Source organism: Acutalibacter sp. 1XD8-33 (genome assembly GCF_003612555.1).
Classification (GTDB): Bacteria; Bacillota; Clostridia; order Oscillospirales; family Acutalibacteraceae; genus Acutalibacter.
The window spans coordinates 57,672-115,342 of sequence record NZ_RAZF01000004.1 but is presented as its reverse complement, the minus strand read 5'-3'; the positions used below and the strand labels follow the sequence as shown (position 1 = coordinate 115,342).

Genomic DNA, 57,671 nt, shown 5'->3' with positions numbered 1-57,671 from the left:
TCATAATTTCTACAAACTGCTCAAGTTATATACCCCATCAATACCAAAATCTTTATTCTTAAATACCATAAAATAACGATAGCTCTGTCCAGCCTGGGCTTGCCACTGACGGCCCAGTTCCAGCTTCATCTTACTGTCACTGTTGTCCCGGTCACCGCCCTTAAACTCAATCAGCACCAGTTTCCCGGCCTTTGTCATGACCATAAAATCAGGATAATGGTTGATGTTCCCATTGAGCCGGAAACCCTTGCGTTCAATGATCCTATGCCACCACCTGATATTACCCAGCCCTACCACAATGTCGATCAGGCTCCGCTCCTCCTGGTTCATATCGTCCTTCTCGGCATCGTATAGGGAATACGGGATCGTATCAATCGTCTCAGCGGGGTAATGACCTGCGGCAGGGCATAGGACTCCCTGCACACCACCTTTCCACTGTCCAGCCACTTCTTGAATTGAGCCGTCCGGTAGGCCCGCTCCAGCCCGTCAATCTTGTGCTGGATTTTTCGCGCATAGGTGGGAATCGCCGTCTCCATTGCCGCCAGCTCGTCCTCCGTCATGTTCTCCACCACGCGATGGACATATGCGCTGATCTCCTGAGCGGCATAGCGGTCATTCCGATTGAGGTTTCCGCAAATCAGATCAACACATTTTTGCACCTTCTTTTCCGGCGGCAGTTTTGCCAAGCGTTCCCGGATGTACTCGCTCTCCTCCTTGGAGACCCGCATATACTTGGGGATCGCCTCGCCCTTCTCCTGGAGATCCACCCGATACATCTCGCTGGTGGCCAACTCAAAGCTGATCTGCGCGTCCTGGCCGCTGAGAGAAAAGCCCTCCGACAGATTTTCCGCTTCCAGCAGATCATATTCCCCACCGAACAAATCAGGTGTACCTTTAAGGAAAAACTGCGGAATACGCAAAGCGGACGCTTCCTCCACAAACTGAGGCTGCATGGCGTTCTGGTTCAACATCTCTCCCAGCTCTCCTCCCCAAAAGCCTGCGCTGCCGCTCTCCTTCATCTCCGCATCGTAGCTGTCCGCCTGACGCTGCGCGTCCTGGAGCATCTCTCCAAGGGGAGAATCAGGCTGCTCGGTTCCGCCCTCCAGGGCTCCTTTTACTGCCTCCGTGTCAACATCGTCAAACGAATCTGTTTCTGCGGCGGGAGCGTTGCCGCCGAGTTCCATCTGTTCCACTTCATCCGGCTTAGGTGCGGGAGCGGGATCGGGGGCTTCGCCCACCCGGAAGTCCTTCCGGCTGAATCCAGCCATATTCAAACCGCTCACGATGCTGTCCAGAGTATTTCTGAAATCGTTGGAGCAGGTAAACACATAGGACATATTCAACAGCGGAGATTTGTGCCGCTTTGCATAGGGCTGGCGGAGGATACGGCCCAGAATCTGCTCCACATCCACCTTGGAGGTCTTATTCGCCAATGACGCCAGAATGTACGCAAAGGGGCAGTCCCATCCTTCCTTGAGGGCGTTGACCGTGATAATATACCGAATCGGACAATCCCGGCTCATGAGGTCCGTTTTCCCCAGCTCGTCCACATAGGAGAGGATATTGCTGTTCTTCCTGGGGGTGGCGGTCAAATCCAGCACAAAGGACGGATTCAAGTTGTTCAGCATCTCCACGCTCAAATCAGACCCGGCGTTATGGCTCTCGTCCACCACTGTCACAGGGGACAACTGTCTCAGCACCTGGATCAACGCTGTGTCCGGCGTATCGGCCAGCAGTACGGAATCATCCTTGAAATACTGGGCGAATTTCAGCAGGTTTCCGTTCTCCTGGTAGACCTTGCGCACGTCCTTTTTCTTGCTGTCAATGCGCAGGGAGGCGTAACTCAACACACAGACCGTCAGCATCTCCCGGACGGTATCGGGGGAAAACTGCTGGCCGCTCAGGAGCATTTCCTTCGTATACACGCCCACCCGTCCGGCAAAGTCCGAATTGAGCCGCAGGCGGTATTCGTGGTCCGGGTTGGACAGGTTCCGAATGGTCTGCGTCAGAATGGAATCCGACGGCACGAGCCACACCACCACCTGGGGCTTGTCCAGAGGCATGGTGTCAAAAATGCGCTTGAGAGCGGCGCAGGCCATAAAGGTTTTCCCGCCGCCAGTGGGGACCTTTGTGCAGACGTGGGGAACGCCGGGAATGGCGGACCTGTAGGCCGGGACGCCGCCCAGCCCTACGGGGATATCCTTATCCATCCAGTAACCCTTCCAGGCGGCAAACAGCTCCCGGTCCCGGTTCAGATGGCCCAAGTAGGAGGACAGATCGTCCATAACCTGCTTCTGATAGGTTTTCAACTCCATAACGCCGCCTCCTTACAATTTTGAGATGTCCCGTGGGATTTTTTTGAAGGTGATGTGCCACCGCTCCAGCTCCGCCTGGCTCAGGGTGCATTGGTCGGCGTAAATGGTGTACCGGCCTGCCTTGGTTGTGATACTCCCCAAGAAGTCGCGGCTCAGGGTGGTGAGGCTGTCACGCTCATAATAGAAATAATAGGCGCTGTCCAGGTGGACGCCCATATAATAGGGCTCGTCCTCTTTATCCGGTTCAATGGGGGCCTTCGTCTCCATGAAATAGACATACTCCCGGATTTTTGCCGCGCCTACGTCCTCATTCAGGTTGCCGTTGGGCAGGAGCAAAACGGGGCCGAGGTCGTAGAAGGTAAAATCGCCGCCTGTACCCTCCACGGCGTTCTTGCCTTCGCCGTAGCCGTCAATGACCCGTTTGACCCGTTCGGCGGTGATGCTCTCGGCGTAGTCCATCATTTCTACCAGAATGAATCTGCAGTGTCCGCCGTCGGCTTTGTTCATGTTGAGGACAGCATGGGCGGTGGTGCCGGGACCAGCGAAAGAGTCAAGGATGATGGAATCAGGGTTAGACGCAATTTGCAATATTCGTTCGATTAAACGAGTGGGCTTTGGAGTTGTAAATATCTCTTGTTCATCTGCGAAAATCTTCCGTATTTCTTGCTTAGCATCTGCATTCTGACCAGCGTCTTTATAGGACCAAAATGTTGTTGGCACTACTCCCTGCTTAGCTTCTGAAAGGAATTTCTTTATTCTAGGCACACTTTTTCCGTCAAGTCCCCACCAAATACGGTTATCTGCATTAAGTTCTCGAAAATGCTCTTGTGATACACGCCAATAAGTTCCTGCCGGGGGAAGAAAGACTTTTCCAGTTGGAGATACGATTTCATAACTACCCTGTGCATAATAATTCCTAGCTTGGATAGCGTTTGTTGTCCAAACTCCTCGCGGATCGTTATCTGGATTTGTATATGAACTGTCAATTTCCGCTGTGCGAGGGAACAGATTTCTTCTGAAATTCTCTTTGCTTTTTGCAAAAACCATGATATAGTCATGCATTCCTGAAAAATATTGCGCTGAATTTTTTACGGTATATATTTTTTGCCATATAATTGTGTCTACAAAATTTTTCTCACCAAAAATATCATTGCAAATCATTTTTAAGCTAGCATTTTCATCATCGCCTATGCTGATAAAAATAACCCCATCCTCCGCCAACAACCGCTGCAATAGTTCCAGCCGTGGATACATCATGCACAGCCATTTGTCGTGGCGGCTCAGGTCCTCGCCCTCCCGGCCCACAACCTCGCCCAGCCACTTCTTGATTCTTGGATCGTTCACATTGTCGTTGTAGACCCAGCCCTCGTTGCCCGTGTTGTAGGGCGGATCAATATAGATGCACTTGACTCTTCCCTCATACCGGGGCAGCAGGGCCTTGAGCGCCTCCAGATTGTCCCCCCGGATAATCATGTTTTCGCTCTGTTCGGCGTTATATGTATACTGTTCCTCCAGAACCCGGTAGGGGACCTCCAGGTGGTGGTTGACTACCTTGTCTTTTCCGATCCATTCAAGTGTGGGCATAAGTTTTTCTCCTATTCCCCATTACAGGAAAGCCAAGTCCGCATCGATAAATTTGCCGCTCCTTTTCATGAGACTTTTCAAGCACGACTTAAAAGTGGCTTTTGCTGCGCTGTTCGCCGCTTCACGGGCGTAAATATATCCGATAACTATGCTTAGTTGCTTTTCTATGTCCTCAGCGGTGATTTGATTGTAGAATTCGCGGTCAACGGGATATATACGCAAGCCTGTGATAAGCGCAGTATGATTGATAAAACCGGAATATTCCCGCAAAACTCTTGAAGTGTATTCCACATAACAGCTTTGTCATGAGAATTGATTGCGGTAAATGCCTTTTGGCTTTTCTGATTTGCAGTGAAAACCGTATGGGTCATTTCTGCCGCTTTTTTGGCAAGCTCTGCGGCTTTTAACGACTTTTCCTCATAGCGGATCTGAAATTCGTGAAATGTTTCGTCCATTTTTAATCCTCTCCTGTTAGCACTTATTCTATAACAGTCATTTTCACACAACAAGAGGCTATAAAAAAATTATAGCACATTGGCACTCAAATATCAATTCATTTGAAATGCTGTCGCTGATTTCGAGTTTTCTATTTCTGATGGGGTAAAATTGCAACTTGGATCATCCCGCGTTTTTCCCATTTCTGAGCATACTCCACCAACTCTCGCGCATTACTGACTGAATGTTTCACATAGGCAATCAGATACTCGCTGTGCTCCACCATATAGCGGTTGGCCCGGATGATAGCTGCCCGCTTAGGCACAGTCTCCATCCCAGGCGGGTAGAACGTACCATCAAAACCGGGCGGTGTGGGTGTATATCCCACACGATAAATCGCAAATTTGGCTACAATAACGGTATCACTATAGAAGGAGTGGTGCCGCAATGAATGCCAAGACAGCGGTTGCACGTCGTATCCAGGCCCTTTGCCTGGAACGGAATATTGCAATCAATGCCCTTGCCAATCAATGCAGCATTGCGCCCTCCACGATTTACAGTATGTTGAACACCAAAAGCAAGAACCCGGGGATTGTTTCCATTCAAAAGATTTGTGACGGCCTTGAAATCAGTGTTCGCGAATTTTTCGATGATCCACTGTTTGAAAATCTTGAACCCGAGATAAAGTAGCGGGCCAGGAGCATTACCGCTCCTGGCCCGTTCCTTCGCTATACCCAGATATTCATACCCCTTGGCAGTGGCGCAGATGTCCTCGTTGATAACCACTCGGCCAGCATCAAATTCCCCGAAATTCTTAATCAGACAGCCTCCGCCGCCTACTACATACAGTTTCATCAGATCCGGGTCATACTCGTGCTCCCGCAGGCGGCGGAAGATGCCCCCAACATAGTCCCTGGCGGTCGTCTGAATCGCGGACAGGTAGCGGTCACTGATACACGCCGTCCCATGCCGGAGTACCTGGTCGATGATCGTCTCGTCAGCGGCGGAGCCGTAGAGCTTCAGCAGGTTCTCCCGGACCGCCAGCATACATTGATGCGTCCCATACTTCTCGGTGAAGCACTTCTTCTCCTGGGGGCAGCGGTCATTGATATACATGACGTTCATTGTGCCGTTTCCGATGTCGGCTAGCATATTTACTCCCCGGAAGTCCTGCAGGTGGTCAGACACAGCAGCAAAGCCCTGGGGGAAAATTATCCGTGCCAACGAAATCAACGTGATAGTCCACGCCTCGGAATGTGAAGTCTGCACTGTCCCGCTGAAGCAAATACTTCTTGAAAGCGTCCTTCTGCTCACTGACCCAGGTGAGGGGCAGGCCCGCCGCCAGATGGACACGGGCTGAAGTCTGCTTGCGGATGTTCAGTTCCCGCCCAATAGCGGCGAGGGACAGGATGTAGTAGTCGCTGTCCGCCATTTTGTCGGCGGTGAACTCCTTGTGTTCCTCCCCAATCAGATAATAGCGGCCCTTATGGACCAGTAAATTGCTCTTGAAGGTCGGTTCCTTATCAAAGGAAGGCCACGCCGGTTTTGAAGCAGCAGTTGGCCGTCTTGATGTTGCCATAGCCGTGGTCGATGCCGATGATGATAGGTGCATTGCGATTTAAAATATTCATCAAATCCTTTCCGCTGTATAAACAGCAAAAGACGGCCCGCAGACCGTCCTCTCTCAACTGTACTCTTGTGATGCTTTTTGTTACGGATAAACGTAGTGGAAACAAATTCCGCTACGCCTAATCGTAACAAATTGCCTCGCGCTTTGTTACGGTTCGAGCAAGTGGTCATTTTGACCTCTCGTTTTATCCGTAACGCCCTGGCGGCAGGCATTGCTACAGTAGAGCGCGTCCGACCTTTTGGGCGTGAACACATTCCCGCACATCTTACAAACCTGGGTGCGGGGAGACTCCGCTAAACGCCGCTGCCTTAACTGCTTCCGATAACCGATATTGCCGCATTTCTTGTAATAGCAGTATTTTTTGGACCAGATGCGCGTGTAGAAAACACACCCGCAGCCCTCACAGATGATTTTGCGGATAGGGGTCATAGGCTTATATTGACCACTGAGCTGCCTGTCATAATTTTTCTTCATAATATCCTGGTTCTGGTACTCCCAAGCGCAATTCCACATTGATTTTCAACCTCCTTTGTGATGGAATAAAAATCCCCCGGCTCCGCCGGGGAATTTTTATTGTCCCCGTGAACATTGAAAACTGAATAAGGCAAAACAGATACATTCCCTGTGCGGGGAGCTATGCAGTCCGGCGCGCGATGATATCCTTGTGGAGCGATTAAGCCAGACGGCACGCCACATTCAGCAAGGTGGCAGGCCACGAGCCGTATTAGGGAAATAATGATACTTGCGCCGGCTGTCCGTCACGGGACAGGGCGCCCCGCCACAAGCATGGGGGGAGAAATAGTTGACTGCGTCAACTATAAAACTATGGAGCGGCTGCTACCCGCCGTCTGCAAAGTCATCATGAAGTTTACGCAGACTCCCAAACCGGAAGTGATGGATAGGGTAAAGGGCACCCTTTTCCATAGTGAATACAAACAACAGAACGCACAAGAAATTTGCAATATTTTGTAATATATGATACAATAATGGTGTAAAGCACACAGCTCCAACCCTGCAAAAAAGGAAAACTCTCCGGCTGTGTGCATGAGTTTGGCATAAAACCAAACTCCATAACCCCATATATCTTATTGAATCTTGAAAACAGAATACTGGGGCATACACCATTCCAAAAATATTGCGAAAGGTGTGTGCTGAATGAATCAGAAACGAGTATATTGCTTGTACCGAGTATCAACCGTCGGGTAAGTGGAGAAAGGCGATATCCCCATGCAGAGGCAGTATTGCCGGGAGTTCATCAAGCGAAACCCGGAGTGGGTTTTGACAAATGAGCTTTACGAGAAAGGCATTTCCGGCTTCAAGGTATCCGCGAAAGAGCGGGACGCTATCCAGGAAATGTAGCGGGACGTAGTACAAGGCAAGTTTGAAATTTTGCTTGTCTATATGTTTGACCGCCTGGGACGCAAGGACGATGAAACGCCCTTTGTGGTGGAGTGGTTCGTCCAGAACGGCATAGAGGTTTGGAGCGCCGTGGTGATAGATGAGGTTCCGCTATACCTGCACCTACAACGCCCGGCACCCCGGCGAATGTGGAGGACAATCCGGCTATGGCATGATAAAGCTGGATGGCATTATGGATAGAATCATCCGCTACCAATTAGGCAAGGTAAAGGCCGCGTCAGCGGACAAAATCATAGCCGAGGGCCACGAAAAGGCTATTGAATTGGCCCGGGCGCGATGCAACATTGCCAGCAAACAGATTGACGAGAAACAGCGCGAACTGGCCGACTATGAGGCCGAAACCATCAAGGTTATTCGAGGGCAAAGCAAGTTGAGTATAGACCTGCTCAATGACCTTGTTGCGAAAGCTAAAGAAGAAATAACCGAGTTGACGGCTGCTCTCACAGACGCGCAGGAAGAACTTGAAAAGTGTCTGGCTGGGGCAGAGGCTCAAAAGCAGGAATACGCTCAACTGGAAACTTGGGCCGCTCACAAAAGAAAACAGACCCGCCAAAAAGCAAACGCTCTCGCAGGCCTGTCAGCTCTTACCTTATTCCTGTTCGTCCTGTTCCGGCTTCTCCAAAAGGACGAAGGCCGCGAAGGTTTCTTTACGGGGGAGGTTCTGTTTGTCGTCGATTTGAACCATGTTAGGGGTGATATGGGCGACTTGCCAGCCCTTCTCCAACAGTGAGTTTACATTTGTGAAATATTTGTTCTCGTTGATATTACCCTGTTCCGTATAGTCCCTGCTGTTGCTCAAATAGACCAGCTTCTGCATACTTCTTTCCTCTTTCCCGTTTCTTAAAATGAAATGTACCGTTCCCTTGTGGGTAAAAAAAGTTCGCGCATTCAGAAAACCTGAGTGCGCGAACTGAATCCAGCGTCACGCTGGTGGTGGACCCGAAGGGGATCGAACCCTCGACCTCCGCGTTGCGAACGCGGCGCTCTCCCAGCTGAGCCACGAGCCCATAAACTATCAAACCAATATAAAAAGCACCGTCCCACAGCAGCCAACATAAACCTATCTATATTTCTAATTCCTGTTTCCAAGTGCTGGCTATTTCATAGAAATACGCTTTCTAATAAAAAGATTCAAATCTACTAGATGTTTTTATTTTACCACAAACAACGGGAAATGTAAAGGGGATTTTCTATTTTTTTGCTGGATAGAAATCCCCAAAAAAAGACTCACCTAATCTGAAGTGTAAATATCCAGAAGGTATGCAGTATCCCAGCAGCCCCCTGCGGCGAGTATCGGTAAGGGCCGAAAGGGCATCCCGTAAGTAAATTCTTGGACTTACTGGGGAAATGCTTTTTTCGTTTTTTCCGTTGAAGGTCCATAAACAGTCTGGTATAATATAGTAAATTAACTTAAGAACCGACAAAGCCGGTTCTTAAGTTCGGCGGCTTTGCAGCCAAGTTCAAATGCAATTTTTTCTAAAAGCGAAAAATTTTATTGGTCTTGGAGGAGAATGAAAATGACATTGGGTGCTCAGCTATATACTTTGCGGGAATATACGCAGACAGAACGGGACCTGGATTACTCCCTAGCCCGAGTGGCGGACATTGGATATGAAACGGTGCAGCTTTCCGCAATCGGACCGATTCCAGCGGAAAAGGTTCGAGCCCTTTGCGACCGCCACGAGTTAAGAATTGTGCTTACCCACACCAATCCAGATCGGATTTTAAATGATACCGAAGCGGTAATCCGAGAGCACGAAGTTCTGGGCTGCGACTATATTGGTATTGGTATGATGCCGAAAAAATATTGTTCCCCGGAGTGGCTCTGGCATTTTCGGGAGGACTTTAGAGAACCGGCTAAAAAAATAGCCGCTGCCGGGAAGCTCCTAATGTACCACAACCATAATGTGGAGTTTCAGAAATTTGGCGGCAAGTTAGTGATGGATACCCTGATAGAGAGCTTCGCCCCGGAGGAGATGGGGTTTACCTTGGACACCTATTGGGTACAGATGGGAGGCGGAGACGTGTGCCAATGGATTGAGAAGCTGGACGGCCGGCTTCCCTGCGTGCATCTGAAAGATATGGCGGTAAAAGACTGGGAGCCTGTCATGGCTCCTGTGATGGAAGGAAATCTAGACTTCCCACGGATTCTGGAGGCTTTCAAGAAAAGCGGCACAAAGCACCTGCTGGTGGAACAGGATATCTGCCAGGGTAGCCCCTTTGACTGTCTGGAAACCAGTTTTAAAAATTTGCAGGGCAGATATTAGAGTCTGTCTTAAAACTCCCAAATACCATCTTTATGCTCGATGACGATCCCTTTGCAGCCTGGAAATCTTCGCGGTACGGCAGTACAATTCACGGTTTTCGTTCTGCAAATGGACCGTCCTTGCACAAAAATCCGATTTTAATACAGACTCCAGCCGAAGTTTAACTCGGTTTACTCCCCTAGCCCACAGGAAAGCAGCCGGATCGTCAGCTGTATCATATCCTCCATAGGCTCCTTTCGCCCCGCCTCTACCCAGTGGCGGTAAATGGCGCCAAGCGACATGTTCACAAATGTGGCAAGGTATGGCCGTTCCCATGAGGTATAGCGGTAATAGTCTGGTTCAAAAAGCTCGAGCTCCTGTTCGCCGGGCTGCTGGTTATCTACCGGGAACCGTCCCTTACTGCGCAGGATTTTCTCGTTCATGGCGTCCGCCTTCTCTGAGGCAACATAGCAGTTGCGCACTACCTTTTCCAAATCACCCGGCAGCTTTGCATTCTTGATAGGCGCTAAAAACTCATCCACAATCTGCTTCTGCATTTTCAGCAGCAGCTCGTCTACCGACGAATAGTGTAGGTAGAAGGTTTTTCGGTTGATCCGCGCCCGGTCCGCCAGCTTTTGTATGGTTATCTGTAAATAGTCCATCTCGCCCATCAGCTCCCGGAACGCTCTTTGAATTAGCTCCTCTGTTTTTTGATATCGCAGGTCGTCCTGAGGTTTTCGCATGGAAGCACCACCTAATCTACATTTTTCTCAAACCTGATGATTAAGCACCAAGAACCCGAAAACTGGCCATTGCTGGCCAGTTTTTTCTTTATTATAATACAAATGTGATGAATAAGCAATTCTTTGGGCTTATTTTTCAAATCCATGCCCGATTCTGGAAGGAGGCTGTATGCACATTTGGATACCCAAAATATCACACTGATGGAGCGCACGCCGGTGCCAAAGGCAATCCTAACCTTATCCATCCCAACATTGCTCTCCACCATCGTTTCCCTGATCTATAATCTGACCGACACCTATTTTATCGGCCTGTTGGACGATCCCATCCAGCTGGGGGCCATATCCCTGGCTTTCCCGGTGTTTATGGTGATCCAGGCCATCGGGAACGTGTTCGGCAACGGTGCACCGTCTTATGTATCCCGCTGCCTGGGGGCCGGTGAACAGAAAGAGGCCCGCCGGACCAGCGTGGTGGCTACATATGTTTCGGTAGCCGTCACACTTTTAATGACAGTGTTCTGCTTTCTGTTTATGGAACCGATCCTAAGGGTATTGGGCACCAGCGCCGAAACCGTAGGCCCCACCCGGCAGTATGTGCAGATTGTGGCCGGATTCAGCGTCTTTATGACTTTACAGGCTGTACTACCCGCCTTGCTGCGCTCGGAGGGTAAGATGAAGGAGGCTGTTATCGGCATGGTGATCGGCACCGGGTTGAACATTGTGCTGGACCCGGTATTTATCCTGTTGCTCCATCAGGGGGTTGCGGGCGCAGCTTGGGCCACCATTATCGGCAATGTATTCGCCGTTATCTACTATCTGAGCATTTATCTGCGGGGCAAGACTTCCCTCTCTATTTTTCCCCGGGACTTCCACCCCAGCAGAAGAATTTTGCAGGAGGTTCTGAAAATCGGCCTGCCCAGCTCTATCTCTCAAATCATCATGAGCCTTTCCAATATCATGATGAACAACCTGGCCAGCGGCTACGGTGACTATGTGATTTCCGCCTATGGCGTGGCGGGTAAGCTGACCACCATGGTGTTCATGATCACCATCGGCTACAGCTCCGGCTACATGCCTTTTGCCGGGTACAACTACGGCGCGGGCAATTATAAGCGTATGCTCTCCGCCATGAAGTTCAGCCTGATTTCCGGCACAGGGGTATGCCTGGCCCTGCTTATCCCCTTCCTGTGGCTTGCCCCCGGCTTTCTGCGGCTGTTCACCAGCGACCCGCGGATTATTGACGTGGGGGTGCGGTTTCTCCGAGCCTATGCCTGGGTAGTGCCTTTCATGGCAATCCAAATGACCGTGATGTGCACCTTCCAGGCGGTGGGCGACGGCATACGGTCCATGCTATTGAATCTGGGCCGGCAGCTGCTGTTTTACATTCCGCTTTTGTACCTGTTCAATCATCTCTGGGGGCTTAACGGCCTGCTCTATGCCCAGACCGGCGCGGATATCTGCGTCACCATATTGGCGGTGCTGATCGGCCTGCCCCTGCTGCACAAGCTAAGCAAAAAGCAGAGCGAACGTGAAGCGCTGGACGACTATCCTGCCGGCCAGATTCCGATAAAAAACTCTTAATGAAAGGGACTGTAAAAATGGGTAAATTAGAAAAAATCGAGAAGTTTGCGACAAAGGGAAAGGTGGATAAGTTGCTCTCCTTCCTACACGATCCAGACCGACAGGTGTGTCTTAGAGCCATTGAAGCGCTGGGCGGATTCACCAGTCAGATCGACGTGCTGGGTGCTTTGGCCGAGATGATGGACGATGGGGATGTGGTGCAACGCAAGGCTGCGGCGGAATCTTTCGCCAGCTCGGAGGGCAGCTACGCTGAGAGCGTTCTGATGCATCGGTTGGAACAAGAGACAGATGCCGGGGTGAAGGAGGCTATGCGGGAATCGCTGGCAAGCATAAAAAGTCACACAAAATAGCGATTATTTCTGAGGGATTTCCTTGGCTCTGTGACCTGTTTTTGAAATTCCGGCGTGTTGGATTTGTCTATAGAATAATTTTGCAAAGGAAAGTGTATTGCGGCAAACAGCGCTGTGCAAAACAGGCCGGATAGAATCAGCGGAATGGATAAACTGTCATGCCAAGCTCTGCCGTTTATTCAGCTTTTGTCCTCCCCGAACCGCTCCCCTTTTCCCATACGGTTTTAATCCGTGCAGGATTTTGGGGGGCGGTTTCTATTTTTACCCGCGGCTTACGGATAGGAATCATCACTGTGCCGCTGTGTCGAAAAAATCTGTTTGGGATGCTGCATGAGCATACGCAAAATGCTGGATTCAATTTCGGCCAGTTGGGTTTCCTTTTGGTCTACCCAGACTTAATTTATAAGTTCAAAGCAATTTCTGCATCTTCTACGGCCAAAATGGATGTCATATTCGCAAATCTCCCCTCTCCGCTATCTCCCTTTATACATAGTGAAAAGCCCCCTGTAGATTGACAGAGGGCTTTCGTGCGCTATATGCGAAAAAGGCAAATCCTTGTAAATAAATTTGCCGGCCTGACCAAGAATATCTGGAATGTTGACGGGCTTTGTGATATAATAAAAAATTATTTGAGGGGAGAATAAGCATGGCTGTATGCTACGACAAATTAAATTTGCAAATTGGGATTTTTTGCAGGCCAAGGATATGTGGATTTATAGCACCGGCGGCCTCAGCCGGCAAATAACATTGTTGGATGCAATGGCCAAATCATTGGGATATATAGATCAAAATACATAGAATATAGGAATCCATACATAGGTCTTATGCCGATTGTTTTAGAAGAAAGGATAAAAAACGGAGGAAATAAAATGATAACTGTCCACGATTTTGAAGCTGCTTTAGCTTCATTGCAATTCATAAAAAATGAACTGACTTTTTCGCGAGTGTTCCCAGAATTTGATTGTGAAATGAAGGTCGATTTTGCACAAAAAAAACTTATTTATCCGTCAGAAATTAAGGGACGAAAGAGAAATGATAGTTTTAGTCAAAAAGAAAACTTTGTTGTGTTTGAATGTGTAAGTCGTCTCCTTGATAAGGGGTATCGGCCAGAACATATTGAACTTGAAAAAGTATGGCAGTTAGGGCATGAACAGAAAGGCGGGCGCGCGGACATTTGTGTTTCCGATCCCGATGGTTTAATGCTATTCATTATTGAATGCAAGACATATGGAAATAAATTCGACCAATCTCTAAAAAAGACTTTGGCCGATGGGGATCAGTTGTTTTCCTATTGGCAACAGGAACGGGCGACAAAGTGGCTGGTACTATATGCCTCTGACTTTGTTGAGGGCAAAATTATCTACAAAGCGCCAACAATCAACTGCTCTGATTATAAAAGTGTCCTGGAAGATGCAAAGACGGATCAATCCATTCTAGCCTATCAGACTGCCTATACAAAAGAGCAGTTATACGAAGTGTGGCGGGAGACGTACTCCTGCAAAATGTATGACGACCTCATTTTTTCTGAAGAGAGCAGGGCATATCAAATAGGGATCAAGCCTCTTCTGAAAAAAGATCTTCGGGAGTTTACTCCAGATGATAAAATCGTAAATAAATTTGAGGAGATACTGCGGCACAATAATGTCAGCGATAAAGAGAATGCATTTAATCGGCTTGTGGCTCTTTTTATTTGTAAACTTGTAGATGAAAGTACCAAAAGTGAAAATGACGAAGTAGAATTTCAGTATAAGCAAGGGACGGATACATATGAATCCTTGCAGGACCGTCTGCAGCGATTACATACACAGGGAATGGAGACTTTCATGCGCGAGAAAATCTTCTATGTCCCTGCCGATTACCCGGAATGGCTATTTACCACATATACGGGGCAGAAGCGCCAAAAGGCCATGGAGGATTTGAAAGAAAAAATCCGAATCCTGAAATTCTTCTCAAACAATGATTTTTCATTCAAGGATGTGCATAACGAGGAACTGTTTCGCCAGAATGGGAAAATACTGGTTGAGGTAGTCCAGCTCTTTGAACAATACCAGATTGTATATCCCTCAAAGCATCAATTCCTTGGCGATTTGTTTGAGCAGCTCTTAAATAAGGGCTTTAAACAAAACGAAGGGCAGTTTTTTACCCCCATGCCAATTACGCGTTTTATCTGGGATTGCATTCCTATAGAACGGCTCGTGTATCATGACACAGGCTGTGTATATCCCAGGGTAATTGACTATGCCTGTGGCGCCGGGCATTTTCTGACAGAGGCGGTTGAAGCGATTAATGCGTTTGCAGAGCCGGATGAAAAAACGAACTTATGGGTGCGCGACCACATATTCGGCATTGAAAAGGATTACCGTCTTGCCCGCATATCAAAGATATCGTTATTTATGAATGGCGCTGGCGAGGGCAATATTATTTTTGGCGATGGTCTTGAAAACGCGTCGGATAAGCACATTGAAAACGAGAGTTTTGATGTGCTGGTTGCCAATCCCCCTTATTCTGTCGCGTCATTTAAGTCACATTTACAGCTTAAAAATAACCGCTTGGAGCTATTGCGCCATATAGGAGAGAACGGCAGCGAAATCGAGGTCTTGTTTGTGGAGCGTATTGTACAGCTCCTAAAGCCAAAAGGGATTGCCGCTGTTATTTTGCCGTCCAGCATTTTGAGTAATGACTCTGCGAGCTATATTGGTGCAAGAGAATTGATATTACAGAATTTTTTGATTCGGGCCATTGTGAAGTTCGGCAGCAAAACATTTGGCGCCACGGGCACAAATACGATTGTGCTGTTCCTTGAGAAGTACGATGAGCCCCCCAAAAGGAAAGATTTATTGATGGACAGCGTGCATGCCATTCTCGCCGGCAGTGATCTAACAGATTGGATAGATCAGGAAATTTATGAAGCCTATCTGGCACAGATAGGGGCAGACGAACAAGCGTATCAAGCGTTTATCAGCGAGTCTCTGGAAATTCGCCAGTTCGCAAATCTTGAATATTTTAAAATGTACACGGATTCCTTTGAGTTTTCCACTGAAATAAGGAATTTGAGAAACTCAAAATCTTTTCTGAAAAAGACGGAAGCAGAACAAAACGAGGAGCTGAGACGGCGGTTTTATTCTTTCGTCAAGTCTGTGGAGTTTGAGAAGTTGCTCTATTTTGCCCTCACCTATCAACAGCAGACGGTGATTATTACGGCTCCTTCAGACAATGCTGAACAAAAAGAGTTTCTAGGATATGATTGGAGCAACCGAAAAGGCAGCGAAGGGATACAAATTTTTGCGCCCGGCGGGAAACTCTATGATCCGGAGAACCGCAAGGCGGACGGAACGCTGGCAAGCGCAGTACGCAAGACCTTTGAAGGTACGGTTCCTGTTTTGACAGAAGAAAATTTGATGTACGCCAACATTGTAAACGCTGCGGATATGCTGGATTTTGCAAGGGTGAATTTCAACAAAGCAATGCGGACAACTGGAAAGAAGAATACAGGATTTCAGAGCAAATATAATCTACGCACACTTGACTCATTGCAGATTATGCTCAAACGTGGAAAGTCTCCGGTATATGGAGCATCCGGAGTTCAAGTGATTAAATCTGGTCAAGCAAGAGGCTTCAAAGAATTTGATTTTTCCAGTAAGTACTATCTTGATCCGAACATTGAGGTGGATGAACGCAGGCTTGTAAAGGGAGACATACTGATTAACTCAACCGGCGTAGGTACTGCCGGACGTGTTACAATGTTTGACCTTGAGGGAGATTATGTGGTTGACAGTCATATTACAATTTTCAGGCCCAATCATGAAATCAATCCGGAATATGCACTCCTTATTTTGGCGGCTGGAATTGGATTCAAAGCATTGGAGGAATTGGCAGACGGATCAAGTGGGCAGGTTGAACTTGCGCTTGACACAATCAAGGGAATAAAAATACCCCTTCCTCCAATGTCAGTGCAGGAACAGATTGTTCAGGATTGCGGTAAGATTGATGATGAGGCGAAAGCCTTGCGTACAATAACCGAAAAGAACCGAGAAAGAATTGAGACTCTTTTTACCGAGCTGGATGCCATTGACAGCCACGAACAACACAGATTCAGCCTTTCTGACAGGAGCAAGTTCCATGTCAGTATTGGCCAGCGGGTTCTTGCCTCTGAACTTACCCCCGGCGGCAAAGTCCCCGTGTTCAGCGCAAATGTATTTGAGCCCTTCGGCCATGTAGACAAGCTGCTGATTGAGGACTTTTCGCGGGATTCTATCCTTTGGGGGATTGACGGCGACTGGATGGTGAATTATTACCCGAAGGATCAGGTGTTTTATCCTACCGACCATTGTGGGGTCCTCCGCGTTCTCACAGACGAAATCCATCCGCGGTATATGGCGCGGATGCTTGAAACAGAGGGAAAAAAGCTGAATTTCTCCCGCAGCTATCGCGCTTCCATTGACCGTATTCAAGGCATCTCATTTTCTGCGCCTGCAATTTCCCTGCAAAATGATGTGGCCGCGAAAGTGATTGATTTGGAACATCAGATAGTCGATGCAGAAAAGAGGCTTAAAAACCTGAACAATATAAAGGCAGAGATTATAGCAAGCTACATCAATTAAGAGTGTTCGAGCGCAATCCGTCCATGATTTCGCTGGCCAGCCATCCCCGCTAGCGGCGTATTTAGCCGGAGTGGATCGGCGTACCTCTTTTGAACTTAATTAATTATATCGCATCAGAACTTTGATTTTTCGTAATTGTATGGTATGCTCGTCCCCACAACAACATCTTCAATTTTTTCTATTATCAGCCAATCGTCCATATTTCCTTGATGGTCAAAAGCAAGCGGCGAGATTTGTTCCACGTTTTCAAATTCCACCAAACACAAACATTTCTTATGCCACCGAACCTTTTGCTTATCAGACAGGTTCAGTTTGTCCTGGTGATCAGCAAGAGTTTTTGTGATTTCTTCCTCGGACAGTTTTACGTAATTCTGCACTGTCTTTACAATGGCGGTTGCCGTTATTTCCGCGCTTCCTTTTTCCATGAAGTAAAGCCGCTCTCCCTCAAAAACTCTGCTATGGGGAATTTTTCTCCCCGCTGCACCACGCACAACCATTGTTTTTGTTCCTGCTAAAATCTTATCCAATACTTTTTCGCCTTTCTTGCCCGCGTTATCACAATATACTAAATGCACCATTTTAACATCCTCCTGGATCTGATTTTATGTGTATCTTCCTGTTGAACGTAGATTTGCTGATATACTCTGTTGTTGATTATATCAGAGCGGGAGTCATAATACAAGCCGAATTTGCAGTGTATAGTTAACGCAGTTCAAAAGAGGTATGTCTCTTTTGAACCAAGCGGCGCAGCAGCTGCTGTACCGCCCAGCTTGAAAATCGGTATATACCGATTTTCAAGTGCGTTTACTGTACATCTCTATAAAAATGAAAGGCCCTCCCAGGCGGGAGGACCTTTCTGCTTGCCGTTCTCTAGAAAGTCTCGTAATTATGGGCGTCTTTCAGCACCATATCTTTTACCTTCATCAGGCGGATCTGGGTAGAACGCTCGTTCTCATCCAGCTTCATGGTGATATACTTGATGTTCTCCTGAAGCTCGGGGATCATCACATGCTCCAGGGCGTTAACCCGGCGGCGGGTTTTCTCGATCTCTACAGCCATCAGCTGGCAGGCCTTTTCCATCTCGGCCAGCTTGAGCATATCCGGAAAAACATCCGAAAGGGACTGCACCGCCCCGTCCAGGTCGCTGGAAGTGAAGGCGAAGCCATAGGAGAAGATGTCGTTCTTGTCGGGAGTGCGGGTCTTGAAGTCAAAAGTGGGAATCTCCACGCTCATGACATTCTCCACACCGCTCTCCACAGACACCCGCTGCTTGGGAGCCAGCATGGCCGTGTTCAGCACCTGATCCTGCATCCCGGCTCGGGCCAGCAGAAAATTCTTATTGGCGGCCTGGATTCCGGCCTCCACCTTCTCCCGCAGGGCCTTATTCTCCCTCACCTTGTCCAGAAACTGGCGCATGAGCTCGTCCCGCTTGTCTTTCAGCAGCTTGTGGCCCCGGGTTGCGGTGACCAGCTTCTTTTTCAGGCGGGTCAGCTCCATGCGGGTGGGGGTTATCTGTTTACTCGCCAAGGCGCATCACACCTTTCCGTAATACTGATCCAGGAACTTGTCGTTGATTCGCTTCAGCTCGCTTCTGGGCAGGATGGAGAGCAGCTTCCAGCCGATGTCCAGGGTTTCCTCAATGTCCCGGTTGGCGTTGTACCCCTGGGACACGTACTCGCTCTCAAAGGCATCCGCAAACTTGGCGTAGAGCTTGTCGATCTCCGTCAGAGCGGCCTCGCCCAGCACCACCATCAGCTCCTTGGCCTCCTTGCCACGGGCGTAGGCGGCGAACAGCTGGTTCATGGTGGCGGCATGGTCGGCGCGGGTGCGGCCCTCGCCGATGCCCTTGTCCTTCAGACGGCTCAGAGAGGGCAGCACGTCGATGGGCGGGGTCACGTTCTTCCGGTAGAGCTCCTGGCTGAGGATGATCTGCCCCTCGGTGATGTAGCCGGTCAGGTCGGGGATGGGGTGGGTCTTGTCGCCCTCGGGCATGGTGAGGATGGGGATCATGGTGATGGAGCCGGTCTTGCCCTTCTGGCGTCCGGCCCGCTCGTAGAGGGTGGCCAGGTCCGTGTACATGTATCCGGGATAGCCCCGGCGTCCGGGAACCTCCTTGCGGGCGGCGGAAACCTCACGCAGGGCGTCGGCGTAGTTGGTGATGTCGGTGAGGATAACCAGAACGTGCATATTCTTCTCAAAAGCCAGGTACTCCGCGGCGGTCAGGGCCATCTTGGGGGTGGCGATGCGCTCCACGGCGGGGTCGTTGGCCAGATTCACGAACATGACCGTGCGGTCGATGGCCCCGGTCTCCCGGAAGCTCTGCACGAAGAAGTTGGACTCCTCGAAGGTGATGCCCATGGCGGCAAACACCACTACGAAGGGGTCGTTGGTGCCGCGCACCTTGGCCTGGCGGGCGATCTGGGCCGCCAGCTGGGCGTGGGGCAGGCCGGAGGCGGAGAAGATGGGCAGCTTCTGGCCCCGGACCAGGGTATTCAGGCCGTCAATGGCGGACACGCCGGTCTGGATGAATTCCTGGGGATAGTTCCGGGCGGCGGGGTTCATGGGCAGGCCGTTCACGTCCACCCGGCGGTCGGGAAGGATCTCGGGACCGTTGTCAATGGGGCGGCCCAGGCCGTCGAATACCCGGCCCAGCATGTCCTCGCTCACGCCCAGCTCCATGCTGTGGCCCAGAAAGCGCACCTTGGAGTTTGAGAGGTTGATGCCCGTGGAGTTCTCGAACAGCTGCACAAGGGCATTACCCTCGTTGATTTCCAGGACCTTGCAGCGGCGGCGTTCGCCATTAGCCAGCTCGATTTCCGCCAGCTCGTCATAGGAGACGTTTTCCACATCTCTGACCAGCATCAGAGGGCCCGCCACTTCCTGGATGGTTCTATATTCCTTTGGCATTAGAAGTCCTCCTTTGTCTCTGCGGCGTCATGCAGTTCTTTGTCCAGCTGGGCCATCACCTGCTGGAAGGTGTCCTTCACCTGATCTGGCAGGGTGTACTTGAAGCGGCCGATCTGCTCGCGCACGGGCAGGTCGATGAGCTTCTGGATGTCCACGCCGGCGTTCAGGGCCTGGAGGGCCTTCTTGTAGTAGCCGGTGATCAGCAGCATCATGTCGTGCTGCTTCTCCAGAGAGGTGTAGGTATCCACCTCGTCAAAGGCGTTCTGATGCAGGAAGTCCTCCCGGATGGACCGGGCGGCCTCCAGCTTCAGGCGGTCAGGGGCCGAGAGGGCGTCCATGCCCACCAGCTGTACGATTTCTTGAAGCTCCGCCTCGTCTTGAAGCAGGCCGGAGATCTCTGTGCGCAGGGAGATCCAGTCCTCCGCCACGTGGGTGTTGAACCACTCAGCCATGTTGTCCAGGTACAGGGAGTAGCTGGTCAGCCAGTTGATGGCCGGGAAGTGGCGCTGCTGGGCCAGGGAGGAATCCAGGCCCCAGAACACCTTCACGATGCGCAGGGTAGCCTGGGAAACCGGCTCGGAAATGTCGCCGCCGGGAGGGGAAACCGCGCCGATAACAGACAGGGCGCCCTGCCGGTCCCCGGAGCACAGGGTCCTGACGGAACCCGCCCGCTCGTAGAACTGGGCCAGACGGCTGCCCAGATAGGCCGGGTAGCCCTCTTCGCCGGGCATCTCTTCCAGACGGCCGGACATCTCGCGGAGGGCCTCGGCCCAGCGGGAGGTGGAGTCAGCCATCAGGGCCACGGAGTAGCCCATGTCCCGGAAGTACTCGGCGATGGTGATGCCGGTGTAAATGGAGGCCTCACGGGCCGCCACAGGCATGTCGGAAGTGTTGGCAATCAGCACAGTGCGCTGCATCAGGGACTGGCCGGTTTTGGGGTCCACCAGCTCGGGGAACTCATTCAAAACGTCGGTCATCTCGTTGCCGCGCTCGCCGCAGCCGATGTAGACCACGATGTCGGCCTCGGCCCACTTAGCCAGCTGGTGCTGCACCACAGTCTTGCCGCTGCCGAAGGGGCCGGGAACCGCCGCCACACCGCCCTTGGCGATGGGGAACATGGTGTCCACCACCCGCTGGCCGGTGATCAGGGGCATGTCGGGAGAGAGTTTCTCCTTGTAGGGGCGGCCTTGGCGCACAGGCCACTTTTGCATCAGGCCCAAGGGTTTTTTGCCGTCTTTGGTTTCCACAGTGGCCACGGTGTCCGTTACCTTATATTTGCCGGCCTTAATCTCTGTGATCTTGCCGGAGATTCCCGGAGGAACCATGATTTTGTGGGAAACCACCACAGTTTCCTGCACAGTGCCAATGATGTCGCCGGCGCTTACCTCGTCGCCTTCCTTCACGGTGGGGACAAAGTCCCACTCCAGATCCCGCTTCAGGGAGGGAACCTCCACGCCCCGCTGCAGGTTGTTGCCGGAGATCTTCATAATGTCGTCCAGGGGGCGCTGGATGCCGTCATAGATGCTGGTAATAAGTCCTGGGCCAAGCTCTACGCTCATGGGCTCGCCGGTAGATTCCACCGGTTCGCCGGGAGCCAGGCCGGAAGTCTCCTCATAGACCTGAATGGAGGCTTCGTCGCCGTGGATCTCGATGATTTCGCCAATCAGGCGCCGTTCGCTGACGCGCACCACGTCAAACATGTTGGCGTCGCGCATTCCCTTGGCGATAACGAGAGGCCCGGCTATTTTTTTGATGGTGCCATTGCTCATGTTTACCGATCACCCGTTTCTCGTATAGATTTTAATTGCCATTGAAAATGATGTCGGAGCCAACAGCCTGCTCCACAGAGTGCTTTACCATATTGATGCCCAGACCTGTGTTGCCATGCACACCCGGAATGGGGATTACAGCAGGCAACAGTCCCTCCCGGCAGCGCTCCAGCTCTCCGGGAACTTTTTCGGCCAAGGCCTCAGTGATATAGATTACGGCGTAATCCTGCTCAGAGAGCTGCCGCAGGGTTCTGGCGCCCTCTTCGCTGTCAGAGACTGGGAACACCTCCAGCCCCAGGGCCGCGAAGCCGTAAATGCTGTCGCGATCTCCCAAAACTGCAATTTTATACATACATATCCCTCAGTCTTTCCCGGATCATCCCGTCGTCCAACTCATTGAGCTTGCCGGAGAGGATAATCCGCACGGTGCTGATCTCATTGCGCCGGGCGATGACATAGGCGAACAAGGGGCCAACGGTAAAGGGGTTCATTTTCTGGCTTTTTACCAGGTCCATCACCTTATCGTCGCACCATTTTTCAAAGGCGGAATAGGACTCTTTCAGCCGGCCGGCGGCTTCGCTATAGGGGGTGGCCGCCAGATAGGCAAACAGATCATCCAGGCTTTTGCAGGCGGCCGCGGCCAGGGAGTCCGCGTTCAGGGTGGCACAGGGGGCCAGGGCGGCCTCCAGGAAGGCCCGGTTTTTTCCGGTCTTACAGGCGCGCACCGCCACCTTGATGTTGGACACCGCGCAGGTAAGCTCCGCATAGTCCCGCAGGATGTCGTTCTTGCTCTCCCGGCCGCAGTTCAGAACGTCCAGAAGGCAGGCGCGGTCCAAGATCACGTCGCAGAGCTGGCCGTCCTGGGTCTGCAAAAGGGTGTGATAGGCGCTGTCCGCGGCCTGAGCCATGGATTCTGGCAGGGCGGAGAAATCTCCCTCCCGCACGCAGCGCAGCATCACTTCCGGGTCGATAGAGCCGCCGGGCAGAAACACATCCTGGGGCTCTACGCCGGTAATCACCGCCTTGATGGCGGCTTTCAGATTGTTGTAGTCAGTGGGGAACAAGAGCACCTGGAAGGGGGTCAGATCCTCGGTGAGTTCGTGGATGAACGCCCAGGTCTTTTCCTCCTCCGCAGCCAGAATAGCCTCTGCCGAGGAGGATTCCCCCGTGCCCCAGCCCTTGTCAGAGAGGGTCCGCAGGCACTCCTCATAGGAGCGGCAGGCCATAAGCTGGTCCACGTCCTGGCGGTTTAAAAGACCCAGCTCTTTCGAGCGCACCCTGGCCACTGCATAGATGTATTCTTCAGTCATAGAAGCAGGTTTCCTTTCTCCGGGCGGGGTCAGGCCACAGGGAACAGCAGCTTGCCGGCCGCGTCCCGCAGTTCCTCATAGGCGTCCTCAAAGATGGCACGGAAGGTGCAGTTGATGTCCACACCGCCGTACACCAGCAGGAAGCCGTTTTCCACCTGATGGGGTTTGGGAGAAATGGTGACCTCTGCTCCCGGCACAGCCTTGCGCATACGGGCCAGAAAGTCGTCCGGCAGGCGGTCGATGTCCCGCTTATTCAGCAGCATTTCGCCCCGCCCTTCCTGGGCAAAGCGCTTATAGAGGGTCAGCAGGATCTCAAAATATTCCTTGTCCGGGGCGTTCTCCAGAGACTCCCGCGCGGCCTCCACGGCTTCGCCGATGAGCTCCTGCTTGAATACCAGCATCTGGTTGCGCTGCTCCAGCTCCGCCGCAGACTGGGCCCGGTCGCGGATTTCTTGGGCCCGGCGCTCGCCGTCCTTTAAGGCGGCGCGGACCTTCTCGGCGCCCTCGGCCTTGGCCTTTTCCGTAATTTCAGCCGCTTTGGCCCGGGCGGCGGACAGCTGCTCTTCGGCCTCCTTCTGGCCGTCGCTGGCGATCTGGTTGAGTATTGATTCCAGTCCGGTCATAGGTTTCCCTCCTCTCTCTCGGGTTTCAGCGAACGGCTCATACCTGCAGGCCGCCGATGCTGGTGATGGCGAGGATGGAGATCAGAAGGGCCAGAACCGCGTAGGTTTCCACCATGGCGGGGAAGATCATGGACTTGCCGAACTGGTCGGGCTTCTTGGCTACCAGGGAGATGGAGGCCACAGAGGCCTTGGCTTGCCACTTGGCGGAGACCATGCCCACAATAGCCATGGGCAGGCAGGCGGCGAAATAGAGCAGGCCCTTAGCCAGGCTCATGTTGGCGTCGCCGCCCAGCACGCCGATCTGGGTGAGGGTGACGAAGCCGATCAGCAGGCCATAGATGCCCTGGGTGCCGGGCAGCAGCTGGAGGATCAGAACCTTGCCGAACTTAGAGGGGTCCTCGGTGACGACCCCGGCGGCGGCCTGGCCGGTCATGCCAACGCCGATTGCAGAACCAATACCACCCATAAGGGCAGCCAGCACAGCGCCAATCAGGGCGAACACAACGCCCATCGTTGTCCAATCAAACATTTTTTATTCCTCCGTAATCTTAAAATATTTTGTTTTGGCGGAGAAGGGCTCGAATTTGCGCCCGCCGCCCTCATAAAACTTGCCGAAGAACTCCACGTACTGCAAACGGTTGGTATGTACGTAGGCGCCCAGCAGGTTGATGAGCAGATTGAGAACATGGCCGATGAGAAAAACCACAATGAAGAGCACGACGCCCACAGGGCCGCCGCCGGCCATGGCGCCCAGCATGTTGAACACCTGGGCGATGACGCCTGTGGCAAGGCCCAGGGCCAGAAGGCGGGAATAGGATAGAATGTCCGAAAGCCAGCTGGACACGCCGTAGAGGCCGTAGAGGCCCTTCAAGAAGCGCTTCACACCCCGGCTCTCCCGGCCGCTGGTGGCTACAATGCCTACAGCGCCAATGGCCGCGAATACCAAGGCAATGGTGGTGACAATGGACGGAATCGCCAGCTCCAGGCTCATCATATCTTGGAACATATCAGTGGAGACAAGGGCGATGATCAGCCCGCCCACCAGCATATACCAGAAGCCGGAGTCATAGAGGGCGTCCAGATATTTGCCCCGCCTGCACAGCTGGTAGATCTGCATGGCAAGGCCGGCAAACAGGTGGATAATACCCAAAAGGAAAGAGAACAGCATCAGCCGCATGGGTTCGTCCAGGGGGGCGAACCACAGGGGCGGGGTCAGGCTGGGGATGGCCTCCTTGGGCATTCCCGCGCCGTAGCCGAAGAAGGTCTGGGCCACCACGTCCACCGCGTCGCCGAAATAGCTGCCGAAGAGGACGCCCCAGAACATGGTGGACAGCCCGCAGAAGAAGAACATCTTCATGGTCTTACGCAGGCCCTCCTCGATGTTCTTGAACTTCAGAAGCACGATGCCGCAGGCCAGGGAGATGAGGAATCCGTAGGCCGCGTCGGAGAGCATCATGCCGAAGAGCACATAGTAGAACACGCACATGACCTTGGCCGGGTCCACCTCGAACTTGCCGGGCAGGCTGTAGCCCTCGATGACGCTCTCCACCGGGGAGCCGAAGAAGCCGTTCTCCAGCCTGACGGGCAGTTCCTCATCCTCGCCGGGGGTCTCCAGCTCTACAAAGGCGGCGTATTTCTCCTCCAGGTCCCTCTGGAGCTTGGGGGCTGCCGCGGCGGGCACGTAGCCGGTGAGGTAGAACACATGGGGGCTCTGCCATAAGCCGCCCAAAACCTCATACTTGTCGGCGCGCATCGTGTAATAGTCGGCGGTGAAGAGCAGGGACTGCCGCCTGTCCCCATAAGAGGCGATCTCTTTTTCAGCGGCGGCGATGTCCTCCTTGGCGGCCTGGATGCGCTTTTTCAGCTCTTCCACCCGCTCGGGGGGCGGAGTCTTGGAGGGAGCCGCCGGATAGGTGAAGCCCATGCCCCGCAGGGCCGCCTCCACCTTGATTCCATATTTGCCCAGGCACACCACAAAGGCGCAGGTCTGCTGGGGCTGGGTGCTGACCACCTCGGCCTCAATGCCGGAAATCTCGGGCAGAGCCTGGGCCAGGCGGGTTTTGATGTCCCCCTCGGAGAGCTCCTCGGGGAAGGTGCCAATGAATACGCTGGTGGCGCTGGTGCCGATGGTGCGCATGGACACGTCCAGGCTCATCCAGGGCTTCAGGGCGTCGATCTGGGATTCCAGCCGGGCAATCTCTGCCTGCTGGTCAATAATACGCTTGCCCAGGGCGTTAATGCGGGAGGCGATCTTGTTCAGCTCAGGAGCGGCGGCCGCCGTCTCCTCATACTGCCGGGCGTTGATGCCCTGGCGACCCTCCAGCATAGCCAGCATGGGCTTTTTATAGGGAGCGTAGCTGTCCAGCACCTCCACAGCGTTCACAATCAACTGGGCGTTTTTTTCGAACGTCTGCCGTGCGGAAGCGGTATCCGTTTTTGAGAAGGGGCCTGGGTCCCCACCATCCTCCTCTGGGGCTTTGACCTCCACAACGGCCCTGCGCTGCAGCATTTCTAAAATCTTTTTGCGGTTGTTCTTCAGCGCATACACATGGATACGCTTCATTTCCACTACCGCCATCTGCATCGAACCTCCTTGTGTTGAGAAGCCTAGGCCCCTCAGGTCTTTTTGCCCAAAACAATGTTACGGATTTCTTCCACGACCCTGCCGCGGCTCTCTTGGGCGCTGCGGCGCAGGCTCTCTTGCTGAGAGAGAGTTTCCTGGCGCACGCCGGCGCTGAGCTTTTCTGCGTCTGCCCGGGCTACGCCGCAGAGCACCTCGGCCTTCTTTCGAGCCTCCTTTACGGCGGCTTTCACAGCCTGTTCTCCTTGGGCGGCGGCATCGGCAACCAGTTTTTCACCCTGTTCCTTTGCCTGAGAGACGGCATCCTTGGCATTCCGCTCAGCATCGCTTATGGCCTGCATGGTCTGTTTTGCCAAACTTCTTCACCTCCTGCAATTATCCTCGTTGTCCATCCGGCCGGAAATTGGCTGGGGGCCGCAATCAAAATCATATGCCGGCTTAAACGCAGAAAGACATCACGCTGGAAAATACGGATGTCTCAAAAAACGTGGTTCAAGTTTCCAGGCTTGCGACATGGATATTATAACTCCTATCGCGGTAAAAGTCAAAAGATAAATGCAAAAAATGCTATTTTAAAAATAGAGAAAAAGGCCCTGCCGGAGATCTATGTCCCGGCAGAGCTTTTTTCTCTTTTTTGTCTATTCTTCGCTGGAAGCAGACTCCTCGCCAGAGGATTCCTCAGAGCTTTCTTCCGAGCTGGTTTCAGAAGCCTCAGAAGAGCTCGCCTCAGAGGAGACACCTTTTTTGCCCATAGCATCGGCCACTTTGGAGAGCTTCACGCTGGCAATTGCTTTCTGGTTGACCTCTACGCCCACATTGGCACCCTGCTCCATGGTATAGTCCAGAAATTCTTCCTGCTTCATTTCCAGAATCAGGTTGTCCATGCGGTCCTGATCTTCCAAAAGGGCCTCAAAGCCGTCAGAGACGTCCAGCTTCTGTACCACATAATAATAGGAGGAGGCATCGACCAGGGTGGCCTTGTCGTTGTCCAGTTCCTTTAAAGCATCGGCAAACAGAGCGCTCATAGAACTGGTGCGCACAGATACAGGCTCGCTCAGGTTCGGCTCGGTGCTGGAGGCGTTGGCATAGTTGGCGGCGGCTTCGTCCAAAGTTTGGCGGCCGTTGTTGATCAGCTCCACATAGTCGTCCAGGCGTTCCTTGATCTCCGCTTTCTCATCGTCCTCCATGGGGGTGCTGTTTCCGTCGTCATCTGTGGTGGAATGGTTGACCAGGAAATATTGATAATAGGTATAGTTGCCGGCATAATACTCCCTCAGCTCATCCTCGGAAAGCTCCATTTCACCGCTCTTGCCATACATAGTCAGCATCAGTTTCTTCAGTTTCATATTATAGACGGAGTAGGCCTGGCGGAAAGAGGACTGCGCCACACCCAAAGGCTCCAGAGGAGTGCGGAAATATCCCCACATGGAACTGGTAGCATTCTCAATGGCGGTCTGGTCCTCTTCGTCCAGAGAGAGACCCAGCTCGTTAAATTTCTGGCTGACAAAATAATAAGAATAGAGGCTGTCCATGGCGGCATCCTTAATCCAATCCTGGGCGTTCTGATCCTCAATGGTGGCGTTTAGCACGTCGGTGTCGGTGCCCACCTCAGAGGCGCCTTGAGAGTAGGCGCTGCTGAGATAGTAGATATAGCCGCCGATAGGCAGAGTGTCCTCCCCGAGCTTTGCGGCCCAGGTCTTGTCCTCGCTGTAACATCCGGCAAGGCCCGCGCACATGGCCAGGGCAACGGCTCCGGCGGCGGCCCGCTTAAAAAAGTTTCTCATGATAATCATGCCTTTCTTCTTGTGATAATTACACGGTCCCCCTATTATAGCGCAAAAATTCCCGCTTGTCCAGAGTTTCCGCAAAAAAGGAGTGTTTTGGGAAACGAGGGTATTTATTTTTTATGAGTGTTGGAAGGCCTTCGGGCGCACAAGACTTGGCAAAGCCAAGTCTGCCGCGCCCTACGGCAAGACCTTGGGGCTTTGCCCCAAATCCCACAAGGGGCCTGTCTCACCTGCCGGTTCGGTCGGGTCAGAACAATCGCCACTGGCGATTTTCCCCGCCCCTTGACCGCGTAACGCAGTATAGTTGGCTTTATCGCAATCAGCTAACCAGGGTAAAAGTTTTTGCGCCAAACTTTTTTCAAAAAGTTTGGCGCAGGTGTGGGCCGCGCAGGCCCACGACCTTGCCGTAGGCGGCGTTGCTGTGCCGCCGCAGGCCTTCCACTACTTCAAAAAATCGCGTCCTGTTCAGTCTACATCTTCCCCCATGACCTTCAGCGCCTCCGAGAGCGCCTCCAAAGGCGGCTGGCCCTGAAGCCGCAGGCTGAGATAGGGCCTGCTCCCCGCGCTGACCAGCACCCGGCCGTTCATGGCCTTCACAAGCCGCCCCACCTGATCCATGTCCAGCTGGTTCTTATATAGAAGGAGGCTGTCCCCTTGCTGCTTGATCTCGGAGACCCCCAGGTCACTGGCGGCGTTCCGGAGCAGGGCAATGTCAATGAGCCCCTTTACCGCCTCCGGGGGCTCTCCAAACCGGTCGATGAGCTCGTCGGTCACATCCAGGGCGTCCTCTTCGTTGCGCACCTCGGCGATACGCCTGTATACGTCCAGCCGCAGGTTTACGCTATCGATGTAGTTCTCTGGAATGTGGGCAGGCACCTGCATATCCACCAGGCATCCTTCGTCCACGGGCTTTTGGGGGGCCTCGCCCTTCATCAGGCTCACCGCCTCGCTGAGGAGCTTCACATACATATCATATCCCACAGCCTCCATATGCCCGTGCTGCTCCCCGCCCAGCACGTTTCCGGCTCCCCGGATCTCCAGGTCCCGCAGGGCGATCTTGAAGCCTGACCCAAACTCCGTGAACTCCCGGATGGCGGAAAGACGTTTTTGGGCAATCTCCGCCAGGGATTTGTTGGGAGTATAGGTGAGATAGGCATAGGCCCGGCGGTTGCTGCGTCCTACCCGGCCCCGAAGCTGGTGGAGCTGGGAGAGGCCCATACGGTCCGCGTTCTCAATGATCAGGGTGTTGGCCGTGGGCACGTCCACCCCGGTCTCAATGATGGTGGTGCACACCAGGATGTCAATTTCATGGTCCAGAAGCTGCCGCCACACCTCGCTGAGCTCCTCCTCGTCCATCTTCCCGTGGCCGAAGCCCACCCGGGCCTCGGGGATGTCCTGCTGGAGTTGGGCCGCCACCCGGGAGATAGAGGCCGTGTCGTTGTGCAGGTAGTAAACCTGCCCGCCCCGGCGGAGCTCCCGGCGGATGGCGTCGTAGATCAGCCCCTTGTCGTGCTCAACCACATAGGTCTGTACCGGGTGCCGGTCCTGGGGGGCTTCCTCAATCACTGACATGTCCCGGATGCCGGAGAGGGCCATGTTCAGGGTCCGGGGGATGGGCGTGGCCGAGAGGGTGAGCACGTCGGCGGACTTGCACAGGGCCTTCAGCCTCTCCTTCTGGGCCACCCCGAAGCGCTGCTCTTCGTCAATGATTACCAGGCCCAGGTCCTTGAAGGCTACGTCCTTGGAGACAAGCCGGTGGGTGCCCACAATAATATCCATGCTGCCCCGTTTCAACTTTTTCAAGATTGCTTCCTGCTGTTTGGGCGTGCGGAACCGGGAGAGCACCTCCACGTCCACGGGGAAGCCCTCCATGCGCTTTAAGATGGTCTGGTAATGCTGCCATGCCAGGATGGTGGTGGGCACCAGAATGGCGCACTGCTTTCCCGCGGTGACACACTTAAACGCCGCCCGCAACGCCACCTCGGTCTTGCCGAAACCCACATCCCCGCAGAGGAGCCGGTCCATGGGCACGTCCCGCTCCATGTCGTCCTTGATCTCGCTGACGCACCGGAGCTGATCCTCGGTTTCGTCGAATTCGAACCGGGCCTCGAAGTCCCGCTGCCACTCCCCATCGGGGGGGAAGGGGTGGCCCTTCTGCTGCATCCGCTGGGCGTAGAGCTGGATCAGCTCCTTGGCGATGTCCTTCACCGCCGCACGGACCCGCGCCTTCTGCCGCTGCCAGTCCGCCCCGCCCAGGCGGTTCAGGCGCACGCCGGAGTCCTCCCGGGGGCCGATGTACTTGGACACCATGTCTAGCTGGGTCACAGGCACATAGAGGGTGTCGTTTTTGGCGTAGGCCACTTTAATATAGTCCTTGACCACCCCGTTCATTTCCAGCTTGTGGATCCCCTGGAAAACGCCCACCCCGTGGGAGGCGTGGACCACATAGTCCCCGGGGGAGAGCTCGGAGAGGCTGGAGATCTCCTTGGAACTCTTGTCCTTCTTGGACTTCCTGGGCTTCTGCTGGACCAGCCGCCCCCGGGTGATCAGGGAGAACCCGGCGTCCGGCCAGTCGAACCCGGCGGAGAGGGATCCCGCCGTGACGGTGACCGTACCCTTCTGAGCGGTGGAAGGGTTTTCTATATAGGAGGCGGGCAGGCCGGACTGCTTCAGGTCGTCGGCCAATGCCCTGCCCGCCCGTTCGGTGCCGGAGAGCACCACGCAGGCCCGGCCCTGTTTGAGAAGGGCGGCAAGGTCCTCCTCCAGCAGCTGGACCCCGCCCCCCCAGGCGGGAAACTGCCGGACCGTGAGGTTTACCAGGGTTTTCGTGGGGATCTCGTAGCTGCCCCGGGCGAACACGTCCAGGAACACCGTGGGGATCCGCTGGGCCTGGGTCAGGGCGTACTCCCAGGTTTCCGCGTACTGGTCCAGGCCCTTGCAGAGCAGGCCCTCCTCCAGGTAGGCGGGCAGGTCCTGGCTCCACTGGGCCAGGGTGGTGCGCACCCGCTCCTTGAGCTTTGTCCCCTCGGAAAACACCAGCAGGGAGCTCTCCGGGGGGAAATAGTCGAAGAGGGTGGCCGGGGCCTCGTAGACCAGGGGGAGGAATTTGTCCATGGACCCGATGTGCAGGCCTTCCCGGAGCTTTTCCGCCTCGGCCAGCAGCACCTCCCGGGCCTTGGGGGCCCGTTTGCCCCGCAGAGACTTGGCCAGGGCCTCGATCTTCTTCACCAGGGCGGGGACGTTCCCCGGCAGGACCTCCACGCAGGGGGCCAGGGTGACGGCGTCCACCGGGTCCGTGCGCCGCTGGGTGGCCGGGTCGAAGGCGGAGAGGGAGTCCACCTCGTCTCCCCAGAACTCCACCCGCACAGGCTGCTGGGCGCTGGGGGAGAAAAAGTCCACGATGCCCCCCCGGCGGCTGAACTGGCCCGGGCCCTCGATCTGGTCCTCCCGCACATAGCCGCAGCCCACCAGGGCCTCCAGCAGGGATTCTATGGAAAGGCTCTGCCCGGCCTTCAGGGAGAAGAGGCGGCGCTTCAGGTCCTTTGGTCCCATGGTAAACTGCAGCGCCGCGTCCATACAGGCGATCACGCACCCGCAGGAGCCGTTTTCCAGCCGGGAGAGGGCCTCCAGCCGCAGGCGCTCGTATTCCCGGGAGGAAACCGCCGTATCCCGGAAATTCATGTCCCGCAGGGGGAACTGGACGGGTGAGAGCCCCAGGGAGGAGAGGTCCTCGAAAAAGCGCTGACTCTCCGCCTCGTCGGCGGCGAGAATCAGGGCCCGCCGCCCGGAATCCCGGCAGAGGGCGGCGATGGCGGCGCATTTGTGCACACCGGAAAGGCCCGTAGCCACGGCGGGAACCGCGCCGCTTGCCAGGGCCCCGGAGAGCTCCCGGTATCCGGGAGAACGGGAGAGGGCGGAGAAAATGGATTTCATGAGGGCACCTCGTCAGTTATACAGGTTCATGGCCCGGTCCACGTCTCCCCGGACGATCAGCTCCGCAGCGGCGCAGGCGTTGTCCAGGGCGGCGTCCAGGTCCTTCAGATCCCCTTGGGAAAACCGGGAGAGCACCCAGTCCGCCAGATTGTAGTCCGGATGTGGCTTCTGCCCCACGCCGATCTTGATCCGGGGGAAGTGGTCGCTGCCGGAGAGATAGAGGATGTTCTTCATGCCGTTGTGGCCGCCGTCGCTGCCCTTGCGGCGCACCCGCAGCTTTCCCAGGGGCAGGTTGATGTCGTCGAAGAGGATGAGGGTCCGCTCCGGGGGGATCTTGTAAAAGGCCATGGCCTCTGTGACGGACTGGCCGCTGAGGTTCATGAAGGTGCCGGGCTTCAGAAGGAGCGCCCGCCCGCCCCCCAGGGAGCAGTCCCCGCAGAGGCCCTTGAACTTGACCCGCTTCACCTGGGCGCCCTGCTTTTCCGCCAGCCGGTCCAGGGCCATGAAGCCCGCGTTATGCCGGGTGCCCTCGTACTCTCTGCCGGGATTGCCCAGCCCCACAATGATAAAATCCACGGGCCCCAAGGGCCTCTGGGAAAATCGAAACATGGAAAACGCCTCCTATCGCGCACACGCCAACACAGCGGGAAGGGATGCCCCCGCCCGCCTCTATAAATAAGGGTAGTGAACCGGCCCCGCCCCGTTCGGAGATGGGCCCCGGCTCCAAGTGGGTTAACTATACCAGATTTGGCGCGGTTTTGCAAGGGGGAATCCGCAGGAGACAGATAGCGGCGGGGAACCGGCCTTTCTGTGGGCCCGCCCCCGCCGCGCTATGGAAATTTCCCTTGCATTCTAGGGGAAAAATGTGGAAGATCACTTAGCTAACCCAAATTTTTTCGCCAAATATCCATGGTGCACAAACCGGCCATAGTTATTCCAGCCATCCATAACAAAATAGTAATGATTCCGGCCAGAAGTGTCGTCCGCATAGCCAAACAGCATAACAGCGTGGCCTTGATAGTTGCTGGCCTCTGTGTCCCGCGTAGTACGCAAATGGAAATGAATGGGGCAGTTAGTATTTAATTCTGACTTATAGGTATCAAATAAAACACCAGAAGGAATATACTTGTAGTTCCAGGTGCCGCCATCACGGGCCGCTACGCCAAAAAATTCCTCATAACCCTTGAGCACATTACTTGCGTCTATGCCGGAACCAGCTTCATACCCCATAGTAGTCTGTTATCCTTTATACGTTGGGTCTAAGTTCGCCTTTTCCTGTTCGGTAAGATCGTTCCAGTTGATCTCAGGTTCACCATATTTCATATAGAGCCAGTAGGAGCCATTGATTTTGACAACAATATTCTCATCATATTGATATACTTCACAGCTGACGACGGGATGATTTGCTTGAAAATTTTCTTTTGGTATTCCGTCCGCGCCATCCCCCTGGTAGTTGGTAACATCACTTAAAATCTTTCCGAGATAAACAAAGTCATCTTTCTGTTCTGGATAGCCTTTTTGGCCGCTGGATTGAATGTAAAGTGTATATCATTCACATAGACCATAGGGGTTGCGTCAGCTACACCTTGTTTATCCTCATCCTGATTTGTAGGAGAAAAATGGGCAATAGCAGCACACCCCAGGACGAGACAAGCAGCGATAGCCCCCCCCATTTCAACCAACTGGGCCTTTTCGTCTGTTTTCATGCTAATAGGTGCTTTGATTTTTTTCTTTGCTCTTTTGAGAAAAACTCCTCTGAGAAATTTCTTATCTTCACGATTAAGCATAAATTCACCTCTGCACTAAACTCAACGCTGTTAATCAATCAATTGTGTAGTTTAGTACATTATAGCCTTTTTCAAAACAAAGTCAATGGTATCTAACCAATCAATCCCAATTATTCAGTTATGTGGTTTAGTACAAAAAAGAGCTTGTCCAAGGTTATTCAGACAAGCTCTTTTTCTCACGCTTCATAGTTATAATAGACATCTGCATCCGCTAGCGCATAGAGATTTATCCATCTCGGAGTGCCGCCAAGCTCGATAAAATAAGGCTTTCTGCCGCCTTTCCTGTATCTTTCCTCATCCCATTTGCCGATCCTTTCATAGCTGACAAAGCTATGTACAGATAAGCCGAAAGTACTGGGCTTGTCCGCATAGGGCTTGATTTGGAACATTTCTGAGCACAAGGTAGGCACCGAGGAACTAGCTCATCTAGAGATGGTAGGAGCCATTGTCTACCAGCTTACCCGGAACTTGACCCCCGCCCAAATCCAAGAAGCGGGTTTCAGCGACTACTTTGTAGACCATACCACCGGTGTATACCCCCAAGCGGCTTCAGGAACACCTTTCAGCGCCGCTACGTTTGCCGTAACCGGGGATCCGGTAGCTGACTTAAACGAGGATCTGGCCGCCGAACAAAAAGCCCGCCTCAGCTATGATAACATCCTCCGCTTTGCGGATGACCCTGACGTAGCGGAGCCAATTAAGTTTCTTAGAGAACGGGAGATCGTTCATTACCAGCGGTTCGGCGAAGCAAATCAATCAAGGTGAAGTTAAATCCTCCACTTGATTTCGTAGCTGCCCTCCGTGGCCTTAATCTCCAGTATGAGATAGTCAACCACTTCCCTCTTGCTGTCTATGTCCAATTCATCCCAATGTGCCATATAGTCTTTCAACTGCTCTACATCGGGCTTTTCACTGTTCTCCAGCGGGGAAAGTTCACTCAACTGTTGCCTGTATATGCTGGCCTGTGCGTCAAGTTCCTTGATACGCTTGTTGATGTATTCCATCAAAACATCATTTGCATCTGATACTTTTGCAACTAATTTATCAATCTCCGCTGTAATTTGCTCCAATTTAACATTGATTTCATGGATTTTCGGATTTTCATGATTGATCTGCGGTTGTGTCAGTGTTTCAAACTCTTTGACGTGTTCCACCATTTCTTCAAGGATACAGGCTTCAAACGCATCAGCATTGATACCCCCCACGCCCTCACATCGGTTAGTCTGCATTCTGCGGCTGCAAATAAAGTACCGTATGATCCTCGTCTTTAACTTGCACTTTCGGATCGTCAGTGCATAACCACACTTACCACATTTGACTTTGCCAACCAACCATGTATTGTGTCCTTTAAGCGGCCTTGCAACCTGTTTGTTATTCAAACACTTTAGCCTTGCTCTAAGCCATATGTCGGACGGAACAATACCATCATGCGGGGCTAATACCACGTGTTGCCCTTCAAGGTGTACGGACTTGCGCCCAGCGTCTTTGTCGGAGTACAGATAGCAACCATTTGTGCCAATGTAATCTTCCGGGCTGTTGTGGAGGTTCGTACCCTGATCCTTATAGAATCGGTATACGTCCAAGTCTGCTTTGACATAAACAGGATTTTTGACCATATCAGCAATACGGCATCTATCCCATGCTCCATCTTTAGTACGGCTATTGGTAATCCCATTTTCAATCAAATAGCGGACAATATCACCATAGGACGTTTGCGGCTGTGCATACATAGAGAAAATCAGCTTTACAACTTCTGCTTCTTCAGAAATGATTGCATAATGGGCGGTCTTTTTGCCCTCAATCGTGAACGGCTCCAACTTGTAGCCGTATGGAATGCGCCCTCCCATATAAAACCCTTTGCGGCTCCGGGACATATAGGCATCCATTACTCGCTGCTGAATTGTTTCTCGTTCCAGTTCGGCAAATACTACAATAATTTTTAACATTGCCCGTCCCATAGGGCTTGAGGTGTCAAACTTCTCTGTGCAAGAAACAAATTCAACTCCGTATTGCTGAAATTCGGTAAACAGGTTCATGAAGTCCATAACTGATCTGCTAATACGATCCAGTTTATAAACGATAACCCTGTTTACCTCTCCCCTACGTATGGCCTCCATCATGATTTGAAATTGTGGGCGGTCTACGTTCTTTCCGCTATAACCTTTATCCGTAAAGGTCTTATATGCCCCTCCCCTTGTTTCATATTGGCAATACTCAATCTGGCTTTCAATACTGATACTATCCACCCGATCTACCGATTGCCTACAGTAAATTGCATCATATTTCTGCATCGGCTCTTTCCTTTCTACAAAAAGAGCCGCCAACGGTCATATTATACCGTAGCGGCTCGGATTCTTCAACCCACAAACTTTGAAAAAACATTATATAATCCGTTCTGAATATGCTGTTTTACCTTTTGCCGTTCCTCATCATTAGTGAAAACTGGCTTTAAGTTGCGAACGGTAACTTCCTTCCCTCCAACCATCTTTTTATGTTCGGTTGCTGTGTAACTAACGATATTGCTATTCATTAGTCATGTATCACCTCATTTCTGTAAAATATATTCCCTTTACGGCCTGTCCTATGACTGTAAAATTAAAGAATCCCGGTCTGTCAGATTTCTCTAACAGCCGGGATTAGTTATTTGTTCTTTATGGCTTTAAGGGATTACCAGTTCTATGCTTACCCCGTTTAATAAAAGCATCATTCAAGTCTGCAATCGTGCGTTGTGAAATATCCTTTGACAATTTTGCGATTTCGGCAGCATCAAGTTTCTGTGTGGTATGAACAGGAACGGTGATATTGTTATAAATTGTATCACCGCTATACTCAACAATACTTTGCGCTTGCTGTGCATCCTGCTTAATCTGATCGTGCATCTTGCTACCAATTAAATCTGTTGATTGTACAGAACCAAATAAAGCACCATACTTACCAAGCATAGTATCCGCAAAGTCAAGAATCTCATATATAGGCTCCTGCTGTTCTTCAGTAAGTACAGCTTCGCCCTTTTTCAACTTTGCAAATACTTCATCCTGCTTTAGCGTAGATTCATCACCAACAACGCCACCCTTATGATAGGTATATCTTTTGTACTTATCATAAAGCAATGCTCCACCAATTCTATCTACATACCAACTCGATCCATCAGTGACAGCATTGATACCATATCGACTAAGTTGTGCTGCCAAAGCCTTATTTTCTTCGTGCATTGCAGTACGCTTTTCAGAACTTGAAGAACTCCAAGCCTGACTATTTGCATATATTCTTTTAATGATGTTATGTGCATTTTCGGTTTCCTGTCCACCACTGGTATCATAATTTCCAGAGTTGCCGATTATGTTCGGTGTTCCTGTTGTACCGCCGCTTGAAGAACTACTGGCCTCCAGTGCCGCAAGCTGCTGTTGTGTCTGTAATACAGCATCCAGATAAGAGCCGTACTTTTGAACGGCTGCACTTGCCGCATCCCATGCAGAGGATATATCATTGTTTACGACTGTACCATATTCCGTATTCCAGTTAATTAAATCCTGATAAAGCGTGTCCCAATGATTGCTGATACGTTCAATGGATAAAAGATACAGCTTTTCTTCAGAAGAAATACTATTCTCAAGTATATCAATCTCTTTCTGCTTTTCTTTCTCATACGCATCAGCCATATCATCAAGCATATCACTTGCAGCACCATAAGCATGATCAGATTGAAAGTCGCTTAAATCGTTGATTTTATCTGCCAATTCTTCTTGTAACTTTGCCTTCTTAGCGGCTGCTTCACGGCTATCATCTAAATCAAGAGCCGCAATTTGCTTACGCAAATCAGCAATACCTTTTTCTTTATCTGCTAAATCTCTTGCGTATTCATCTTTCTCTTTTTCTAAATCTAATGACTTTTTCTGTAAGTCAACAAGTTCTTTCATAGCATCGACTTGATCTTCCAAAGCCTTGACTTGATTCTTAACTTCTTGCTTAATCATTTCTTCAACATATTTAAGCAAGTCGCTCAAAGCATCGGATTGATCCTCAAGTGCTTTTTTCGCTTCCTCGTTGGCCTTACTAATTTCTCCTGTAACTTTTCCAATTCCAGATTTTGCGCTATCTGCTAATGCTCTCATATTATTAATATTTGACACATAAGCATTATACAATTCTTCTGAAATCTGTCCTGATGCTTTCATCAATGCTAACTGAGCATATACCATATCCCAAGTTGCACCAGACGCTGTTGTTGTTGCATTGGCTAAATTTAATAATGCAGCAGCATTATTTTCATTAGCCGCATTTTGAATCTGCTGAATATATGCCAACGCCTGTTCAATCGCCATTTGTTCGGTTCTGGCAGCAATAACTCGCTGTATGCTTTCCTCATTGATGACTAACTGCCCATTTTCATCTTTCAAATAAGAAAGATATTGAATACCCCAAGAACAAATCTCTTGTAAAGTATCAATCGTAATAAACCCACTATCGGCATATTCATCTGCGGCAGTATGCAAAGCATCATACAAACCAGTTATTTGATCTATTGCATCATTTGCATTATCTACTACCTGTTGCCATGCGTTTGCAGAAGTCTCTTTGATCTTTTCATAATAATCCCACCACAAATCAGACAACTTACTAACTTCATCACTCTCATTAGAATATCCAAGAGAACGATAATACTCTGCCTGTTGATGAATTGCATCTTGCATTCTACGATAATAGTCAACTATATCAGAGGTATATTTTACAATAGCACCATAATCGCTATCAGCAATAGCATTATCAAGCCAATTCTCAGTAAGTGTTACAGAATTTTCAAGTTCACTAACAATATCCTCATAAGCATCTACAATATCATCTTTAATGCTATCTTGATACTCCCACCATTGCTTTTGCAAATCTTGAATATAATCCGAATTTTCATCAAGTCCCAGCTTACGATATTCTTCTGCCTGATTATGAACAGCCTCTTGCATCTGCTTATAAACAGCAACAATTTCAGAAGCACTTGCACCATTCTTTTCCATAAGGAAAATTTGATGTTCAAAATCGCCTATAATATCATCCATAGACTCTTTCATCTTTTTGAGTGTTTCTTCTAATTTTTCCTCAAGATTGGCAGTTGCATTAGCAGCATCTTTAATTTGTTTTGTCGTTGTTTTTGTGCTTGTGCTTGTACTGTTGGAAGATTTATTATCTGGCAGAACAGAGGTATATCCCTTATGTGTATTAAACCGTCCCCCGGCATAAGCGGGGACTACTCCCCTAATGACTGTCGATCCACGCTTAATCTTTTTGGTCTGCTCCGCTGTATAGACAATATCGCCTTCGTTCAAATGAGTAATTTCCGGGCCGTTAGTGCCAACCAGATAAGCACGATCACCAGATTGTACTAATTCCTCGCCTTTTTCACCGACAAGAGCATCCCCCTCCGGGGCATCAGAAGTGCCTTTTGCATAACCAAAAATACCACCTAAAATGCTGTTTTTACGTTGAACATCAACAGTAACGGTAACAGTTTTGCCTTTAAGGGTATTGATTGAACGCTGCAAATCAGTAACGGCCTGTTGCGCCAAATCTGCGGAGTTTGTGATACCATCCAATTCACTTGTTACGCTGGCGAATTTCAATTTATCCGTATTTTCTAACGCAGTATTAAGGTCAATCACTTCGCCCTGTGCATTGGTCAGCGTGATATTATCAGCTTCGCCCAGCTTTGTGATAAGCCCCTGTGTATCTTCTTTGGTGAAATTAAGCTGTGACATAAGTTTGGCAAGGCCATCAGCATTGATTGTAACCTCTACCCCGTCCTGCGCTGCAAGCCCAAGATCACTAAGGCTTTGTACCAGTGTTTCAACATTGGCATTGGCATCAAGTAATGTAATGCCGTCAACCTCTTGCAGAACATTCAGCAAATCATAAATATCCTTGTTGGTGTAGCCAAGGGAAATAAGCTGATCTGTCAGCGTACCGACATTTACCGCTGTACCGTCTATAGAGTCAGACGCAAGGCCGATTTCCTCCACGGCTTTCATTACAGCATTAATATCATAAAAATTGAAGTCCCTATACATGGACAAGGCTTCCATACAGGCCAACGCCGCTTCGCTGGTAATACCCAACCTGTCAGCCAGCAAATCGAGGTTTTCAGAATCAAACTGAAAATCGTAAGAGCCATCTGACAATTTCTGAATCTGTCCAATGACTGATCCATCGTCTGCCTTTATCTCCCCCGCTTCAGAAATGGCATAGAGTCTATCAAGGAATCCTGCTCCTGCACTATCGGCATCTTTAAAAATATCAACATTCTTCTGCATTGCAGAATAGATTTCGTCCAGCCCATCAGCCCAGCCCCATTCCTGAAGCTGATCTGCTCCGAACAAAAATTCTGCCGCCGCCCAAAATGCGTTGCTATTTGTAGTCCCAGCTACAAACTGTTCATTGAGTTCTTTGAACGCATCGGCATATGATTTGAAGTCTGTATCTTTCTCCGGGGTTTTCATTGCTGCATCATAACGGGATTTTGCGTCTGTTACCTCGTCAAACCGCCCACGCAAACTTTCAAGTGCCTCATTCAGCGTCAACGCATCATCGGTAATTAGTGCAAAACCATCTCCGCCCATTGCTCCAGTCTGGAGAACGTGCGCTAAGAATCGTGCGCTCATACCATCCTGTTCCAGTAATGCCGCTAATTCACCGCTGCTGCTGGCTAAATCATTGATATTGTCTGCTGTGATACCATCAAGACTATTTGCCAACTCCAAAATAGACTTCTTGGTATCTTCAAATCCTTCTGCGTTCCAGAGATTTGACAGAATATCATTGAGTTTTTCACTGTGCGATAAAGTTTTGGTTTCGACTGTTTCTAAGGTATCTTCAATCTCTTGATAGAATTGACTATACAGCCTATCACTTTGCAAAATGCTGTCAACCAGCCCTTCGGCGGTAAATGTCCCGTTTGTGTCAAAATCTAAATCATCATCCAGCTTTTTGATGATATTTTGCCTAAACTGTTCAAATTCCTCTTTGGTTTTAGGATCGTCAATCCCTCTGGCGGCTGCAACATAATACTGTGCAATCAGCTTATTGGCATTGTCGATTGCTTCTACCACTGGATCAAGTGCATCTGCATAATTGTCATATGCGTCTGAAAGTTTATTAAATACATCACTATCTGATCCAAACTCTTTTCGGACAGCGTTCATTGCCTTTTCGAGAAAATCACGATTTTCCTTCAAGTCCTCGAATGACAGATCGCTAAAAAAGTCCACATAATCAGAATGAGGAAGGCTTACTATGCTATCACTGGTTGTCAGTCCTTGATCGTACAGCCATTTGATAATTGCCTTTTCAGAATCTTTATTACTTGTAATAGAGCCAGTGCCTAACCAAGTTTCAAGATCACCAATAACATCTTTCTTCGCCGTTTTAGCACCTTTAATTGCCTGTGAAATATCGGTATCAAGCTGATCCAGCGTGATTGTTTTAATAGCTGTCTGCAAATCGCCATATTTGGCAATCAACTCATCAACGGATTGCCCTTCCAGCCCAAGAGCCTTGATAATACCATCCTGCGCTGCAAGCATATCCTCTTTGGCTGCTGTGCCAGCGTCCACGGCATCAGCCAACGCAAAATATGTATTTGCTAACTCAATAATATTACTGGCGTGTTCTGCGGCCTCATTACCAGCATCAATAATTTCCTGTCGGGCTTCAGCCAGTTTGCTATTGACCGTGGAAATGACCGTTACAGCCGTTGTAAGGGCCATGACAAGGAATCCTATGGGATTAGCCGCAATCGCCGCTCCAAGGGCCTTAAAAGCCCCGGAAAGGCTAAATGTGGCGGTTGTAGCTGCGCCCTCCGCTGTAGTCAGCCCCATTGTCGCAAGAGTCTGTTGTGCTTCCTCTTTGGTAAGGCCGCTGGCGGTCAGGATCATCATGCGCTGCTCTGTAGTCAGGGCCTTATTACTGACTACTAATTTAAGCTGCTGTGCATTGAGTCCCTTTGTCACTGTCAGTAGTTGGTTAAACTGCTCCGTGGACAATTTTACATTTGCGGATTTACCCAAAATATTAAACGTTGCTGATAGATTAGTTACACTCTGATATATGCTTTTAAGTTTGCCACCGAAGATACCAAGCCCCTTCATTGTTAAGGCTGCTCCCAAAGTAGACAGCGCAATAGTCAGAAGGTTTGTGGCCTCCAGAAAATCAAGTACAGCCGCCCCAGCATCAATAAAGCCGTTCAGCAATTCAGGCGGGAAAGTCTGCTTTGACAGTGCTTCAGCAGAAGCAATCAGCGTATTAAAATGTGCCTCCACGGACTCCTGATAGGCCGCAAACTTTTTCATAGCCGTACCCTCGGAGTTGGTTGCTACCTCGGCATATTCAAGAGCCTTGCCGTAGTTTTGCATTAAGATCAAGAATTGGTTGCGCTGCCGTGTTCCAGCAATAGAAGTTGCAATAGCCGATTGCTCAAGGTTTGTCAACGAGTCCCACTTTGCGGCAACCTCATCCAGAACGGTTTCCATGTTCCTAAAATCGCCGTTAGTATCTCTAAGTGCAATTCCAATTTTGCCTAAAGCCTTCTCAACGTCATTAATGGCCTCACCTGTCTCATCATCAACAAATTTACCCACTTTAACGTTTTGGAGTCTTGCGAAAATGGAGCGCATTGCCGTACCAATTTCCTCTGCGCTGCTTTGCGTGGTTTCCTTCATGACAGCCAAATATCCCAGCAGCTTATCCATGCTTACACCAGCCATACTTGCGCTACTGGCAGTTCTGGACATTGCAATGGCTAAGTCTGCGGACGATACAGCAGCTTGCAAGTCAATAGCAGTCAGCTTATCAACGATCCCCGATACCTCATCAACTGCCAGCCCATAGCCTTTCATTGCGCTGGTAAGATTCTTTGTGGCCTCTGCGGAATCCATCTTTCCAACCTTTGACAGCACCATTGACTGTGCAATAAGCTGTTCAACCTCGGCAATACTCTTACCCTGTCGTAACCATTCATCGGCGGCATCAACCACCTGTGACGTTGTTGCACCTAACTCCTTTGCCAAGGCATTGTAGCTATCCACCAAGCGGGACGCATCTTCATAGTTTTGGCCTGTTACCATCCGCAAATCGGTCAACTGCTGATCCAGTTCGGCGGCTGTGTGAATCATCTGCTTTGCTGTATTCTGTAACGTGCGGAATGCCTGATTTAATAGGCCAACACTTGCAACTGTCGCCGCTGATTTCTTATTGATAGAATCCAGATTATTACCCATCTGCTGAAGTTCACCGTTGCCCTCAACATTGGGATTGATTTTGACTTTTCCGATTTGCTTTTGCAATGCGCCTGTATCAATTTTAGGTGCAACTTGCACCTGTGAAACTGCCGCTTGAACATCTTTTTTCAGCTTTGATTTATCAATGGAGCCAATCGGATTGACATTTCCCTTTAGATTCTTTAAGTCCTTTTTCAGTTGCGAACTGGTCTTAGCATAATCCAGTTTACCAGTAATCAATAAACTAAGATTCTTTGATAATTGATTTAGCTGTGACTGGATTAGTTGCGTAGTCTGCGCTATTTGTAAGCCAAGTACAATTTCGCCATCTGCGTTACTATTTGCCATATCTTACCCCCTTACCTTTTCGGCAATCTTGTTTAACTGCTCTTGAATTAAGTGCATAGTCTGTTCAATATTCAATCCTAATATGATTTGATTATTAGTGTTTTCCATGTTCATCCTCCTTACCTTTTCGGCAATTTACCGTATCTGTTGCTGAAGGTTGAATAATCTGTGGCCTGTTGTGTCAGCCTACACCCTATAACGCTAAACGCAGATACGACATATAATCCATTTCCTTGTAAATCTGACTCAACATCGGCCAAATCCACCTCAATATTGTAAAAATCTTTGCTATTTTTCTTAATATCAGGCAATTTATCCTGCATCTTTGTCCATAACAGAGCATCTACCTGAAGATAGTTGCGCCACTTGCCATCTACCAACAGCTTTGTCCAGCGACTACCAGCAGACTCCGGGATCACGCCAACGCCGCACGTCCCATCCTCATCAACAATGGGAACGTTCTGTATATCTGAAGCCGCTGCGTTAATGGCTTCTAACGAAAAAAGGTACTTGCCGAAGCAAGCACCCTCAAACAAAAGATTTATTGTTATCTCAATCTGGCGGCTATCTGGCTGTGTGCTGTTGATTGAGTACAGGGCGGGGATCGTCAAGTTGTCCAAGGCCATGTTCCCTCTCTCACATCATACAAATCAGCGTAGCTTTCCGCAAAAATACTATCGTCAACACTCCGTAACTGTTTCAGTTGCAACAACTCATGATTTGCAAACTGCCAGCAATCATCATGTTCGCAAAGCATATTATCAGCAATAAACGTTTCGCCAATAATCCGATCACCTACATACGCTGCAAGTAAATTTTTTTGCTGTTGATCTGTAAGATGATAAATAGATTGCAGTAAATCATACAACGCTCTCATTACTTTTAATACTTGTGCTGGATAAGCATTATAATACTGTTCAAACACATCTTCACAATCGTTTTTAACATATTGGATAGCCATATTTGCTTTGTTCTCAAGCGTACTATCTTCCCAAGTCATACCCTTATATTGGTGTAAGCTACTCAATTTGCCGAAGTATAGCCCCACAATAGTTTCTGCTTTCGTCTTTCCGCCCTCGTCACTATATTTTTTCTCCGCTTGTGCCATGCACGCTCTATGTAACTCAGTTCGATATGGCTTATCGTTAAAAAACAAAGTATTCTTAAACCGTTCAATATCAATATTCTCGCCTGAATTGTCCAAAGACTGTTTAACACAGCACTTTTTGCACATTGGAGTCAGCTTATCTTTGTGCTTCGGATTGAATGATTTATAAAATGCGCTATCCGCTAATTTTTTTCCACAACACGAACATACTTTACCATTTTGCATGATCCACCTCCTTAAAATACTCGTTAATAGCCTCCTGCAAGCCCGGAACGTTGACGAAGTAGTATACAGGCCACCCCTTGTTGCGCCGATCCTTACCTAAATGATGGATATAATAGCCACGAACTAAAAGCCGCTGTGCTAATCCAAGTTTGTAAACTGCGATTGTAGGTACGTTACTTTTACACCTAAAAAGTTCCTTTCTAATTCTCTGTATATCTTCTACCAGCCCCGGTGTGTTGCGAAAATAAAACACACGCAAATGCCTTTTATTCTGGTTAATATCTGTATGGTCAATAACATACCCCTCTGCCATAAGACGGCTTGCAATCGACAAACTAAAAACAGGTAAAGTCTTTTTTTCTTCCATTGTCACATCCTCCTTTAATCAAGCCAAGGCAACTCGCCATTGGCTAATAGTTCTTCAGCTAATTCCTGCGACATTTCAAAACATACTAAAACGCCAATAACAGGCTTCAAGAGCATATTAATAACGTCCTCGTTAAGCGTATAAAGGAATTGCGGAATACTCGCACCAAATATTCTTATAAATCGCTCCGTATCAAACTCTGGCTGGTATAATGCAAACCGCCGACAATCCGATAGATCATCAGCGGCATCAACTTCCATGTATTTCATTGTTTTAGCGTCAAACGCAAAGACGGCGGCTCCCTCATCATATGTCCGATAGAACAATATGGGGTATTTATATTTTACCTTTCCCGCTGCCTTGTCCCATTCTAATGTGACTGTCCTCAAATCATCCATTTTTTGCCGCCTCCAATACTTTTAGCAAAGGTAAATCAATCAGTTTTGCATACTGTTTATATTCGTCCTCTGTTATATCCATAGAGACTCCAATGTAGCGTGAAGTTTCCTGCCCAATATTAAAATCATTAAGTGCTTTGACATACCCCGGCATAACCCTACCAAAAAACGATTCAAACAAGTCTGTTTCAGACGCATAGAAAATATATCGGCCTGTATCTGAAATGTCCTGTGATACAGGCATATTGATGAATTTCTTTTCTGCTGTATCATAGGCCATAATTGCGCCTTAATATCCTGCGTATGAATTAAAGTATCATGAAAGAAAACATGAATTTTATCCTTATTTAAACTTCTAATTGTTATTAACATTGTTTAATCATCCTCCTTATTTGTTCAATCGTGGATTTATGATTTACAGAAAATACCGCACAAACGCCTTTGCCACACGCTGCTTGTCGTTTTGCATTAAGCTGTGCCATTTATCCCATAACTCTCCCATTACATCATCAACTGAACGATATTCACCGTCCTGCTTAATTGAGATACCAACGGTTTCAAGAACCTGTGCCATTGTTTCAATCTGTTCATTATCCATTATAAATACCTCCGCATTTAATTTCTATTTGATAAAATATATTCAAGGGCGCAAGCCCTTCCGCAGAACATAAGCCGCCATGCGGCGTTGTTCAAGGTAAAAACTCCTGCGTCCAAAGCTGCCGCTGTTATTTGTGGTGTAATATTAAGTCAAATATTCTTCTTGCAAATCCTTAATTGCCACATGAGGATTGTCGTTCATTGCGTCATAAAAGTTAGTCAGCTTATCCAAAACACGTTTCTTCTGCTTATCTGTCAAATCTGAATCTGCCACTAAATCTTCAAATGGCTCCATTACCCATTTGTGAGTATCAAAATAAATAACACCTACGCCAAGTTCTCCATCATCGTTACAACTAAGCAATAGAATGACTTCCTCACGATAAAATGTATTTTTGCGTTGAGTAATTGCCATATTGCCTAATGCTGTTTTTGCCTTATTAATGATTTCATCTTCTGAAGCATCCCATCTGACAGAAAATTTGTTGCAGTAGAAAAACTCTGGATGATCCATATTAAATGGGTTTTCCTCCTTTATAAGTGAAGAAAGTGGACTTTTGTATTTAGTGTAAAACCCCAATGTTCCATCACCTACATTATTTCTTAATGCGTTTGTCGTAAAAACAAAATATGTCTTTGGCTTGTATCTATCAATATTTGTGTTCATTGCTTTATCCTCCTTGTTATTTAGCAAAACCGATTTTTTCAGGCCTTTTGAAAAATCCTTGTACTAAGCACTTTTCAGCGTATTTAGGCGAACAACAAAAACCTTATATATATTATTGCTTAATAGGATTTTCATTGTCCAATCGTACCTGCTGGAAAGTCCTTAAATACAGAGGGTTTCAGCACCTTTTGAAAAATAGGTTTTTCTGATTTAAGTTGTTATTGTTGACTCACTATAGTCAATTTGAATATTCTGCGCTCTTTCCTGCATCAAATCCTGATACGATTTCGCAGAAGGCATATACGGTCTAATATCCTCTGCATCATATAGCAATGTGATTTCGGACAGGTTTTTAAAGTTTTCGATGAAGTCTTTATCTGCCCTTGGTTTATCTGCTGATCTTTTTTCCGCATTGCTGTCCACAATATATTTGAATACTGTGCCAATTTCCTGCTTACAATCTTCCAATGTTTTATCCTTGAAAGTCTGAAGAATATGCTTACACCGATCCATGTTGATACGGTAAAGTTCAAACCCCTTAATAACATATTTAATACCCTCTGCTTTAAGCAGACTATCCAGAGCCGCTTTATAGAGTACGCCAGTCTTGCCGTACCATCTATCAGAGGCATTTACTACTCCTGCTATCACGCCGGCCTTATCTATGATATTTGCATAGTTTTTTAATTCCTTTTGCGTTGCCTTGTGACGATTGACGGCCTGATTAACTTTAATCTTTTTACCTTCATTCTTTACACTTAATTCCTCATCAACTGCAATAATATGAATCTGGTCAAAGAAAATACAGTTTAACGCTGCAAGGTATTTAATACATTGTTCCACATAATCATCAATACGGCTATCCGTATTTGTAAAAAACTCAAGTACAGTTGATTTAGGAATCTTAATATCCGTTACAACTGAATTTTGCCGTGATTTCATATAACCATAGTTCCTGTTTACCATGTAGGTATCACGTGCTAAATCATAACTTGTAATTAGTGACATACGATTATTCTCGTCACTAATAACCTGTGCCAAGATTAATGGCGCAAGATATTGATAAATACCTTTGTGCAATTTAAGTTCTGCATCTGTAATAGGGGATTCAAAGACCCGTGTAATTTTATACTTCCTGCTTTCTGGATCATGCTCATATTCGCAATAGCGGGACAGACGGCTAAAGAATAGTTTTTGTTTTTGACTGTTAGGAAATTTCCCCCGCTTGTTATATTCTCTTTTCTGTGCCGCTGTACAAATCAATTCCACAAGTGACTTTTCCAAGTATACCCTTGCTTGCAGATTAATATTGTTGATAATCTCATCTCCTAAGTTAGATTTTACTTTTTGCCTCATTTGTCGCCTCAATTATCCAGCGCAACAAAGCCAACCATGCGCCGATCATACTCATCTATAAAATCGCGTAACTTATCATATTGATGTTGAGTAATAGCAAATCTTGCGTTGATGAACAATGAAAAACCCCTTATTGAGATACCAACTTTAGAAGCCAACCACTTTTTGCTAATACCATATTTTGCAACAAATTTCTTCGTTTGCTGCATTAGTTCTTCCTGTTGCTGAATTGTAATTTGTGCCATAAAGCACCTTCCTTTCTATTTTGATTTACATAAAACAAAGTGTTAGCGGAGATGTAAATCCACCAATACTTGTTTCCGAATATTTTTTGATTCTTTTGCTTTAGCAAATTTCCTTCCCGTAGCTTCTTTTTGGCATGCTCTCATACCTTCTATTATATAGGATTTTTCAATGGTCGATTTTAAAAAGCTATCAAGATTTCCGCAAAATTCCGAATTGTCATCCAAGGATTTCACATACGCAAAATCATAAATTCTGATTGTTTCATTTCCCTTTGCTGTTTCACTTAGCCAGTAAACAGGCTCCATTCGTTTCCTTATGAGTTTATAGAAGGCTCCATTGTGGACTTGAAACAATACCATGAAAAGAAATTTGCGAATATTGGTATAGTCCTTTTTGTCCAGTAGCTTCAGCAAGTGATACATGGTTTTCTGCTCAAGAGACAGCTTTGAAATTTGGGCAATTAGTTTGGATTCTATTTCATCAGCAGCATTCCGCTTTTCCGCATTGTTACCCTGATCGCTTTTCCAGATACCATCTATTTTTCTTTTGGCTTCTTGAATCATAACTACAATGTCTCTCGCCTGTTTACTGCGAAGCTGGCCTGATATTGTCCTTGAATCAATTAAAACATCGGCAAAGTCAAGTAAATCTTTTGACTTCCAGCGGCTCATCTGATAGCGGCTGATTGCCTTCTCTAAGTAATCCATAGCTGTTTTATGCTCGATATATGACATACGCCCTTTTTCTATCGAAAGATTTTCTCTATCTGCTATAATTTCATTCGCTTCTTTAAGTGTTCCAACAATATCATGTTTCCTGTATTCACCATCTTCTTCAATATAAATGTAATAGCCATCCCGATAACCTTTATAATCATCAATATATTGAAAGAACAAAGGCCGTATATGTCTACCTTTCTCATCACGCATACCATACTTTTCTTTCAACTTTTTAAGTTCTAAGGTATTGTCAGCCGGATTTTCCCGTTTTGCAGAATCAATTTCCAGATTGCTCATAACGTCCAACTGAGCAATATCACAATATAAACCCATTACAGATTCTATACTGGCTCCTTTATACAATCTATCCCACAAAATAGAATTTAACTCTTGTGAAAGGTTAATAATCTCACCAATTTTATTTACACTTGTTTTAATATCCAAATCTGCTTTATCGGAGTTTGTGTATAACCGTTTTAGGCTTGTGGCCTCAACTAATTTGGTTGGGACGGGGAAATGCTTATAATTCCGCTTCGCTGTCTGAAGCATTATTTCGTTATTCGTCAGCATAATAGTGTCACTATCAAAGTCAGCACCAGATAACCGCTCAAGGATATTTTCGTTGATACTATTGATATATACGATTTCTGGCGTTGGATTCAAATAGCGGGTTATTTCTTCATGCTGCGCATTCTTTGTTACCAGAACATTTCCCATTGTGATGTGAGGGCTACGTGATCCCAATAGTTCTTCCCCGTCAGCAAAATACGTGCTATGTACTGTGTTCGGTTCCATGATAGGGTTTCCGCTAAACTGACCTATGGATTGCATCAACATTTCAATGGGATTTCCGCATAAGACGCTATAATTTCCGTACACAAGGATATGTCCGCAACGCAAGTTCTTTTTGAAAGAATCCAAGATTGCCTTCGCAAAGTCACGATATAACTTTGTTTGAGAAAAACAATCTGTAGTTTCCAGCATTTTAGTAATAATATCATTCTTTGATGTAATCGCCCGATTATAATATGTCTCATCTGGAGTACAATACTGATAGCCAATATAGTGTTTCAATACTGCTGGATCATTCTTAATCATGTTTGCATAGTCAAGGGATGGTTTCACCAGCTTTTCCACTTCATCATAGGTCATTTGTAAAGTGTTTAGTAACTGGTAATGTGTTTGCACCATACGCCCATCAAAAAAGTGTGTTGGCTTTTCGTGCTTTACAACTCCAAATATAGACTCTATTTCATCCAACCATTCATCAAATTTACCAAACTTTAAGAACTTAATAGAACTTGCTGTGGTAATCAGCTTAATATCTTCAATCCTTTTCGCCTGAGTTTTTCCGCATAGCTGGCCTACATCGGTTATTCCGTTATCTACAAACCATTGTTGGATATTTGCATTGAAACAGCATGACTTAAAGAATCTGCCACGTAACAAGAGCATCCCATGTTCTTTAGCAACTGGATTATCTTTCCGCTGCTGCTCTTGAAATTCCAAAAAGAGGCTTCTATCCATAAGTGATTGTCCATCCCAAATATTGTTTGAGATTTCCAAATCTTCAGGTTTTGATGTTAATTGCCCGTTTTCAAATCTTGTGGCTATTACATGATCTATGAACTTGCTCTTATAATCATCAATCAAAAGAATGTTTTCAGGCTTAATTTCTACTGTTCCAATGATGCTACTAAGCGTTAAAGAGATATACGCTTCTAAGGCCGCAAGATCAATTTCTTGATTTTCCGCAATCTTCAATCCGCACATAGACCATTTAATCATTGGTGTATATAGTCTCTTATCTATAAAAGGCAAGTTCCAAGTCTGCTCGAGCCTGCGCTGCGCTTATATCTCACAAACTGTATACCGTCACAGAAAAACCCATTTTCATAAAGATATTCTCGAATTTCGCTTACCTTTTTTACAACAGGAATATTGCCGTTTGCTACATACTGCCCGTTGCAAAAACGAAAGTATTTCCCAAGTACATCATTAGAAACAGGGCATTTTATATCTTGCTCAACCTTAATCCCAATGAATTTTCCATCAGCCAAAGCGATACCGTCTACGAAGTCTGATTCATCAAAGGTATAACCGAATTTTATGTATGTGTCATTATTGATACGATTAAATTCTTTGACGTTATATTTAAAGGCAACATTGATAATGCGGTTAGAATAATTTTTCCCATTGGCTACAAATGATAAGTTTTTTGCATTGTATACACGCTGATAAATTTCCTGCATTTTGATTAAATCAAGACTGTAATCCAGCTTTGAACCGAAACGATTAAAATTCCACTTCCCTTGTTGTTCACCGATACGGCATTTTAGAGTATAGCCAACTTTCTTTTTTCCTTCTTCTTGCTGGCCTTTATTGTGGATATTTGATAGAAAAATGTCCTTTCCATCAATGTTAGGTATGTATACTCCATCATACAGATTTGCCATTTAGTCAACTCCTTCTTTGATTAATTTTGTTTAATATACTGCGCCACTCAAAACCCTAATTTCAAAAGTTCGATACGATTTTTCCGCATAAAGCAACCTTAACTATCTATTAAACTCTATAAAATGCAAAGCCGCCCTAACACTACATAGTTAAGGCGGCAATACAAAAAATTAAATAGTTTAACAGTGTAGTTTTCCAGCTAAAGCACATTCAATTTATCAATGTAGTTTTCAAATTTCTTACGTTTGATTTGCGCCCTTGTTCCATTCCAGAGGACAAAATCAGCATCAGGATTTTCATTCACCAGTTTGTATAGTTTGTCTCTGCCAATTCTGAAATAGGCCGCTGCCTCATCTATTGACAAAGTGTACTTTTCCCAAAATGGTATCTTGTCCATTGCTATATCTCCTATTCTGCTCCGCACTCCACATAGGGAAGCCCATTTCCCTCTAAAAACTCTGCTACAATGTCCAGCCCTGTCAGGGCTTTTCCAATGTGATTCATTGTGGTTATGTAGGCTTCTGCCCTGTCAGATAAATAATTGTTTAGGTCACGGATCACAGTAGCTATATCAGTATCTTCCTCCATATCGGCTTTGTGGCTATCCATGTAGGCCGCTAACCTTTTCCGCTGCCGCTCCAACTCTCTGATCTCTGCTTGCTGGATCGTTTTAATCAGCCTGTTAAGCTGCTGTCTGGCCTTTGTACTCATTATATAATTTCTCCTTTTCCGTATTTTATAAAACGTCATATTTCCAACTTTGAAAATATGAATATCACCTAAACTTCACAATCTGAAATTATTACAGCCCTCCAATCTTCCAATTTTGAAATTGTCCTGATCTGCTTTTGTTCGGTTTTGCGAAAAATTTTCCGAACAAAACCCTTGACTTTGAAGCAAAACCATGTTACAATACTGTAAAATGGATATTTTAACCTTTTTGCGGACGTGCTTAGTAATATTATATGCGTTTTTGCTTGCCTTGTCAAGCCTGTTTTTGTTGTTTTCAGGGCAACGGTATTTTCTGATAGCCTATGAAAAAAGACTCTTAATGTGGTTGCCGTTGCTTTGATCCGCCTTGACTTTTCCAGTCAGGGCGGTTTTGTTATGACAAGGGAAAGAGGGCGTTATACCCTCCTTCCCTTGTTCATTATTCCGCTATAAACTTCTCTACGTCCTCAAGCGTCATATCGTACCGCTCCCCAGCCTGAATGATCCCATCTTGCACAATCATATAGCCACCCTGATTGTTTGCTGTATAGGTCTGTGCCCGTGACTTCTTCAGTGTATAGCCTTGCTTGTCAAGCTGCTTTCTGGCCTTGTCCTCACGTGCTTTAATTTCGTTGTTCTCCATTTGTGTATTCTCCTTTTTTGTTGTTATGTACTGCCCTGATTATATTATATGCGGATTGTCCGCATTTGTCAGGCATTTTTTAAGATTTTTTCCAATAGGGGAAGGGGTGTACTGAGTTTCCCCCTCCCCTCTGGCCTTGCTATTCAAAACAGCGGGATATTGCTTTCTTCCTCCACGGCTTTAAGCATTGCCCGGATCGTGTCGCTCTCCGTTTCAGTGAAGGACACGTCAAAATAGAATGTCTTTTCCGTCAAAACCGCTTCACTCTCCAAACTGTAAAGGCCGATAATCACGGGATCAAAGTAGCCTGTTTTATCGCTGGCGGCTTTAATGTAGATTGTCCGGCAATGCTGGCGGCTCTGCGGCTTGCCGTCAAGATTAGAATTGACAAACGATTTAATTTTGCCGCTGTCCTTGCCGCTGATCTGTCCGGCTTTGCCGAAGTCCAGCACAATAAGCACTTCCCCGGCCTCTGTCAAGCCGCTTCTGTACCAGTCAATCAAGCTGGCGGGATCGTCAAGGCTCCCCGCTGCCGTGTTCCTGTGTGCAAGTCCGGCCTTGTTTTCCCCGGTCACTGTGTAGGCCGTCCCGCTGGCAGTCAGGAAAGCAACGGTATTTTCCCCGGCTGCGGCAATGTCCACAACGGCGTTATCAGTGTAAAAACCTGTTGCACACTGGCGATCAAATACTATGAAGTTCCCCATATGGGTATTGATCCCGGTTGCGCGGAGTGTCTGCGGCTCCTTGCCCTCTGCCTCTGCGGTCACGGTCAGCCAATTATAACGGCTCAAAATGTCAACAACGGCGGCAATATTATTATTTGTGTTGGTTTTCATGGTATGTTCTCCTTCTCCCCGTCAAGCCGATAGGCCAGCTATATTATTATGTAATGGGTTAAACGATCTTTACAAGCGGCTGATTTGTCTTGATTGTTTCGCTGCCGTACAAATCCCTGATTTCATCAAGTGATAGGGTTTTACTGCTGTGCTTGTGGTAGGGGCTGGTATGGTAATACCACGCCTTTTTTGACTGGCTCCAGCGGAATTTAAGTTGTTTTAATTCCTCCTTGTGGGGCTTTGTGTCCCCGCTGATCCACAACCACGATCCGCAAATCTCAATATTCAGCCCGGTAAAGCGGATCAAAATATCAATAATTTCCCGGAAGTCTGCGGCCTTTTCGCTGGACTGTCCTGCCGTGGTGTATGTCGTGCCATTAGCGGCCTTGTGGATATTTTTAAGCTGCTGGAAGAGTTGGTTATATTCGCCGTTGATCTCCTGCATATCCTTTGTATTGCCGCCTCTGTCGGGATGATGTGCCATTGCAAGCCGTTTATATTGCTGCTTCAAGTCCTCCAGCGTTTGCGGATTGTTAAACCATTTCATTTTTTATCGCTCCTTTTGATATTCAGTATTGAAAAATGGAGCGGTCAGGGATATAATAGATATATGTAACCGCTCCTTTTGTTGGGTTGCTGGTTGCTTTGCCCTTCTTAAAGTTGCCGCTTTAGGAAGGGCTTCCCTTTAGGCCAGCACAAAACGGCGGCTTGTGCTGGTTTTGGTGAATTGTTCCGCAACTTGCGGAAAGGCTTTCTTTAGTGCTGCCGTGTCCAGCCGGGAGGAAGTAACCGCTTTCCATGTAATTTTATAATCGTCCCCGGTAAGTGTGTCCGTGTCCCGCTCTGTCATGACGGCTTTAATTTGATCTGTTAGGCCGTCAATCTCCTGTTGCAGTTCGTCAGCCAAGCGGCGCAGTTCACGCAGTTCTTTAACCTTGCTGTTTAATTCAATGGTACTCATTTTGTGATCCTCCTTTATTTTGTGGGGGAACTCTGGTTTTTCTTTTGTTCCCTCCTTGACTATACCCATTATAGCAGTTATGTACATAACAGTCAAGACGGCAAACTGTCCAAATTACGTACATAACTTTTGTGCATTCTGGTTATGTACATATCAATGTTTATATGCTATAATAATGTTGCCTTATTGGAGGTGATATAATGGCAATGTCTGATCAACGGAAAGAGTATCTTTATAAATATCAAAAGGATAAATTGAAGCGAATACCTCTTGACGTGCCAATACCTGACTATGAACAAATCAAGGCACACGCCGAAACACGGAAGGAATCAGTCAATGGATTTATTAAACGTGCTATTACTGATACAATAAAGCGTGATAATGAAGAGGATTAATAACAGTATAGTTAATTATCTTCTAAACAGGGCGGTTTCCGCTGCCCTGTTTAATTTCCAAATCAGCTTATCAAAAACCATCGTTATTGATAGATTTTTGATCCGGGCAAACAGGCCGCTTTTTTAATGTTGATTCTTTATCAAAACTTTACTCAAAAACAAACTTTCACAAACAACCGTTATTGATAATTCAAAGGAGGCTTTTACAGTGAAAAATTATATTTTCGGCTATGCCCGTGTATCAACACAAGATCAAGAACTCGCAAGGCAGATTGACGCATTAGAGAAATACGGCGTTGATCAAATCTTCACGGAGAAAATAACAGGCACAAAGGCGCATAGGCCACAATTGGATAAGCTGAAGGACAAGCTGCGGGAAGGTGATACTGTTGTTATTGAGTCCCTATCACGTTTAGGCCGCTCCACAAAGGATTTACTTGCATTATTGGAGGCATGGAACGGGCAAGGCGTGAAGCTGGTAAGTCTTAAAGAGCAGATAGACACAACTACACCAACGGGGAAATTACTTGTTACTGTTCTTTCTGCCTTATCACAGTTTGAGCGGGATATAATTGTACAGCGTACAAAAGAAGGGCTTGAATCGGCAAGGAGACGGGGGAGGAATGGAGGAAGGCCGAAGGCCGATCCCGGCAACGTCAAAAAGGCTATCAAGCTATACCACGCACAAACACACAGTATAAAGGAGATAACCGCTATTTGTGGTATTAGTCAGGCCACGTTATACAGGGCATTAGCAGCGCAACGGGAAACAACGGCAAGCAAGGCCAGCACAACAGAATAAACCAGCCCCCCCCACGTGATCCCGCTGTCATGTGGGGGGGTACTTTACACTTTTTCGGGATTTTGAAAACGCCCAGCCACCAAAGTACATCTACTCAAAACACGTGGTTTACCTCTCCCACGAAACGACAATCCAGCATTCTAAGCCACCAAATTTATTTTCAAAATTTCTCCTTTACTGTTTACTTCTTAACCGTAATCTGCTATAATTAATTCATCACCTTAAAGGAGGATTTTGCGTTATGAGCGAAGAAGTCAAAAAGCGTATTCGCCGTTCACCTGAAGAAATTGCAGCGGAAATTGATGATAAGATTGCCGCCCACAAGGACGCAATCAAAAAGTTGGAGCAGCGCAAGGCCGAAGTGCTTGCCCCCAAAAAGCCCCGCATGACCAAAACGCAAAAAATGAAAATGGTAATCGACAAGGCCAAACAAGCGGGTATGTCCCCGGAAGAAATTGCTGAAAAACTCGGCGTGTCTTTTGAATGATACTTTGAATGGGACGTGTTAGCGCACGTCCTGTTTTTATTGTCCAGAAATAAAAAAGCGGGTATGGCCTCTAAACCATACCCGCAATTATTCTTCTTCAGCAATTTCTAACTTATCAAGGGCAAATTCCACACATTTTAGGATTAGTTCATTTCTTGTGCGCCCCATTTTGCCGCCTATGCTGTCCAGCCGCTTTACCATTTCAACAGGCATACGGCATGAAACAACTGTATTCTCGCCATATGTTCTTTTAGGCCGTATGATAAACTTATCTTCTGCCATAGCCACCACCCTTGTAAACGTATAAACATATTATAGCCTGAAATTTGTAGTATTTACAGACTACAAAGGTTTACAAATGGTTCGGATTGATGTATAATGCTGATACCTACACAATTCGACTTCAGGAGGCAATTATGTCACAGTTCAAAAAACAGATTATAGGCGTAGTATGTGCAACACTATTAACCATTGTAGCAGTTTTTGCATTTGGTGTTATTGCACAGTATTATTCGGCTGGATTTGGTGAGTTTGCCAAACAGAGTACGCAGTTAGCAATAGAAAAGCATTTTGGAAAATATGTAGCTGTCCTGCTAATTAGCACAATCGTTTTTTGTGCAATGGGCTTTGCCAAAACAAAGCTGATCAAACCTCTATATGTGATATGGGGTATCTTTATCTGTGGGGTTTGCTTTGTAGTATGTATGCACACTGGCAAATATGTGTTCTTCGATGGTACACCAGAAATTAAAGCATTAGCTGTGCCAGCAGTAAGGTTATTTGCATTTGTTTTTGGTGTCGCATTCCCACTATTACACTTGATTTTGTGTATTCAAGCCTGTGACAATTCGCTGAAGAGTAATACGATTAATCAAGTAATAACTATGCTGATATTTTTGATTCTCTTTTGGATTCTTACTTACATAGTTGGCATTATTGTTAGCGGAATTTATCAGGAAACAACGATTGCTGCTTGCCTATCTGCTATAATTACCATTTTCCCCGCTTTGAGTATGAATAGCATAAGACAGCAACTCAAAAATCATCAGCATTAATTGTTCAGGGCAACCGCCGAATATTACGGCGGCTGTTCTCTTTTTATGCTGTGAAATACTGACTGTATCTTTCTAATTCATCATCTGTAAGTGATATAAAATCCTCTTCTCCAAGTCCAGCAAGGAAGAACGTGCCGCAAATTATATCATATGCACAGCCCTCTCTATCAAATAGCAAGCGATTTTGCGGTAGGCCAATAATTTTACCCTCTTCATTACATACAAGGGCAATAGGATCATCAAATGGGTATATGGCTTGTATGTAACCGCCTACAATCGCTTTCATTTCTTCCAAACTACCGCAAATGTCCTTGCTATAAGGAGGTTTTAGCGGTTCGATAACAAGTATTCTCATGCCCGGTACAACTCCAATACACTATTGACAAGCTGTACCAACTCCCCACGGCTGATAACCGCATCAGGCGTAAAGTCTGC

General features: G+C 48.2%; 58 protein-coding genes and 1 tRNA gene (1 of these 59 only partly in view). 13 read left to right on the top strand and 46 right to left on the bottom strand.

The genetic code is table 11. The annotated features are described in order from the left end of the window. Positions 1-9: 9 nt before the first annotated feature. From D7X94_RS18725 to D7X94_RS04890, 7 genes are all read right to left on the bottom strand, one after another. Positions 10-330, bottom strand: a complete 321-nt coding sequence (locus D7X94_RS18725; RefSeq protein WP_199715015.1) for a hypothetical protein — start codon at positions 328-330, stop codon at positions 10-12. Beyond that, the gene (locus D7X94_RS04920) at positions 327-2,315 is read right to left on the bottom strand and encodes a DEAD/DEAH box helicase (RefSeq protein ID WP_199715013.1); all 1,989 of its coding nucleotides are present in this window, start codon (positions 2,313-2,315) and stop codon (positions 327-329) included. The genes D7X94_RS18725 and D7X94_RS04920 overlap by 4 nt, the downstream gene beginning before the upstream one ends. Before the next feature lie 12 nt (positions 2,316-2,327). After that, a complete protein-coding gene (locus tag D7X94_RS04915; protein ID WP_120426620.1) occupies positions 2,328-3,899 on the bottom strand; it encodes a site-specific DNA-methyltransferase in 1,572 nt (523 codons plus the stop codon). Between the two features lie 164 nt (positions 3,900-4,063). Next, the gene (locus D7X94_RS04910; RefSeq protein ID WP_120426619.1) at positions 4,064-4,354 is read right to left on the bottom strand and encodes a hypothetical protein; all 291 of its coding nucleotides are present in this window, start codon (positions 4,352-4,354) and stop codon (positions 4,064-4,066) included. A gap of 388 nt (positions 4,355-4,742) precedes the next feature. Beyond that, on the bottom strand, positions 4,743-5,486 hold the full coding sequence (locus D7X94_RS19795) for a hypothetical protein (RefSeq protein WP_442857880.1): 744 nt from the start codon (positions 5,484-5,486) through the stop codon (positions 4,743-4,745). Between the two features lie 28 nt (positions 5,487-5,514). Then, the gene (locus D7X94_RS19790; RefSeq protein WP_442857882.1) at positions 5,515-5,802 is read right to left on the bottom strand and encodes a hypothetical protein; all 288 of its coding nucleotides are present in this window, start codon (positions 5,800-5,802) and stop codon (positions 5,515-5,517) included. A 309-nt stretch (positions 5,803-6,111) separates the two neighbouring features. After that, positions 6,112-6,477 (bottom strand): hypothetical protein, encoded by a 366-nt coding sequence (locus D7X94_RS04890; protein ID WP_120426618.1) that lies wholly within the window; start codon positions 6,475-6,477, stop codon positions 6,112-6,114. 714 nt (positions 6,478-7,191) lie between these two features. On the opposite strand from D7X94_RS04890, the gene D7X94_RS19460 reads away from it, so the two are divergent. Genes D7X94_RS19460 through D7X94_RS04875 form a run of 3 tightly spaced genes read left to right on the top strand, consistent with a single transcriptional unit; the run spans position 7,192 to position 8,113 of the window. Further along, positions 7,192-7,323: a hypothetical protein gene (locus D7X94_RS19460; RefSeq protein ID WP_279221754.1), complete on the top strand. Its 132-nt coding sequence runs from the start codon at positions 7,192-7,194 to the stop codon at positions 7,321-7,323. A 30-nt stretch (positions 7,324-7,353) separates the two neighbouring features. Next, complete coding sequence (locus D7X94_RS18720) at positions 7,354-7,563, top strand: hypothetical protein (RefSeq protein WP_199715011.1); 210 nt, start codon at positions 7,354-7,356, stop codon at positions 7,561-7,563. Further along, positions 7,556-8,113 carry a hypothetical protein gene (locus D7X94_RS04875; protein ID WP_147401662.1) on the top strand — a complete coding sequence of 186 codons (558 nt, stop codon included), beginning with the start codon at positions 7,556-7,558 and terminating at the stop codon, positions 8,111-8,113. The genes D7X94_RS18720 and D7X94_RS04875 overlap by 8 nt, the downstream gene beginning before the upstream one ends. Positions 8,114-8,314: 201 nt before the next feature. Here the strand turns inward: D7X94_RS04875 and D7X94_RS04870 are convergent. After that, positions 8,315-8,390, bottom strand: a tRNA-Ala gene (locus D7X94_RS04870). 510 nt (positions 8,391-8,900) lie between these two features. Between D7X94_RS04870 and D7X94_RS04865 the strand changes: the two genes are divergently transcribed. Then, positions 8,901-9,650 carry a sugar phosphate isomerase/epimerase family protein gene (locus tag D7X94_RS04865; RefSeq protein WP_120426615.1) on the top strand — a complete coding sequence of 250 codons (750 nt, stop codon included), beginning with the start codon at positions 8,901-8,903 and terminating at the stop codon, positions 9,648-9,650. Between the two features lie 170 nt (positions 9,651-9,820). On the opposite strand, the gene D7X94_RS04860 is transcribed toward D7X94_RS04865, so the two are convergent. Continuing rightward, on the bottom strand, positions 9,821-10,372 hold the full coding sequence (locus D7X94_RS04860) for a TetR/AcrR family transcriptional regulator (RefSeq protein WP_120426614.1): 552 nt from the start codon (positions 10,370-10,372) through the stop codon (positions 9,821-9,823). A gap of 177 nt (positions 10,373-10,549) precedes the next feature. Here D7X94_RS04860 and D7X94_RS04855 point away from each other — a divergent pair, with 177 nt between their 5' ends. From D7X94_RS04855 to D7X94_RS04845, 4 genes are all read left to right on the top strand, one after another. Then, positions 10,550-11,950, top strand: coding sequence for an MATE family efflux transporter (locus D7X94_RS04855; protein WP_158590896.1), 1,401 nt, complete (start codon positions 10,550-10,552; stop codon positions 11,948-11,950). A 17-nt stretch (positions 11,951-11,967) separates the two neighbouring features. After that, a complete protein-coding gene (locus D7X94_RS04850) occupies positions 11,968-12,300 on the top strand; it encodes a HEAT repeat domain-containing protein (RefSeq protein ID WP_158590895.1) in 333 nt (110 codons plus the stop codon). Positions 12,301-12,458: 158 nt separating this feature from the next. After that, positions 12,459-12,815 (top strand): hypothetical protein, encoded by a 357-nt coding sequence (locus D7X94_RS18115; protein WP_147401661.1) that lies wholly within the window; start codon positions 12,459-12,461, stop codon positions 12,813-12,815. A gap of 354 nt (positions 12,816-13,169) precedes the next feature. Beyond that, entirely contained in the window at positions 13,170-16,901 is a 3,732-nt protein-coding gene (locus tag D7X94_RS04845) for an N-6 DNA methylase (RefSeq protein WP_158590894.1), read from the top strand. Positions 16,902-17,014: 113 nt separating this feature from the next. Here D7X94_RS04845 and D7X94_RS04840 read toward each other — a convergent pair whose 3' ends face one another. From D7X94_RS04840 to D7X94_RS04770, 15 genes are all read right to left on the bottom strand, one after another. Beyond that, complete coding sequence (locus D7X94_RS04840) at positions 17,015-17,479, bottom strand: hypothetical protein (protein ID WP_120426610.1); 465 nt, start codon at positions 17,477-17,479, stop codon at positions 17,015-17,017. 292 nt (positions 17,480-17,771) lie between these two features. After that, positions 17,772-18,428, bottom strand: coding sequence for a V-type ATP synthase subunit D (locus D7X94_RS04835; RefSeq protein ID WP_120426609.1), 657 nt, complete (start codon positions 18,426-18,428; stop codon positions 17,772-17,774). A 6-nt stretch (positions 18,429-18,434) separates the two neighbouring features. Further along, entirely contained in the window at positions 18,435-19,808 is a 1,374-nt protein-coding gene (locus D7X94_RS04830; RefSeq protein WP_120426608.1) for a V-type ATP synthase subunit B, read from the bottom strand. Continuing rightward, positions 19,808-21,577, bottom strand: a complete 1,770-nt coding sequence (locus D7X94_RS04825; RefSeq protein ID WP_120426607.1) for a V-type ATP synthase subunit A — start codon at positions 21,575-21,577, stop codon at positions 19,808-19,810. The genes D7X94_RS04830 and D7X94_RS04825 overlap by 1 nt, the downstream gene beginning before the upstream one ends. Before the next feature lie 31 nt (positions 21,578-21,608). Continuing rightward, on the bottom strand, positions 21,609-21,929 hold the full coding sequence (locus tag D7X94_RS04820) for a V-type ATP synthase subunit F (protein WP_120426606.1): 321 nt from the start codon (positions 21,927-21,929) through the stop codon (positions 21,609-21,611). Then, complete coding sequence (locus tag D7X94_RS04815; protein ID WP_120426605.1) at positions 21,922-22,887, bottom strand: V-type ATPase subunit; 966 nt, start codon at positions 22,885-22,887, stop codon at positions 21,922-21,924. The genes D7X94_RS04820 and D7X94_RS04815 overlap by 8 nt, the downstream gene beginning before the upstream one ends. Positions 22,888-22,916: 29 nt before the next feature. Beyond that, positions 22,917-23,510 carry a V-type ATP synthase subunit E gene (locus tag D7X94_RS04810; RefSeq protein ID WP_120426604.1) on the bottom strand — a complete coding sequence of 198 codons (594 nt, stop codon included), beginning with the start codon at positions 23,508-23,510 and terminating at the stop codon, positions 22,917-22,919. Between the two features lie 37 nt (positions 23,511-23,547). After that, on the bottom strand, positions 23,548-24,039 hold the full coding sequence (locus D7X94_RS04805; protein WP_243111178.1) for a V-type ATP synthase subunit K: 492 nt from the start codon (positions 24,037-24,039) through the stop codon (positions 23,548-23,550). Between the two features lie 3 nt (positions 24,040-24,042). Further along, complete coding sequence (locus tag D7X94_RS04800; RefSeq protein WP_120426603.1) at positions 24,043-26,088, bottom strand: V-type ATP synthase subunit I; 2,046 nt, start codon at positions 26,086-26,088, stop codon at positions 24,043-24,045. 38 nt (positions 26,089-26,126) lie between these two features. After that, positions 26,127-26,447, bottom strand: coding sequence for a hypothetical protein (locus D7X94_RS04795; protein WP_120426602.1), 321 nt, complete (start codon positions 26,445-26,447; stop codon positions 26,127-26,129). Between the two features lie 282 nt (positions 26,448-26,729). Next, positions 26,730-27,884 (bottom strand): hypothetical protein, encoded by a 1,155-nt coding sequence (locus D7X94_RS04790; RefSeq protein WP_147401660.1) that lies wholly within the window; start codon positions 27,882-27,884, stop codon positions 26,730-26,732. Positions 27,885-28,343: 459 nt separating this feature from the next. Then, positions 28,344-31,811, bottom strand: coding sequence for a transcription-repair coupling factor (gene mfd / locus D7X94_RS04785; RefSeq protein ID WP_120426600.1), 3,468 nt, complete (start codon positions 31,809-31,811; stop codon positions 28,344-28,346). A gap of 12 nt (positions 31,812-31,823) precedes the next feature. Next, a complete protein-coding gene (gene pth, locus D7X94_RS04780) occupies positions 31,824-32,420 on the bottom strand; it encodes an aminoacyl-tRNA hydrolase (protein ID WP_120426599.1) in 597 nt (198 codons plus the stop codon). 264 nt (positions 32,421-32,684) lie between these two features. Next, positions 32,685-33,041 carry a hypothetical protein gene (locus D7X94_RS04775; RefSeq protein WP_120426598.1) on the bottom strand — a complete coding sequence of 119 codons (357 nt, stop codon included), beginning with the start codon at positions 33,039-33,041 and terminating at the stop codon, positions 32,685-32,687. 236 nt (positions 33,042-33,277) lie between these two features. After that, positions 33,278-33,598 carry a hypothetical protein gene (locus tag D7X94_RS04770; RefSeq protein ID WP_120426597.1) on the bottom strand — a complete coding sequence of 107 codons (321 nt, stop codon included), beginning with the start codon at positions 33,596-33,598 and terminating at the stop codon, positions 33,278-33,280. 375 nt (positions 33,599-33,973) lie between these two features. Here D7X94_RS04770 and D7X94_RS04765 point away from each other — a divergent pair, with 375 nt between their 5' ends. After that, positions 33,974-34,363: a manganese catalase family protein gene (locus D7X94_RS04765; RefSeq protein WP_442857879.1), complete on the top strand. Its 390-nt coding sequence runs from the start codon at positions 33,974-33,976 to the stop codon at positions 34,361-34,363. Positions 34,364-34,365: 2 nt separating this feature from the next. Here the strand turns inward: D7X94_RS04765 and D7X94_RS04760 are convergent, their stop codons facing one another. From D7X94_RS04760 to D7X94_RS04670, 19 genes are all read right to left on the bottom strand, one after another. Then, entirely contained in the window at positions 34,366-35,889 is a 1,524-nt protein-coding gene (locus tag D7X94_RS04760; RefSeq protein ID WP_120426595.1) for a recombinase family protein, read from the bottom strand. A gap of 360 nt (positions 35,890-36,249) precedes the next feature. Continuing rightward, positions 36,250-43,206: a phage tail tape measure protein gene (locus D7X94_RS04755; protein ID WP_120426594.1), complete on the bottom strand. Its 6,957-nt coding sequence runs from the start codon at positions 43,204-43,206 to the stop codon at positions 36,250-36,252. 119 nt (positions 43,207-43,325) lie between these two features. Next, entirely contained in the window at positions 43,326-43,832 is a 507-nt protein-coding gene (locus D7X94_RS04750; RefSeq protein ID WP_120426593.1) for a hypothetical protein, read from the bottom strand. Then, positions 43,814-44,539, bottom strand: a complete 726-nt coding sequence (locus D7X94_RS04745; RefSeq protein WP_120426592.1) for a hypothetical protein — start codon at positions 44,537-44,539, stop codon at positions 43,814-43,816. The genes D7X94_RS04750 and D7X94_RS04745 overlap by 19 nt, the downstream gene beginning before the upstream one ends. Beyond that, positions 44,526-44,906, bottom strand: a complete 381-nt coding sequence (locus tag D7X94_RS04740; protein ID WP_120426591.1) for a hypothetical protein — start codon at positions 44,904-44,906, stop codon at positions 44,526-44,528. Before D7X94_RS04740 ends, D7X94_RS04745 begins: the two co-directional genes overlap by 14 nt. 14 nt (positions 44,907-44,920) lie before the next feature. Continuing rightward, a complete protein-coding gene (locus D7X94_RS04735) occupies positions 44,921-45,304 on the bottom strand; it encodes a hypothetical protein (protein ID WP_120426590.1) in 384 nt (127 codons plus the stop codon). Then, positions 45,297-45,584 carry a hypothetical protein gene (locus D7X94_RS04730; protein ID WP_120426589.1) on the bottom strand — a complete coding sequence of 96 codons (288 nt, stop codon included), beginning with the start codon at positions 45,582-45,584 and terminating at the stop codon, positions 45,297-45,299. The genes D7X94_RS04735 and D7X94_RS04730 overlap by 8 nt, the downstream gene beginning before the upstream one ends. 135 nt (positions 45,585-45,719) lie before the next feature. After that, the gene (locus D7X94_RS04725; RefSeq protein ID WP_120426588.1) at positions 45,720-45,902 is read right to left on the bottom strand and encodes a hypothetical protein; all 183 of its coding nucleotides are present in this window, start codon (positions 45,900-45,902) and stop codon (positions 45,720-45,722) included. A gap of 144 nt (positions 45,903-46,046) precedes the next feature. After that, positions 46,047-46,568, bottom strand: a complete 522-nt coding sequence (locus tag D7X94_RS04720; protein ID WP_120426587.1) for a hypothetical protein — start codon at positions 46,566-46,568, stop codon at positions 46,047-46,049. A 210-nt stretch (positions 46,569-46,778) separates the two neighbouring features. Further along, the gene (locus D7X94_RS04715) at positions 46,779-47,924 is read right to left on the bottom strand and encodes a hypothetical protein (RefSeq protein WP_120426586.1); all 1,146 of its coding nucleotides are present in this window, start codon (positions 47,922-47,924) and stop codon (positions 46,779-46,781) included. 8 nt (positions 47,925-47,932) lie between these two features. Beyond that, complete coding sequence (locus D7X94_RS04710) at positions 47,933-48,169, bottom strand: hypothetical protein (protein WP_120426585.1); 237 nt, start codon at positions 48,167-48,169, stop codon at positions 47,933-47,935. A gap of 42 nt (positions 48,170-48,211) precedes the next feature. Continuing rightward, complete coding sequence (locus tag D7X94_RS04705; protein ID WP_120426584.1) at positions 48,212-50,677, bottom strand: hypothetical protein; 2,466 nt, start codon at positions 50,675-50,677, stop codon at positions 48,212-48,214. 20 nt (positions 50,678-50,697) lie between these two features. Then, on the bottom strand, positions 50,698-51,345 hold the full coding sequence (locus D7X94_RS04700) for a hypothetical protein (protein WP_120426583.1): 648 nt from the start codon (positions 51,343-51,345) through the stop codon (positions 50,698-50,700). Positions 51,346-51,545: 200 nt separating this feature from the next. After that, entirely contained in the window at positions 51,546-51,743 is a 198-nt protein-coding gene (locus D7X94_RS04695) for an excisionase (RefSeq protein WP_199715009.1), read from the bottom strand. Between the two features lie 11 nt (positions 51,744-51,754). Continuing rightward, on the bottom strand, positions 51,755-52,057 hold the full coding sequence (locus D7X94_RS04690) for a hypothetical protein (RefSeq protein WP_120426582.1): 303 nt from the start codon (positions 52,055-52,057) through the stop codon (positions 51,755-51,757). Between the two features lie 439 nt (positions 52,058-52,496). Next, positions 52,497-52,700, bottom strand: coding sequence for a hypothetical protein (locus D7X94_RS04685; RefSeq protein ID WP_120426581.1), 204 nt, complete (start codon positions 52,698-52,700; stop codon positions 52,497-52,499). A gap of 143 nt (positions 52,701-52,843) precedes the next feature. Continuing rightward, on the bottom strand, positions 52,844-53,536 hold the full coding sequence (locus D7X94_RS04680; protein ID WP_120426580.1) for a hypothetical protein: 693 nt from the start codon (positions 53,534-53,536) through the stop codon (positions 52,844-52,846). A gap of 58 nt (positions 53,537-53,594) precedes the next feature. Next, positions 53,595-54,083, bottom strand: coding sequence for a molecular chaperone DnaJ (locus tag D7X94_RS04675; protein WP_120426579.1), 489 nt, complete (start codon positions 54,081-54,083; stop codon positions 53,595-53,597). Between the two features lie 138 nt (positions 54,084-54,221). Continuing rightward, positions 54,222-54,497, bottom strand: a complete 276-nt coding sequence (locus D7X94_RS04670) for a hypothetical protein (RefSeq protein WP_120426578.1) — start codon at positions 54,495-54,497, stop codon at positions 54,222-54,224. A gap of 200 nt (positions 54,498-54,697) precedes the next feature. Between D7X94_RS04670 and D7X94_RS04665 the strand changes: the two genes are divergently transcribed. The 3 genes from D7X94_RS04665 (at position 54,698) to D7X94_RS04655 (ending at position 56,181) form a co-directional block, all read left to right on the top strand. After that, positions 54,698-54,892 carry a hypothetical protein gene (locus D7X94_RS04665; RefSeq protein WP_120426577.1) on the top strand — a complete coding sequence of 65 codons (195 nt, stop codon included), beginning with the start codon at positions 54,698-54,700 and terminating at the stop codon, positions 54,890-54,892. A gap of 208 nt (positions 54,893-55,100) precedes the next feature. Next, a complete protein-coding gene (locus D7X94_RS04660) occupies positions 55,101-55,694 on the top strand; it encodes a recombinase family protein (protein WP_120426576.1) in 594 nt (197 codons plus the stop codon). A 241-nt stretch (positions 55,695-55,935) separates the two neighbouring features. Then, the gene (locus tag D7X94_RS04655; protein ID WP_120426575.1) at positions 55,936-56,181 is read left to right on the top strand and encodes a hypothetical protein; all 246 of its coding nucleotides are present in this window, start codon (positions 55,936-55,938) and stop codon (positions 56,179-56,181) included. 87 nt (positions 56,182-56,268) lie between these two features. Here D7X94_RS04655 and D7X94_RS04650 read toward each other — a convergent pair whose 3' ends face one another. Continuing rightward, positions 56,269-56,463: a CopG family transcriptional regulator gene (locus D7X94_RS04650; RefSeq protein WP_120426574.1), complete on the bottom strand. Its 195-nt coding sequence runs from the start codon at positions 56,461-56,463 to the stop codon at positions 56,269-56,271. A 134-nt stretch (positions 56,464-56,597) separates the two neighbouring features. Here D7X94_RS04650 and D7X94_RS04645 point away from each other — a divergent pair, with 134 nt between their 5' ends. Continuing rightward, positions 56,598-57,236 (top strand): hypothetical protein, encoded by a 639-nt coding sequence (locus D7X94_RS04645; protein WP_120426573.1) that lies wholly within the window; start codon positions 56,598-56,600, stop codon positions 57,234-57,236. Between the two features lie 43 nt (positions 57,237-57,279). Here D7X94_RS04645 and D7X94_RS04640 read toward each other — a convergent pair whose 3' ends face one another. Both D7X94_RS04640 and D7X94_RS04635 read right to left on the bottom strand, forming a co-directional pair. Next, positions 57,280-57,591 (bottom strand): DUF3846 domain-containing protein, encoded by a 312-nt coding sequence (locus D7X94_RS04640; protein ID WP_120426572.1) that lies wholly within the window; start codon positions 57,589-57,591, stop codon positions 57,280-57,282. Then, positions 57,588-57,671 carry the 3' end of an S-layer homology domain-containing protein gene (locus D7X94_RS04635; RefSeq protein ID WP_158590893.1) on the bottom strand. The gene runs 372 nt beyond the window's last position, so the window shows 84 of its 456 coding nt (coding positions 373-456); its start codon lies off the right edge, out of view; it ends in the stop codon at positions 57,588-57,590. Before D7X94_RS04635 ends, D7X94_RS04640 begins: the two co-directional genes overlap by 4 nt.

Bases quoted from the DNA above. Each gene is read 5' to 3' on its own strand.
- D7X94_RS04875 (WP_147401662.1), top strand. From the start codon at position 7,556: ATGGATAGAATCATCCGCTACCAATTAGGCAAGGTAAAGGCCGCGTCA.
- D7X94_RS04840 (WP_120426610.1), bottom strand. From the start codon at position 17,479: ATGGTGCATTTAGTATATTGTGATAACGCGGGCAAGAAAGGCGAAAAA.
- D7X94_RS04845 (WP_158590894.1), top strand. From the start codon at position 13,170: ATGATAACTGTCCACGATTTTGAAGCTGCTTTAGCTTCATTGCAATTC.
- D7X94_RS04800 (WP_120426603.1), bottom strand. From the start codon at position 26,088: ATGGCGGTAGTGGAAATGAAGCGTATCCATGTGTATGCGCTGAAGAAC.
- D7X94_RS04755 (WP_120426594.1), bottom strand. From the start codon at position 43,206: ATGGCAAATAGTAACGCAGATGGCGAAATTGTACTTGGCTTACAAATA.
- D7X94_RS04715 (WP_120426586.1), bottom strand. From the start codon at position 47,924: ATGAGGCAAAAAGTAAAATCTAACTTAGGAGATGAGATTATCAACAAT.
- D7X94_RS04680 (WP_120426580.1), bottom strand. From the start codon at position 53,536: ATGAAAACCAACACAAATAATAATATTGCCGCCGTTGTTGACATTTTG.
- D7X94_RS04745 (WP_120426592.1), bottom strand. From the start codon at position 44,539: ATGCAAAATGGTAAAGTATGTTCGTGTTGTGGAAAAAAATTAGCGGAT.
- D7X94_RS04740 (WP_120426591.1), bottom strand. From the start codon at position 44,906: ATGGAAGAAAAAAAGACTTTACCTGTTTTTAGTTTGTCGATTGCAAGC.
- D7X94_RS04910 (WP_120426619.1), bottom strand. From the start codon at position 4,354: ATGGACGAAACATTTCACGAATTTCAGATCCGCTATGAGGAAAAGTCG.
- D7X94_RS19460 (WP_279221754.1), top strand. From the start codon at position 7,192: ATGCAGAGGCAGTATTGCCGGGAGTTCATCAAGCGAAACCCGGAGTGG.
- pth (WP_120426599.1), bottom strand. From the start codon at position 32,420: ATGTTTCGATTTTCCCAGAGGCCCTTGGGGCCCGTGGATTTTATCATT.
- D7X94_RS04685 (WP_120426581.1), bottom strand. From the start codon at position 52,700: ATGGAGAACAACGAAATTAAAGCACGTGAGGACAAGGCCAGAAAGCAG.
- D7X94_RS04775 (WP_120426598.1), bottom strand. From the start codon at position 33,041: ATGGGGTATGAAGCTGGTTCCGGCATAGACGCAAGTAATGTGCTCAAG.
- D7X94_RS04665 (WP_120426577.1), top strand. From the start codon at position 54,698: ATGGCAATGTCTGATCAACGGAAAGAGTATCTTTATAAATATCAAAAG.
- D7X94_RS18725 (WP_199715015.1), bottom strand. From the start codon at position 330: ATGAACCAGGAGGAGCGGAGCCTGATCGACATTGTGGTAGGGCTGGGT.
- D7X94_RS04670 (WP_120426578.1), bottom strand. From the start codon at position 54,497: ATGAGTACCATTGAATTAAACAGCAAGGTTAAAGAACTGCGTGAACTG.
- D7X94_RS04750 (WP_120426593.1), bottom strand. From the start codon at position 43,832: ATGGCCTTGGACAACTTGACGATCCCCGCCCTGTACTCAATCAACAGC.
- D7X94_RS04825 (WP_120426607.1), bottom strand. From the start codon at position 21,577: ATGAGCAATGGCACCATCAAAAAAATAGCCGGGCCTCTCGTTATCGCC.
- D7X94_RS04890 (WP_120426618.1), bottom strand. From the start codon at position 6,477: ATGTGGAATTGCGCTTGGGAGTACCAGAACCAGGATATTATGAAGAAA.
- D7X94_RS04850 (WP_158590895.1), top strand. From the start codon at position 11,968: ATGGGTAAATTAGAAAAAATCGAGAAGTTTGCGACAAAGGGAAAGGTG.
- D7X94_RS04810 (WP_120426604.1), bottom strand. From the start codon at position 23,510: ATGACCGGACTGGAATCAATACTCAACCAGATCGCCAGCGACGGCCAG.
- D7X94_RS04815 (WP_120426605.1), bottom strand. From the start codon at position 22,887: ATGACTGAAGAATACATCTATGCAGTGGCCAGGGTGCGCTCGAAAGAG.
- D7X94_RS04790 (WP_147401660.1), bottom strand. From the start codon at position 27,884: ATGATTATCATGAGAAACTTTTTTAAGCGGGCCGCCGCCGGAGCCGTT.
- D7X94_RS04655 (WP_120426575.1), top strand. From the start codon at position 55,936: ATGAGCGAAGAAGTCAAAAAGCGTATTCGCCGTTCACCTGAAGAAATT.
- D7X94_RS04710 (WP_120426585.1), bottom strand. From the start codon at position 48,169: ATGGCACAAATTACAATTCAGCAACAGGAAGAACTAATGCAGCAAACG.
- D7X94_RS04915 (WP_120426620.1), bottom strand. From the start codon at position 3,899: ATGCCCACACTTGAATGGATCGGAAAAGACAAGGTAGTCAACCACCAC.
- D7X94_RS04690 (WP_120426582.1), bottom strand. From the start codon at position 52,057: ATGAGTACAAAGGCCAGACAGCAGCTTAACAGGCTGATTAAAACGATC.
- D7X94_RS04770 (WP_120426597.1), bottom strand. From the start codon at position 33,598: ATGCTTAATCGTGAAGATAAGAAATTTCTCAGAGGAGTTTTTCTCAAA.
- D7X94_RS04760 (WP_120426595.1), bottom strand. From the start codon at position 35,889: ATGCAGAAATATGATGCAATTTACTGTAGGCAATCGGTAGATCGGGTG.
- D7X94_RS19795 (WP_442857880.1), bottom strand. From the start codon at position 5,486: ATGCTAGCCGACATCGGAAACGGCACAATGAACGTCATGTATATCAAT.
- D7X94_RS04830 (WP_120426608.1), bottom strand. From the start codon at position 19,808: ATGCCAAAGGAATATAGAACCATCCAGGAAGTGGCGGGCCCTCTGATG.
- D7X94_RS04735 (WP_120426590.1), bottom strand. From the start codon at position 45,304: ATGGATGATTTGAGGACAGTCACATTAGAATGGGACAAGGCAGCGGGA.
- D7X94_RS04805 (WP_243111178.1), bottom strand. From the start codon at position 24,039: ATGTTTGATTGGACAACGATGGGCGTTGTGTTCGCCCTGATTGGCGCT.
- D7X94_RS04725 (WP_120426588.1), bottom strand. From the start codon at position 45,902: ATGGATAATGAACAGATTGAAACAATGGCACAGGTTCTTGAAACCGTT.
- D7X94_RS04675 (WP_120426579.1), bottom strand. From the start codon at position 54,083: ATGAAATGGTTTAACAATCCGCAAACGCTGGAGGACTTGAAGCAGCAA.
- mfd (WP_120426600.1), bottom strand. From the start codon at position 31,811: ATGAAATCCATTTTCTCCGCCCTCTCCCGTTCTCCCGGATACCGGGAG.
- D7X94_RS04720 (WP_120426587.1), bottom strand. From the start codon at position 46,568: ATGAACACAAATATTGATAGATACAAGCCAAAGACATATTTTGTTTTT.
- D7X94_RS04700 (WP_120426583.1), bottom strand. From the start codon at position 51,345: ATGGCAAATCTGTATGATGGAGTATACATACCTAACATTGATGGAAAG.
- D7X94_RS04820 (WP_120426606.1), bottom strand. From the start codon at position 21,929: ATGTATAAAATTGCAGTTTTGGGAGATCGCGACAGCATTTACGGCTTC.
- D7X94_RS04860 (WP_120426614.1), bottom strand. From the start codon at position 10,372: ATGCGAAAACCTCAGGACGACCTGCGATATCAAAAAACAGAGGAGCTA.
- D7X94_RS04705 (WP_120426584.1), bottom strand. From the start codon at position 50,677: ATGATTAAATGGTCTATGTGCGGATTGAAGATTGCGGAAAATCAAGAA.
- D7X94_RS04865 (WP_120426615.1), top strand. From the start codon at position 8,901: ATGACATTGGGTGCTCAGCTATATACTTTGCGGGAATATACGCAGACA.
- D7X94_RS04730 (WP_120426589.1), bottom strand. From the start codon at position 45,584: ATGGCCTATGATACAGCAGAAAAGAAATTCATCAATATGCCTGTATCA.
- D7X94_RS04640 (WP_120426572.1), bottom strand. From the start codon at position 57,591: ATGAGAATACTTGTTATCGAACCGCTAAAACCTCCTTATAGCAAGGAC.
- D7X94_RS04650 (WP_120426574.1), bottom strand. From the start codon at position 56,463: ATGGCAGAAGATAAGTTTATCATACGGCCTAAAAGAACATATGGCGAG.
- D7X94_RS04695 (WP_199715009.1), bottom strand. From the start codon at position 51,743: ATGGACAAGATACCATTTTGGGAAAAGTACACTTTGTCAATAGATGAG.
- D7X94_RS04920 (WP_199715013.1), bottom strand. From the start codon at position 2,315: ATGGAGTTGAAAACCTATCAGAAGCAGGTTATGGACGATCTGTCCTCC.
- D7X94_RS18115 (WP_147401661.1), top strand. From the start codon at position 12,459: ATGCCAAGCTCTGCCGTTTATTCAGCTTTTGTCCTCCCCGAACCGCTC.
- D7X94_RS04645 (WP_120426573.1), top strand. From the start codon at position 56,598: ATGTCACAGTTCAAAAAACAGATTATAGGCGTAGTATGTGCAACACTA.